A 57671-nucleotide genomic window follows, 5' to 3' on the forward strand; every position below is an offset into this window, starting at 1 on the left:
CATAGATTACGGAAAATACGACAGCAATTATTCAGGCAAGTACCATTGAACAATTTTTTTGATGAAATCGGGAGCGTTATTAATATTTGGCAAAAAAATTATCTTATCCTCGTCAATTGTATCAACATAATTAGCTACATCACTAATGATTTCGGGGGAAAATCCATATCTTAATAGAAGAATATGTTTTTTGTTATTTGTATTATACCTAAATAATTCGATTATATCGTTCGCACGTAAATCATTACTCTTATCGAGATAAATTTCAAATGCTGCAATTAAGGTATCAGACAAAGAAAAAGAAATAACTTGATCCATGTAGTCATATGTGTCATAAACAATTGAATCATAGCTGATAGCTTCGTTTAGCGTTTCTGGAGCAAACAGTCCATAGGCCTTTTCAAGGCTACTATCAGGTAATTTGTTTGCCGGTTGAGAAAAATTAGCATACACATTTGTCGGGTTGTCTCTATTAGTAATTGAACTGTATCTCAGACCAACAATCTCACTGAATGAACGTCCTTGTGCTGCATGGAAAAATATATCTATTGCTTGATTAAAAACGTTTTTTTCGCCATGATATAATTGTCTTCCAAGTGAAGACTCATAAATCTGACGAAGTAAAAGTTTGGCAGTATCTCTATTTTGTTTATTTAAATGACCACCAATACTTGCTCGTAAATCATTTGGAATTCTATAAAATACATTTAAAAATTGTTTAGCATAGTCCATTACTAAAGGGGTTGACAATCGTTCAACCTTTGAAATAGGAATATTTTTGTCATCATCAAATGTGTTATTTTGAATTGCATCAATTAGCTCTTTTTGGTCATTTTCTTTTATTCCCGTTGGAGGATTTTCTAGTATGGACTTTTCGGTAAGTTTAAATGGTGTCAGTATTCGCTCAGAAAAAAGTTTGGCATTATTCGTAAACACATATCCATAATCGAATTTTTTGGACTCTGTAAGACGACCAGCCCTTCCAATCAAATTTTTGAATGCTAGGGCACGTTCATGCATATTTCCTTCAAATCTATTGTTTTCAAGCCAAACTATGTCGAAGGGCATGTTGATACCTTGGGCAAGTGTACTTGTCGCAAAGCATAAGGATGAATATTTACCTCGAATAAAATCTTCGATCAAGAATCTTACCTCTAGTGGTATAGAACCATGATGTATCACAACTCCTTTTCTTAGAAGATCAACCATATATGACACATGTCCAGGTTTATCTGCGCCAACAATATGACGGATATTTTTAATTATTTCTAATGCATTTTTATTTGTGACTTCCGGCAAACTGGAGATGTAATTTTCAAAACCTTCTTTGAAATTGCCTTTATAAATAGAATTTTTTGAAACATACACGAGAATAGAGTGACCATTAGTCATTGCAAAATTTCGAAAATCACCATCAAACTCAATATAGTTACTTTTTTTGTACCCATCATCGATATAAGGTGAGAAATAATAATAGTTATTGTTCTTATTAACAATGCACAATTTTCCAACAGAGCCATGAGTGTATGAACGCCCAAAGCTTTCGTCTGTAGAAAGTTGATGTTTTGAAAATTGAGCTTCTGGATTTTCGATGAAAGGATGAGCAAAGATTATCTTAGAATTTGGGAAATGTTTTTTTACCCTTCTTACTGAAATGTCAAAAGTGATTCCTCTACTATCTTCTTCAGAAATCTGAGCTTCATCGAAAAAGAAAGTTTGAACATTTAACCTGTCTTTAAATTTATAAAGGTCTTTTGACCGCTCAGGGGTCAATACAAAAATCCTCTTCAATTTACGTTCGTTAAATACCAGATCAACAAATGAAGAAATCATAACACTTTTATCATTTTCGAACTTCCGAGTCATTGAATTCACATACTCCGCAATTAAAGCTCTTGAAGGAACCACTACTACAGCATCCCCTTGCCCTTCTGCTAAAAAATCACGAATTGAATAAGACTTTCCTGCACTGGTTGGAGCAGAAATCGATATATACTGTTTATCGTCAATTGCTCGACGGATACTTGCCTGAATAGGTGTTAGGTTAGCACCATGTTTTTTTTGGTGTTCATTTCCAAAACCCTGCATTAAAAATGAATATAAGTTGCTAGGAGTGTTAACTTTGTAGAAGAGACCGAGAGCTGAAATAATTTTTTCCTCATATGCTTGAAAAACGGAAGGATGAAATTCTTTAAAATAGCTCAAATTTTCTAATAAACTTGAGTCTTTAGGTCCTTCGCAATGTATTTTATCAAGTAGTTCAGATAAGTCTTTTGCGGGATTTTTAGTGTTTTTAATTTCCTTTAAATTCATGGCTCACTCCTACTATATAAATATTTTTTGCTTTCGTCAAGTTTTCGTATGTTTTAGAGTTATCTAAAGCATTTTTAAATATTAATAATGGATTTACAGCGTTGATGGAAAATGCTAGAATAATTCCAAAAAGGTCATTATCTAAATTCGTTGCAGCGTCATTTCCAGCCAAGTGTTCCAGATGCACACCATCCATTAAATGTTTATTATTACCAATAAATCCATCTGCTTGGCCTCCTGCACCTGTAGTGTCACCTGAATTTCCACCATATGGATTTGATGAACCTGAAAACTTAGCTTCACCAAAGTTTATAATATTTTCCGAGCATACAGTATGAAAGTCAAAACCTTCGTTCTGTAAAACTTTAGGTTTCCAGAGTTCTGCTATAGGAATGGAACGATGTCCAAAGATAACTTCTAGAGCTTTTGAAGCTCCCATTGAAACCATAAGTTCGCCAAATTCACTTGAAACTTTGTCAGAGTCTACAGGTTTTTTAAAAACTTCAACTAGTAACCTAGCTGTTTCTTGTGCTGTAGTTTGATATGCACGACTTGCTCTGTTATCCAAATTAATAATCCAAGATTGGTCTAATACTTTTGTTGAAAGCTCAAGTGCCATTTTTTCTAAATCTGAAATGTTTATATGGCAAACAAAAATATTTTCGCTTCCAGAAATACTTTGGATCTCATGAAATGTTGACCCCCATTTTTCTTCTGAAAAGGTTTTAATATATGTAAGATCGGTACTCATTTCTTAATGCTATAGGGTACAATTGATATCATTTTTCCGTCAAATAATCTTGATAATACTTTAAAACATATATTTTTTAGCTACTACAAAACTCAACTTTTCAATTAATCATAAATGTCTGATCGTCTTCAATTTTTTATATAGCATTTTAAAAATATTATAACCTAGGAGGTGGTTAAGACCTTCTTAACTTAAAGGAGATTAGGAGACGTATTCTTAATTTCTCTCCTAATCTTTATCCAGTAAGTGAACTGTGAGATATTACAATTGCGTTAAAGCTGTTATTACCGAGGCGACAACAATCAGTAACCGAGTTAGCGTTCTTATGAACCGCGAGGAAACTTTTACTTTTACCTTGATTTTCATCATCTATTAGGTTTTAGTTAAGAATCACCTCCCTTAGTTATTTATCAAAGATAGGAAACAAAACATAAATTTCCAGTATTGATTTTTTTAGGTGAGTAACATTCTTCGCTTGTGAGATTTTGGAAGGTTTTTGCAATTTAGGTCAATACTTTTTTTTGATTTTTTCACAAATAAAAAAGTTAAATGAAACGAATTTCATTAAACGAAATGAGAATATTGTTTCCTGCTGATGCTAAAAATGAAAATGAAGTATTGTCAATGAGTAACAATTTCATAGGCATTAGATATAAAACAGTATTGTCAACTAAGCCATTTTTGTCTTTAAATTTAATAAAAATACCTGACTTCGGAAGGTGTTTTAAGCCCCCGGCAGGGCAAGTTGTTTTGAGGCACTGATCGAATTTCGAGTGCCTCAAAACACAACTTGCCGTGTTCTGGCGAACACAAGAATCCGCCCTGCGGGACGGATTAAAGTTAGCAGGGAAAAACGGCTTTATGCCGTTCTTGTTGCTACCCTCGAATTGATTTAATCATTCCAAATTTTAAAACAGGATAAGGTGTTTGAAACCAAGAATTGAATAGATGTGTGCGTTATCGAAATCTATTTCGATAATTAAAAAACAAGAATTGAATTTGGCAGCCATGAAGGCTGCCCGCGGTAATTTTCATTAATCTATTAATCAGAGGATTTATATTGCTGATAGGGTGTAATATTGCTTAAAACCAAACATTTGTGTTTCGGGAGTAATGATAAATGTTAAGAATATAAATTATCGGAACGGCAACGTATATATTTATGTATTCATGTATTTAAGTTTGAATGTTTCAACGCTTGGATGCTTTCATGCATTCAAGCGTGCAGGTATTCATGCAGTTATGTGTTCAAGTACGCAGGTATGCAGGTTTATTTGCTTGCTTGCCAGCAGGACTTCAAGCAATCAAGCATGCAAGTATGCAGCCAGGTTTATTGGTGTTCAGGAAGTTTAGTATTCACCAGTAGTTAAGTCTTGCCAATGAGAAGAAAAACAATATTTTTCCAAAGAAAACAGAAAAACAGAAAAAAGAAAAAGAAAGCAATTTTACAGGACGGGATGCAGGCAGACCAAAAGGAAACGGAATAAGTCCCGCAGGGTGGTTTGTGAGGTACGAGCAAGCCATTATGCCGTAAGCTTTTGGGCAGGCCAGCAACCCTGTCCTACCTTCGTTTTCTTTTTATTATTTGCTTTGAGCAAAATATATAAAACAACACTTCCAGCTTAATTAAAAAAATAAGCACAGAGTCTCGTCTTTTCTACTATTTTCAGAATGAAACTAAATCCAGTGATAGGGTTTGTCCTTACGGTTCAAGTAACAATACATTTCTTCCTTTTTGAGTTCGGGAAAAAATTTTAATGCACGGTCAATAGCATAATTAGGAAGGAAATAAATTTCGTCACGAACAGCTGTAATTACTTTTTCACGACCATAAAAACGGACGATTTCGTCAATTTGATCATGACCTCCACGCTCAATAATACGGGCGATTACCATTTTATATCCCCCGTCCCAGTCAATACTGTCGAATCTAAAATCCCAGAAGAATTTAGGGTGAAGATTAGGCATATGTTTAGCTGATGCTTTCATTGTTTTCAATAAGGTTAGTATCAAATATAAGCAATTTCTGCTGAATTACCTGCGAAAACCTCTCTTTTTATTAGAGTTAATCGGTAAATCCTGGCTTTCTGATTTAAATTTATATAAAGGATTTTTTACTGCCAGTTCCAGTCGTCTTTGGATTTTTTTCCAGCTCTGCTCTTTTTGTTTTAGTACATCTACGCCTTCAAAGGTGGTAATCTTGTCATATGTATTCAGACCTATTGAAGCCCAATATGGGTCTTTATCGTATTTTCTTTGATAAGCTTGAAGATAGAATTTTAAGGGCTCTTGTTCAAGCATAAAGTACATGTCGACAAAATCCTTGTATCTGTTACCGCTCTGATGAATTGCGTGTAGTTTCATTGCCCCAATGTCTTCATTGGAAATCATGCGGATTCCTTCAACTGTTTCCACAGAATTTAGAAGAGGGTAATCATGGGTAACAATATCGACTTTTATATCATCGATGTAGGTAAGAACGGTGTTCGGGAAGAACTGGCTTTCCTCTACATTTACACCGTAAGTATTATGCAGATATTTGAGCATCATCTGCGAATCAAAATCTTTTGTTGTAAAAAGATCTATATCCACCGATAAGCGGTGTCCTAATCGTAAGGCTAGCGCTGTACCACCGACCAGTACATGTTTTTTCAATTTTTCATCCTTCATAAGCCTTTGGAGTAGTTCCCACATCTCCTTTGTAACCGTTTCTTTGTAGAGCATAATTTTATATTTTCAGAAAAATTAATCCTGAAAATGCTCTGCATCTGCTTAGTGTCTTTGCATGGCATTATTTGTCTGTGGTTGCCTTTTGAATGAGCCCGTAATTGGTATGACAAGACGAATACTTCCAAGGGCTTCCAAGTATTTCCATATTTAATGCATGCTATGGACAATAATGTATTATTGGTTTTTAAATTCGTTTAAGTAATACATTTAGTTATGCACAATAAAGAAGAAATCAATTTTCGCAAAGGAGGGCGTCCTTTAAAAAAAGACCCAGCAGTTCATCGCTATTCCATTAGGCTTACTGCTGAAGAAAATGCCCGATTACTGACCCTTTTTGAAACATCGGGGATGTACGTAATGGCACACTTTATTACGGCTTGTGTTTTTCAAAAAACAATCAAGACGGTAAGGATCGATAAAGCGACGATGGATTATTATATGCGCCTGACTACCTTTCATAGTCAGTTCCGTTCGATTGGGGTTAATTATAATCAGGTTGTAAAGCTTTTATACAGACATTTTTCCGATAAAAAGGCAGCAGCTTTTCTATATAAATTGGAAAAACAGACGGCTGAAATGGCAGTATTGTGTCAAAAAATCATCATTCTGACCGAAGAATTTGAAACAAAACATCTTAAAAAATAAATTTTTTCAGCGTTTGGATATTTTTCGTGCCAAAAGCAGTCACTCAATTCCAAAGAATGTAAGAAGAAACAAGGCTACTCGATTGCTTTCTAAATTCATTGTGATGCTATGAGAACCGTAGTGTTATAACTAAGTTAATGATATGTGATATGGAAAGATTAACTAATGAATCGATTGATAATGATAGAATTATATCTGAAAAACTTGAAGAGTTGGAACGGGAGAAAGAACAAAAATTCGTAAGTTTAATGATTGAAATTATAGTGTCAATAACATTAAAAGAATTATATGAAGAGGGCGATTAGATATTTAAGGTTCAGTCAGCTAGGACAAAGTAATGGCTCGATTGAAAGACAAGAACTGTACACCGATCAATACCTGTTGCATCATAATATACAGTTGGTAGATTCATTCATCGACAGGGGTAAAAGTGCCAAGACTTTTGACCGTCCTGATTTTATAAAACTTCAAGCATTTATTGCCAAGCATTATAAATCGGTGGATTACCTGCTTGTAGACCAGCTTGACCGTTTTAGCAGGGATGCAGGAGAGGCTATGAATATGGTCAAGCAGTTCCAAAGAAAATACAACATCCAAATTGTCAGTGTAACAGAGGGTATCATATTTGACTATGAGACACCAGGGAGTTTTTTCAGGGCGGGCTTACAATTACTGCTTGCCGAAGAAGACAATATCAATAGAAGTATCAAAGTGCGTGGTGGACTCTACACTGCACGTGCTAAAGAAGGCCGCTTTTTGACGCGGGAAAAACCATTTGGTTATATCAAAGTTGGGGAAGGAAAACAGCGTCACCTTGAAATAAACGAACAGGAAGCAAAAATTGTCAAAACAATTTACGAAATGTTCCTCCGAGATGTTCCGTTGTATAAGATTAAAGAAATTGCCTATCAGGCTGGCTTTGACAGAAAAGGAAGCATGGCTATTGACCGTGTACTTGCAAATCCGGTCTATGCTGGGCTTGTCAGGGTTGAACCATTTAAAGATTTGCCGGGAGGGCTTTTTCCCGCTATACATGAGCCTATTATTGATAAAGTTTCATGGCAGTTGGTGCAGGGTAAAATGAAAAAACCGGATAAAGTCAAAGTGGTTATAGATGAGGAAATACCGCTGAGGGGCGTCGTAAAATGTCATTGCGGAGTACCCTTGACTGGAGCGCCTTCTCGTGGGAAGTCTGGTAAATACTTTTATTATTATAAATGCAAGCATTCAAAACACAACAACATAAGTGCAATAAAGGCACATGAACAGTTTTTAAATGCCTGTGATCTTATGAGTGTGCCGGAAAGACAAATTAAAGAAATAAGAAATGGGTGTTATGCTTCGCTTGAACAGGAAGTGAAAGTGAATAATAAAAGGGCATCAGAGAAAAAGCATGAACTGGAGGAAATTCAACAGAGATTAAATGTTGTGGAAGAAAAATGGTTTAAGGATGAAATAAATAAAGATACCTATCAGAGATGGTATTCAATATACAGTGATCAGATGTTAACCCTAACAGCTGCAATAGAAAGACTCAGTGCAAATCAAGGGAAAACTTTTGAGATTTTGGAAAGCAACCTTAATTTATTAGGCGATATCAGACATATCTATATAAAATCAGATACATTGAAAAAGCGCGAGTTTGTAAACATGGTGTTCGAAGGTAATTTATACTATGAAAAGGGTATCTATCGAACACCTACAATGTTGGATATGTTTTCTCATAATGCCAGTAAAATGGAGGAAAAAGGATATCTTATATACAAAAAAAAGAGGGAAATCCTTTCGGAAATCCCTCAAAGTGGGCGATGAGGGGTTCGAACCCCCGACCCCCTCGGTGTAAACGAGGTGCTCTGAACCAGCTGAGCTAATCGCCCTATTTTATTAGGCTGCTATCATTTCGTGATTGCGAGTGCAAATATACACCTGTTTTTCGCTTATGCAAAACATTTTGGAAGTTTTTTTGTTTTTTATTTTATAAAAAATAACAGTGTGTTAATTATTAGTGTTTTAAAAAATAAAAAAAATAAAGAAAAGAGCTTGTTGAACCAAGGATTGTACAAATTAACCATAGGTTTTAGTTTTATACTTTTAAATTAAATTTAAAATTTCTGTTTCCTGACATCTGACAACTGATTTCAAACCCCTAATTTTTTCCTGTACCATTTTTGGCTTCAATCCACCTTGACATATATTTTGTGCTCGTTAAAGTATGGTGCTGTAGCAAAGCTCCCATAAAATTATCCAAACGATGTTGAAGAAGGTTCGACTGTAAAAATTGGATTCTTGAAGCAAAATCTTTTTCGAATAATTTTTTGGAATACCGCTGATTAATAATTGCGATTGCGTTTTGTTGTGCCATTACCCAAAGTCCTTTGTTTTGGAACAGTTCTACAGCTGATTTTACGAATTCATTTACATCATCAGAGATAGTGCCATTCCAAGGAAGTTCTCCATGCATAGATTCGGAACCAATGGTCGTGGTGATACTGGGTGTTCCGCACAGCATGGCTTCAATCAGTTTTCCTTTTATGCCAGCTCCAAAACGCAACGGTGCCAAAACAATTCTGGCATTTTGTACGACTTGATTTGCATCATCAGCTCTGCCCTTAATAAAAAATCCTTCTTTAGGTTGATGAAGTTGAATGACTTTTTGCGAAGGATAAGCGCCGTAAATATAAAGTTCAGTGTTTGGAATTTGCTTTCTCAATAGTGGCCAAATGGTTTCTTTCAGATATAAAACTGCATTCCAATTGGGTTCATGCAAAAAGTTTCCAATAAAAACAAAGCCGTTTCTTTGTTCGAAAGAAGGAAGATTTTTAAAAGTATTCTCAGAAATCGGATTTAATAAAAAAGGCAAATAATAGAGTAAACTTTCGTCTATTTTGAAAGTGTTTTTCAATAACTCCATTTCATATTCTGATATCATTAATGCCAGATCACATCTCAAAATACTAGCGATTTCTCGTTTGGCAACTTCTTCTTTTAAAATGGAGAAAATAGTGAAATCTTGATTCAGTTTGAATGCTTTTTGCCTAGCGATTCTTAAGCAATGTAAGTCTTCGGTGTCTAAAATACGCAAAGCATTTGGGCAATTTTCAGCAACTCTCCAGCCAAATTGCTCTTCAATCATAAAACGATCAAATAAAACGACCGAAGGATTTAACTCTTTGATAAAGTCGTCAAAACTGGAACAGTTTAGAGTGATCGTTTTTTTGATTACTTTTAATACAGATAAATCGACCATAAAATCGCTATCCATGGCTGCACTGGCAAATATTATACTGAAACCTTGTTCTTGAAACTCGGTAATCAATTGTAACATACGACCGCCAGCTGCCGATGAATTTGGTTCTGGCCATACGGAGCCTATAATCAAAAGGTTTTGAATTTCTTTCATGGAAAAAGAATAACAATGCAAAATAATACAATTTGATTGGTTAAAACATCATTTGAAATAAAATTCACTAGAAAAACACTAATTTTGTAGCTTTAAAAAACACATCTGTTATGCTCGGACTAAAGTTGGCCACAGACCCTCGTTGGGTAAATATCGTAGAAGCAAATATTGAAGAAATTTTAACGGATCACGCTTGGTGTGAACAAAAAGCGGCTTCAAATGCTATTAGTTTAATAACCTATAATTCCGAGTTAGAGGAATTAGTAACGGAATTATTAGTGATAGCTAGGGAAGAATTGGAGCATTTACAATTGGTTCACAATTTGATAAAGAGTAGGGGATTGACATTAGGACGAGAACGAAAAGATCATTACGTAAATGAACTTTTTAAATTCATGAAAAAAGATGGTAGCCGTAAAGATGCTTTGGTAGATAGATTATTGTTCTCGGCAATGATCGAAGCTAGAAGTTGTGAGCGTTTCAAAGTGTTATCAGAAAATATAAAAGACCCCGAATTAGCCAAATTTTATAGAGATCTTATGATTTCTGAAGCGGGACATTATACTACATTTTTAGGCTTTGCTAAAAAATATACCGATAATATTGACGTTGATAAGAGATGGAAAGAATGGATAGAGTTTGAAACCTCTATTATTACGAATTACGGCAAGAAAGAAACGGTACACGGATAATCTTAGATGTATTTCTCATTTTGGTTTAATCTACCCCAAAAAAACATATGAAAACAGCAAACTATAAAGTAATAGGTATTAAAATTTTAAAATATACTGGTATTACTCTTGCGACACTATTGGCATTGATGTTTATAACGCCAATGATTTTTGCCGATAAAATAAAAGAAGAAGTCAAAAAAACGGCGAATAAACATCTAAACGGCGAATTAAATTATACCGATGCTGATGTTTCTTTTTTTACGCATTTTCCTTCGCTAACATTGACTTTAACTAAATTCAATTTGAATGGGTCTGTTCCTTTTCAAAATGAAAAATTAGTAAGCGCCGATGAAGTTGCCTTAGGAATCAATTTAAGCAGTCTTATTTTTGGAGAAAACATAAAGATTGATCAAATTTTTCTTTCTAATTCTTTGATAAATATAAAAGTCAATAAAAACGGAGAAGCTAATTATAATGTTTACAAATCGGAAGAAACAGCTCCCACTGATAAAGAAGAATCGGATACAGGTTTGAAATTAGAAAAAATTCAAATCACCAATAGCAAACTGGTTTATGATGACCAATCGACCAAAGTGAATGTCGATGCCACTGGTTTCAATTATCTAGGAAGTGGTGACTTAAGCCAAGCTATATTCGAGTTGCATTCGAAAGCCAAAATTAGTAAGCTGAATATCATTTATGAAAATGAACCCTACTTAATGAATAAAAAAGTAGATGGAGATTTGATTACTAAAATTAATACCAATTCATTGTCTTTTGTTTTTGAGCAAAACGACTTGTCAATCAATAATCTTTTGGTCGATTTTAAAGGGAAATTTGATTTCTTGAAAGATGGATATAATATCGATTTTATCATAAAATCAAACAAAAGTAATCTTCATGATCTTTTTACTGCTTTTCCGCCCAAATACATTACTTGGTTGAAAGACACAGAGCTAAAAGGAAATGTTGATTTGTTGTTTACTCTAAAAGGGAAATATATCGCTTCCCAAAATATGGCACCCGATGCAAATCTAGATTTCAAAGTAAAAGATGGATTTGTAAATTATAAAAAAAGTGCTTTCCCAGTTTCTAATTTAAACATGGATATTTCGGCCAAAGTGCCTTCGTTGAATCCAGATCTGTTAGAACTCGATGCTAGAAATCTTTCTTTGAATGTTGAAAAGAATTATTTGAAAACCAAATTAAAAATGAACGGACTAACAACTCCTGATATTGATATGGTTTTAAATTCTAAAATCGATTTAGAAAAGTTGAATAACGCTTTAGGGATTCCAGATATAGAATTAAAAGGAATGCTTGTAAGCGACTTGAAAGCCAAAGGAAAATACGATCAAAAAAATAAACTTTTCCCAAACGCAAGCGGAACTTTGAATCTTGAAAACGGATTTGTAAAAACACAATATTATCCAAATCCAATTACAAACATCAATATCGATTCTAAAATTAACAATCAAAAAGGAACTTTTGATGGTCTTGAGGTAGTTTTGAAACCAGCTTCTTTTTCATTCGAAGGACAACCTTTTATGGTACAAGCTGATCTGAAAAACTTTGACGATTTAAATTATGATATAAAAGCCAAAGGGACTTTGGATATTAGTAAAATATACAAAGTGTTTTCGCAAAAAGGATTGGATGTAGATGGTTTTATCAAAGCGGATTTGGAATTGAAAGGGATACAAAGTTATGCCGAAAATGGCAATTACAGTAAACTGTATAACAAAGGAACTCTGGAAATCCGAAATATACTAGTCAAAACCGAATATTTGCCTAAATCTCTTTTGATAAAAGAAGGGATCTTCAGATTCAATCAAGATAAAATGTCTTTCAATACTTTTCTAGCTTCTTATGGACAGTCGGATTTTAAATTGAATGGTTATTTGAAAAATGTTTTCAATTTTATTTCTCCTAAAAATGGAACTTTGAGAGGTTCGTTTAAATTGAATTCTCGATTTATTAATATCGATGAGTTTATGTCTAGTACTACAACAACTCCTGTTGCAACTACAACTCCAGTAGATGGAAAAACAGCGCAACCTGTAGCCTCAGAAACAGGTGTGATTTTAATTCCGTCTAATTTGGATTTGCAATTTTATGCCACCGCACATAAAGTTAATTACCAAGGACTTACTTTGCAAGATGGAAAAGGTGCTGTAAAAATGAGAAAAGGTAAATTGCTTATGCAAAATACTGGATTCAATCTTATTGGTTGCAATGTGACCATGAATGCGGCTTATCAGGGACTTACTCCTATGAAAGCTGTTTTTGAATATGATATTAAAGCTACTGATTTTGATATCAAAAGAGCTTATAATGAAATAGCCATGTTCAAAGAAATGGCTAGCGCTGCCGAAAATGCCGAGGGAATAGTATCATTAGATTACAAAATAAAAGGACGGCTAAATCAAGAAATGATGCCTGTTTATCCTTCATTAATGGGTGGAGGAGTTTTGTCTATCAAAGATGTGAAACTAAAAGGGATGAAAATGTTTAATGCCGTTAGTAAAACAACCGATCATGAGTCAATCAAAAACCCTGAATTATCGAAGGTAGATATTAAAACAACTGTCAAAAGTAATATTATTACTATTGAACGTTTCAAATTCAAATTTGCCGGATTTAGACCAAGAATTGAGGGAACTTCTAGTCTTGATGGTCGAATGAATATCAAAATGAGATTAGGATTGCCACCATTAGGAATTATCGGAATTCCGCTTACCGTTACAGGAACCAAAGACAATCCGAAAGTAAAGGTAGGGAAAAAAGGAGAGGATATCGAAGAGACTCAAGACACAGAATAATTTATTAGATCTTAAAAGCTCCCAATTTGGGAGCTTTTTAATTTTGACATTCTATATAAACAGGAGAATCAAAAAAATCTAGAACAGACATATTTCCATTTTGCCCTGATAACTTGTTGTAAGAACGAATTCGGGTCATTAAATTGTCGCAGTCATTAAAGTAAAATTGAATTTTAGAGAAAATTTCTGCCCGAACGTTGATTGATTTTGAGTTTTTTAAGTTGTCAAATTCAAGACCATCCAAAATAGCTCCTTTTTCGTCCAATATATATAAAACATATTTTGTTTTAGAGCTGTCTTCGTCATCATTTGGTATAGTGGTGAAAATTAATGTTTTTGAAATGGATTCTGCAAGAACGAAATAGCCAATAGATTCGTTTAATTTATTTATTTTATAAGTCTTGAATTTGTTTGCCCCTATTAAAACATAGTCAAAATCTTTAAACTTAATTTTGCCATCAATGTCAGAATTAGGGGATTTGTAATAAACCATCTTTTGTCTATTATCAATTTTAAATGAGTTTGGTTTTATGTAAATTTTTGTACCGTCATTTGTAAGTATAAAACTTTCTAAAATAGGCATAGAAAAAGTATTCATGCTAAGAAATAGCATCAAAAAGTAAAATTTTTTCATGAGATGTAGGTTAAATTAATTGGAGTAAAAATAGAGTAAGTCTATTTCTTTCGCGTTAATAAACCATGAACCTTAAATCAATAAAACGGCTAGTAAATGTTAAAAACTGATATTATTTTATCATTTAATTTAGGGGTAATTCAGCTACTACAAAGGTGCTTCCGCCAGCATAAATGAAGTCTTCTTTAGTAGCATTATTTTTGGCAGTTTCATAAGCTTCTGTTACAGAATTATATGTTTTTCCAATTAATGAAAAGGCTAAAGCTTGTTCTTGTAATAGGGATGCATTTAATCCGCGAGGAATATTGGGTTTGCAAAAATAATAAGTTGCATTTTTAGGGAATAAAGGTAAAACTTGGGTTAGTTCTTTATCATTAACCACTCCGAGAACTATATGTAAGTTGCTGAAGGTTTCTTTTTGAATTTGACTTAAAACAATTTCTAGCCCATTTTTGTTATGAGCTGTATCGCAAATGATTTTTGGATTTTCGCCCAATTGTTGCCATCGTCCTAATAATCCTGTGTTTTTTACAACATGAAGTAACCCAACTCTAATGTTTTCGTCACTGATTTTAAAATTGGTTTGCTCGTTTAGGATTTTAAAAGTTTGAATAACGGTTTTTTTGTTATGAATTTGATAGTCTCCAATCAAATCAGATGGTTGTGTTTCCGAAATCAAATCGGAAGCAAAATAAATATCGGCATTGTTTTCTTTGGCTTTTGCCAAAAAAACCAATTGGGTTTCAGGAGTGTATTCGCCTATAACTACGGGAATTTTGGGTTTGATAATTCCAGCTTTTTCTGTTGCTATCGAGGTCAAGGTATTTCCTAGAAATTGTACATGATCGAAACCAATATTGGTAATAACCGAAACTAAGGGAGTGATGATGTTGGTTGCGTCTAATCTTCCACCAAGACCTACTTCAATAATGGCAATATCGACCTTTTCTTTTGCAAAATAATCAAAAGCGAGTCCAACTGTCATTTCAAAGAAACTCATGTCATTGGCTTCAAAAAACAATTTGTGTTGCGCAATGAAATTACAAACAAATTCTTCCGAAATTTCTTTTCCATTAATTTTGATTCGCTCTCTAAAATCTTTTAAATGTGGCGAAGTATATAGACCAACTTTATATCCAGCTTCTTGCAAAACAGCTGCGAGCATGTGCGATGTAGAACCCTTTCCGTTGGTTCCAGCAACATGAATACATTGTAGTTTTTGGTGGGGGTTATCAAGATGATTTGCTAATATAGTAATATTGGTTAAATCTGTTTTATAAGCCGAAGCTCCCTGTAATTGATACATTGGGAGTTGGTTAAACATCCAATTAGTGGTTTCTTGATAATTCATAAAGTCTATAAATAATAAAAACTCAAAGATACTTGAGTTTTTATTATTTTGAGGTATGATTATTCGCCTAATTTAAAATTGACGATGATAAAGCCTGTTTGCGTTTCAGGCGCATTTGAGTCGGGTTGCCATTTGTATTTTTTGGCAGTTGCGATTGCAGGCTCAACAAGACAAGGATTGGTATTGGTGGTTCCTTTTGTGTATTTTGCCGCAATTACATTTCCGTTTCGGTTTACTGTAATTTGTACGACAACGGTTCCGAACTCGTTACATTTTTGAACTTCTTTTCCAGTTGCGCTTAGTTTACGACCGTTTAATCCCCAGCCTCGTCCACCGCCACTACCACCGCCAGAGCCGTAATAGCTATTGGCATACGGATCGCCTTTTGGGTCACCTTTGTCTCCGGCAAGGTTGTCATTTCCTTCACCACCAGTAGCTTTCCCATTAGATTTTGGAGCGTTTATAAGACTCGAAAGTGCATCGGTGGTGCTTTTGGAAGGTTTAGGAGTTTCGACTGTTTTTGGTTTTACTTCTTCTTTGGAAGTTTGCTGAGTTGGTTTTGTTTTTTTGGTTTCTTTCATGACCACCGCTTCTTCTATATCTTGAGATATTACTTCTTCATCACTTGAAGTTGTTGGTTGTGACGGAGCTTGTTGAGGTGATGATTGGATAGTCTCAGTAGGTTGGATATCTCCAGAACCAACTTCGGTTGTGCCAAAATTAATGGCGATACCATTTTCTGGCGGAGGATCCATATAAGTTAAGCCTAAATAGAAAAACAATAAAAACATGATTACAAACAAAATACTTGTAATGGCAAATGATTTTTTTTCTTCTTCTGTTTCTAAATATTTCATAACGAATAGTTCTTATGTATAAAATTATTTAGGTCTAACAGCTAAAACCACTTTGATTTGATTACGGTTTGCGATATCCAAAACGCTTACAGCTTTTTCTATAGGAACACCTTCTTCTGCTCTCAAAATGATGGCTTTGGTTTTATCGGTTCCAAAAATCGAAAGTAATTTAGGTTCTAATTCGGTTTCCGAAATCTTTTCTTTATCGATGTAAAATTGTAAATTTTTATCTATACTAACTGCTATATTTTTGTTGCTATCGGTTTTGCCTTTTGCTTTTGGTAATACTAAATCTAAGGCATTGGTGGTTACCATTGTCGATGTAAGCATGAAAAATATCAATAACAAGAACACAATATCAGTCATAGAGGACATATTGAATTCTGGAGTAACTTTATTTCTTCCTCTTAGATTCATAATTAGGATGGGTCATTTAATAAATCTAGAAAATCAACAGCATTGGCTTCCATCATGTGAACTACTTTGTCTGTTTTGACCACCAGGTGATTGTAGCCCACATAAGCAATAATTCCTACTACAAGACCCACAACTGTTGTGGTCATTGCGGTATAAATTCCTTCAGACAAGGCACCAACTTCAATTTGACCTCCTGAATTTGCCATTTTATGAAAAGCCATAATCATTCCCACTACGGTTCCAAGAAATCCAGTCATTGGTCCAGCACCCGAAATTGTGGCAAGCATGCTTACATTTTTTTCTAGTTTGTAAATTTCTAATTTTCCTGCGTTTTCAATAGCAATATTAATGTCGTCTAATGGTTTCCCAATTCTAGAAATTCCTTTTTCGATTAATCGTGCTACTGGAGATTGAGTTTGAGCACAAAGCATTTTGGCGTTATCAATGCGTCCGTTACGAATATTATCGCGAATTTGGTTCATGAAGTTGCTGTCTATTTGGGCAGCTTTTTTGATTGCCATCAGACGTTCAAAATACAAATAAAGGGCAACGAAAAACATTAGAAATAAGGAAAGCATTATGAGCTGACCAGATAATCCTCCGCTTGTTAGAAGTTCAATAATAGATAATGTTTTTTCAACAGGCTCGGCATTGGCCATTGTTTCTTTGGCAACAGATAGACTATCTGTTTGAAGTTGTAAACTCATATAAATTTGTCTTTTTATTGAAACGCTAATATATTACAAAAATTGTTAGTTTTTCGGCAAATTCAGGAAAGTCGGAACTTGTTAAGAAAAAATTAGCGTTTCAATAAAAGACTGTTTTTTATACTAATTGCTTCAGGGCAATTTCAAAAGAAGTTGCACTGATATTGGTTTTAGAAGGATTTAAAGTGTATGCTTTTTCGATAGCCTTTTTGATGGTTTCTGAAGTGTCTTGAAAAATGGCTTCATCGGTCATTTGTACTTTCTTTTCCATAAAATAAGCAAAAACTCTTGCCATTCCGCAGTTTGAAATAAAATCAGGAATCAAACTTACTTTGTGATCTACTGCTTCCATAATAGAACCAAAGAAAATTTCTTTGTCTGCAAACGGAACATTAGCTCCGCACGAAATTACCTCAAGTCCATTAGTAATAAGGCTGTCAATTTGGGTTTGAGTTACCAATCTTGAAGCTGCACAAGGAGTGAAAATTTCGGCACCAATAGTCCATATTTTTTGGTTGATTTCGTCAAAAGGAATCATATTTTCGGCAACCAATTTGTTTCCGTCTTTTGCAAGGAATAATGTTTTTATTTCTTCAAATGTAAAACCATTTTCATTGATTAATCCTCCATCTCTATCGATGATACCAATGATTTTAGCACCCAATTCTGCTAAATAAAATGCAGCTGCCGATCCTACATTTCCAAAACCTTGTACAATGGCTTTTTTGCCGTTTATAGATCCTCCATAAGTATTGTAAAAATGATGAACTGCTTCGGCAACACCATAACCAGTAATCATGTCGGCAACGGTATATTTTCTAGTCACATCTGGAGAGAATTTCGGGTTTTCGATTACTTTGATAACTCCTTGACGTAATTGTCCGATTCTATTGATTTTATCCGCTTCGGTTGGTTTAAAATGTCCGTTAAAAACGCCTTCTTGCGGATGCCAAACACCGCACTCTTCGGTCATTGGAATTACCTCGTGAATTTCATCTACATTCAAATCCCCACCTGTTCCGTAATAGCTTTTTAATAGAGGAGAAACCGCTTTGTACCAACGTTGTAAAACTCCTTTTTTGCGAGGGTCATTAGGATCAAAATTAATTCCAGATTTGGCGCCACCAATTGCTGGTCCAGAAACCGAAAACTTTACCTCCATGGTTTTTGCTAAAGATAAAACTTCATTCATGTCTAGCCCTTTTCTCATTCGAGTCCCTCCACCAGCAGCACCTCCTCTAAGTGAGTTGATTACAGTCCAGCCTTCGGCTTCGGTTTCTGAATCTTTCCAATTAAAAATGATTTCAGGTGATTTATTTTCAAATTTCTTTAGCAAATCTTTCATATTCTTGTGATATATTTATTTTTCACAAATATAAAAGCTTTTGTGAAAAATAAATATTTGTAGGTTTTAATTTATTTATAAAAAAAGTGCTTTTGAATCTTTGGATAGATTGCAAAAGCACTAATAAACTTGGGGTTCTTTGAACTAATAATTAGATTTTCAATTACTCCGTTAGGATTTTTTTTAAGTGTTTTAAAAAATACCTAATAAATTATTTTTTAAATCTTCATCAACTGGTTTATCACCTAGCCAAATTCCGAAGAAAACTTTTTTGAAATCAAATCCAGGAATTTTTCCTTTAAGTTGTTTGTTTTTGATAATCCACAACGAACTGTCTTTGGGGGAGTAAGTCAATTCAAAAACGTCTCCTTTGGTGATATCATCTGCTAAGAAACCTTTTAACAACTCCATTCTAGGTTTGAACTTTTCAAAATCTGCACCTGCTGATTTTTCAAAACCTGCATGTATTGCTCTTGTTAATTTTCCTGATGAAACCAATGCAGATGTAATTTCAATTCGGATAGACATTTCTAAATTGTCATTAATGATTTCTTTGGCGTTTTGGGATAACGGATTTAAATATAGAGCTTGAATATAAACTTCAACCCACATTTTAGATCTAGAACCTGCACCATTAAGTTGTAGTGTTTTGTTCTCAAACGTCATGGTTCTAGGAAGAGTTACTCCTTCGACTACAATTTGTTTTTGTGCATTTATTTCTGAAACGAATAGAGAAGAAATTATAAAAGTTAATCCTAATAGTATTCTTTTGGCAATCATAGTAGTTTTTATTTTTCGCGCAAAAATAGTTCTAAATTATTACAAATGACTTGTTAATAAGGCTTTATTTTGTTAAAAATTCAAATTATAACGTTTTCGCGAGTATTTAATGAATTTTTCTTAAAAGCATTGGTAAATAATAACTTACTTCTGTAGAATGAAAATACACAGTTTTTTAAATGTTATAAATAACTCCAGAACTATGATCGTGAATGGCTCCAGTAACACTTTGTAGAGCATTAACTTCTCCACGCATTTTTAAAACACCTAATAAGCCAAAAATTAAAGCTTCTTTGTATTCTAAAATTTTTCGGGATGGAATTATAATTTTCATTTCGGGTAAATGATATTGCATTCTTTCAATAAGAAAATCATTATAAGCACCGCCGCCAGTAACAAACATGCTTTGCTTTTTGTCTTGTGATTTTTCAAAATTATTCAAAGCGATTGCAATTTGAAAGGCAATATGTTCGGTATAAGTGTGTAATTTATCTTCAATAGAAATTGGATAACTCTGGATTATTGGTAGCACAATTTCTTTTACAAATTCAAAGCCTAATGATTTTGGCGGAGCTTTTTTGTAAAAGTCTAAAGCATTCAATTCGTTCAAAAGATTGTGGTTTAGTATGCCAGTTTTAGAAATTTGTCCTTTGTTGTCATATTCTTTGCCTAGAAGATTGGCATAAAAATTTAAAACAGTATTAACAGCAGAGATATCAAATGCAATTCTGATGTTATTTCTTTCGAATGAAACGTTCGAAAAACCACCTAAATTCATACAATACTCGTATTCTGAAAATAATATTCGATCTCCAATAGGAACCAATGGAGCTCCTTGGCCGCCCAATGCAACATCTTGAACTCGGAAGTTGCAAATAACTTTTTGTTGTGTCAAGACTGCTATTTCTGGTAAATTTCCTATTTGAAGCGTAAAACCATTATGAGGTTGATGCAATATTGTGTGACCATGAGAACAAATTGCATCTACGTTTTCAAGAGTGTATTTGTTTATGAAATTAACTATAATCGAAGAAAGCAATTCAGTATAATTTTTATTTAATTCTGAAAGTTGATTCTCGGAATAATCGACTGCAGTTTTTAAGATGGAAATCCAATCGGAACTGTACGGAACAGTTTCGCATTCTAGGATTTCAAACGACCATTTTTGATTTTTTATGTGGAATTGAATATGAGCCAAATCGACTCCATCCAGCGAAGTTCCTGACATCACTCCGATAACGTTATAGTAATCTTTTTTCATAGGTCAAATTTACAATTCAAAATTGAAAATTGTATATTTAAAAAATTATCTTTGAGAATATTTTTATAACAAAAAACAATCTTTATTTTAAATTATTATGAATTTTAATCTTACCGAAGAGCATTTAATGATACAACAAGCAGCCAGAGATTTTGCTCAAACTGAATTGTTGGATGGGGTTATTGAAAGAGATGAACACTCTAAATTTCCTGCCGAGCAAGTCAAAAAAATGGCTGAACTTGGTTTTTTAGGAATGATGGTCGATCCCAAATATGGAGGTTCTGGGCTGGATAGTGTTTCGTATGTATTGGCTCTAACCGAGATTGCAAAAGTAGATGCATCGGCAGCCGTTATTATGTCTGTAAATAATTCTTTGGTTTGTGCAGGATTAGAAAAATATTGTAACGAAGAACAAAAAATGAAATATCTCGTTCCGCTTGCCAAAGGTGATGTGATTGGAGCATTTTGTTTGTCAGAACCAGAAGCTGGTTCTGATGCTACTTCTCAAAAAACAACGGCCATCGATAAAGGAGATTATTACTTATTAAATGGTACCAAAAATTGGATAACAAACGGAGGTACTGCATCGACTTATATAGTGATGGCTCAAACCGATATTGAAAAAGGTCATAAAGGAATTAATGCTTTTATTGTCGAAAAAAGTTGGGCTGGATTTGATATTGGTCCCAAAGAGAAAAAAATGGGGATTCGTGGTTCGGACACACATTCCTTGATGTTTAATGATGTGAAAGTGCCAAAAGAAAATAGAATTGGTGCAGATGGTTTCGGATTTAATTTTGCTATGGAAGTTTTAAATGGAGGCCGAATTGGTATTGCCTCTCAGGCTTTAGGAATTGCAACGGGTGCTTATGAATTGGCTTTGAAATATTCGCAAGAGCGTAAAGCTTTTGGGAAAGAAATTTTCAAGCATCAAGCAATTGCTTTTAAACTTGCTGATATGGCTACTCAAATTACGGCAGCTAGATTGTTGTGTTTGAGTGCTGCTTCGCAAAAAGATGAAGGTAAAGATATTTCGCAATCTGGTGCTATGGCCAAATTATTTGCATCTCAAACAGCAATGGATGTGACAATTGAAGCGGTTCAAATTCATGGGGGTAACGGTTATGTAGCGGAATATCATGTGGAGCGTATGATGCGAGATGCCAAAATCACACAGATTTATGAAGGTACATCCGAAATTCAGCGTATTGTGATTTCAAGAACTTTAATAGCATAATGGATTGCAACATCCAAGATTCATGTCGAATTTTGAAATTCAATTCTAAAGTAAATCCAAATTTGAATTTTCGAGTTTGGATTTTTTTAATTTCAGTTTTGCCTTAGTACCTTGGCTGTTTAATTTTCTTAAAATGAAATTGCTTAAAAATATAAGTATTGGTTTTATTATCAGTTTTTTAGGTTCATTACCACTGAGCTATCTGAATATTGTTGGCGTCGAAATTTTGTCTGAGTTGGGGTTTTATGAGTTGATTTCGTATTTGTTTGGGATAATTATCGTTCAAACCGTTGTGGTTTATGTTACAGTAGCTTTTGCCAATCAGTTGATTGATAATAAGAAATTAATGAAAGCCATCGATTTTTTGGCTATAGTTTTTCTATTGGTATTGGCTTATTTGTTTTATGCCTATTCAGGACAGACCTTCAAAGAACGAGATTATTTGAAACATTATGTTCAGTATTCTCCAATTGTTATCGGAATGGTTTTGTGTGCATTGAATTTTCTTCAAATTCCCTTTTGGATCGGATGGAATTTGTATTTAATGAATGCTAAATATATTTTTCTGAAGCCTAAGTTGAAGCACTTTTATGTATTGGGAACAGCATTGGGAACTTTTTTTGGGATACTTTTAGCAGTAGAGACTTTGGAGTCATTATCACATCAATCCTTTTCTTTTTCAAAATATATCATGCCAATAGGAATTCCGTTATTCTTTATTGTTTTGGCGATTTTCCAGACTTTTAAGGTTTATAAAAAACACATTAGATAATTTGTAATCAAAATGGGATTAAATGCCTGAACAAAATAGCAGTTGTTTTTTATATAAATTAAAAAGGCAAAACTAATTTGTATGCATTTACAGAATATCATTTTTTTTAAATTATAGTTTTTTAACCGATTTGATTATTTTTGCGATATGAAAAATATTATTGTAACCGGTACGAGTAGGGGAATAGGTTTTGAATTGGCAATGCAATTTGCAAACGCTGGACATCAAGTGTTAGCTTTGTCAAGAAATAGCCATCCCGAATTACTTGCTCATAAAAATATTACTTTCCTTCCTGTAGATTTGGCTAGTGAAACCGAACTACAATCTGTTTCAGATTTTTTGGCTAAGACTTGGCAGAAAATTGATGCTATTGTTCATAATGCAGGAAGTTTACTATTGAAACCTTTTGTAGAAACGACACAAGAAGATTTTGAAAGCATTTACCGCGTGAATGTTTTTGGAATGGCAAATTTGACCCGTATTGGATTACCTTATTTGCAAAAAGGAAGTCATGTAGTTACGATAAGTTCTATAGGAGGTGTACAAGGAAGTTTAAAATTTGCAGGTTTAGCAGCTTACAGTTCAAGTAAAGGAGCGGTAATTACATTGTCCGAATTGTTAGCCGAAGAGTATAAAGAAAGAGGGATATCCTTTAATGTTTTGGCTCTAGGTTCTGTGCAAACCGAAATGTTGCAAGAAGCTTTTCCTGGTTATCAAGCACCACTTTCGGCAGATGAAATGGCTAATTATATTTTTGATTTTACACTTACTGGAAATAAGTATTTTAACGGTAAAGTACTATCGGTTTCCTCTACCAATCCTTAATGTTTTTAGAGTAAAAAAAAAAATTGGAGTAACAAATATCTGAAATTAATTGTCCGAGACACTTCTTAAATATTTGCCCGAGCATGCTGTAAAGCCAGTTTTTGATTTGATTGTTTCTAATCAAGTACATCTTAAAATTGTCAATGAAAGACAAACAAGACACGGTGATTACAGAAAAGGGCTAAGCGGGAAACATGAAATTACAGTTAATGCCAGTCTTAATCAGTATAGGTTTTTGATTACTTTAATTCATGAGATTTCCCATTTGGTTGCCTTTGAAAAATTTGGGCGAAACATAAAACCCCACGGCAATGAATGGAAATTCACTTTTCAAAGAATGATGATTCCATTTATTCGCCCCGAAATTTTTCCAAATCACTTATTACCTTTGTTAGCGAGGCATTTCAAGAATCCTTCGGCTAGTAGTGATACAGATACAACATTGGCATTGGCTTTAAAACAGTATGACAAGCCTAATGATAAAAATTATGTTTTCGAGATTCCTTACGGAAGTGTTTTTCGAATTTCGAATGGTAAAATATTTAAGAAAATTGCCGTTAGAACTAAACGGTATGAATGTTTAGAGATAAGTTCTGGTCGATTGTATTTGTTTAATCCAAATGCAGAAGTAGAACTATTAACAAATTAAATAGCTCGCTGTAGCTAATTAAAAAAGAATATATTTTTTAAAATGAATACAAATTACTACGCAATATTAATGGCTGGTGGAATAGGTTCAAGATTTTGGCCTGTAAGCACCAAAGAATTCCCAAAACAATTTCATGATATGTTAGGGTCTGGTGAAACGTTGCTTCAAAAAACGTTTAGCCGATTATCTCAAATTATTCCAAAAGAGAATATCTTGATTTTAACTCATGAGAGTTATAATAGTTTGATTTTAGAGCAATTACCAATGATTAATCAAGGTCAAATTGTTTTAGAACCAGCTATGCGAAATACGGCTCCTTGTATTTTATATGCTTCTTTAAAAATAAAAAAACTCAATCCAAATGCAGTAGTAGTCGTTGCACCAAGTGATCACTGGATTGAAGATGAAATGCAGTTTGTGGCCAATTTGCAGAGATCTTTTGATTTATGCGAAAGAGAAGATTCGCTGATGACATTGGGAATTTTACCCACATCACCTAATACAGGTTATGGATATATTGAGTTTGATAAACTAGATAGTCGTTCTATCAAGAAAGTGGTTCAATTTCAAGAAAAACCAGATTCTAAAACCGCAAGACGTTTTATTCAAAGTAGAAATTATTTGTGGAATGCCGGGATTTTTATTTGGAGTGTACAATCGGTTTTGAAATCTTTTGAAGAATTTCAGCCAGAAATGTTTACTCTTTTTATGAATGGATTTGAAGTTTACAATTCGGATAAAGAACAAGCATTTATTTTAGAAAATTATCCTAAGTCAGAGAATATTTCTATAGATTATGCCATTATGGAAAAAGCCAAAAATGTGTATGTTCTTCCAGCAACTTTTGATTGGAATGATCTTGGAACTTGGGGATCATTACACGAGAAATTACCAAAAGATGATAACAATAATGCAGTTGTAAACGCCTCAGTTTTGTTGCAAAACTCTTCTAATAATATCATTAGAACTGGTGTAGGAAAACAAGTAATTGTTGATGGTTTGGATGATTATATTATTGTTGATAAGGATTCTGTGTTGTTGATTTACCCTAAAAGTAAGGAGCAAGAAATAAAGGGTATCGTTTCTCAGTTGAAATAATTAGAGGAAGGGATCTAACTCATCAAAGTAGTAAAAAGGCTGTCTATTGACAGCCTTTTTAAATATTAAATCAATCCAGCGCGTTTTAGCAATGCATCTGGACTTGGTTCTTGCCCTCTAAAACGTTTGTACAATTCCATTGGAGCTTCGGTTCCTCCTTTTGAAAGAATATTGTTTTTGAATTTATCAGCAACTTCTTTATTAAAAATTCCTTTTTCTTGGAAATAAGCAAAAGCATCTGCATCCAGTACTTCTGCCCATTTGTAGCTATAATAACCTGATGAATAACCTCCTTGAAAGATATGAGAAAATGCTGTACTCATTGCGTTTTCTTGTACATCTGGATACAATTGTGTTGAAGCGAATTGTTCTGTTTCGAAAGCTTTTAAATCAGTAATATTGGTAGGGTCTTGTCCGTGCCAAGCCATATCTAGTAGTCCAAAACTTAGCTGACGTACAGTTGCCATTCCTTCAAGGAAACTAGCACTTTCTTTAATTTTTTCAACATATTCTTGAGGGATAACTTCTCCCGTTTGATAATGATGAGCAAATAAAGCCAAAGCTTCTGGTTCGTAACACCAGTTTTCCATAATTTGACTTGGCAATTCTACGAAATCCCAATAAACAGAAGTTCCTGATAAATTGGGATACGTTGTGTTTGCTAAAATTCCGTGTAATCCGTGACCAAATTCATGGAAAAGTGTAGTTACTTCGTTAAATGTCAAAAGAGAAGGTTTAGTCTCTGTTGGTTTTGTAAAATTGCATACATTAGAAATGTGTGGTCTTTCGTTTTTACCATTCTTGATATATTGCGATTTGAATGAAGTCATCCAAGCTCCATTTCGTTTCCCCTTTCTAGGGAAAAAATCAGCATAAAACACAGCGACCAGTTCGTTGTTTTGATTGGTAACTTCGTATGTAGTTACTTCTTCGTGGTATTTGTCGATATCAAAAACCTCTGTAAATTGTAAACCGTACAATTTTCCAGCAATGGTAAAAGCTCCATTTAAAACTTTTTCCAATTGAAAATATGGCTTTAGTTTTTCGTCATCTAGATTGAATAATTTTTGCTTCAATTTTTCTGAATAGTAAGCACCATCCCACTTTTCTAGACGATCAATTCCATCCAAATCTTTTGCAAATTCGGTTAAAGTTGCAAATTCTTTTTCGGCTGCTGGCTTTGCTTTGGCCAATAAATCATTAGAAAAGGCTAGCACTTTATCTGGTGTTTGTGCCATACGTTCTTCAAGAACAAAATGAGCGTGTGTTTTGTATCCTAAAAGATTGGCTCTTTCAAAACGTAGCTTTGCAATTTTTAGGACTATTTTTTGGTTGTCTAATTCATTGTTTTGAAAACCTCTAGACCCAAAAGCTATCGCTAATTTTTTGCGCAGTTCACGATTGTCTGCATAGGTCATAAACGGAATGTAACTTGGGTGGTCTAATGTAAAAATCCAACCTTCTTTTCCTTCGGCTTTCGCCAATGAACTTGCTGCTTCAATCGTGCCTTCTGGTAAGCCTGCTAAGTGGTTGTAATCAGTTAAATGCAATTCAAAAGCATTGGTTTCGGCCAATACATTTTCGCCAAATTGTAAGCTCAATGTTGCTAATTCCTTGTCAATTTCTCTTAAAATATTTTTTTGATCTTCGGCCAAATTAGCTCCGTTTCTTGAGAAACTTTTGTATTGTTTATCGAGTAGCGTAGTTTGCTCTGGATTCAGATTTAATGAATTTTTTTGATCGTAAACAGTCTTAATTCTCGAAAATAAATCAGCATTTAGGGTAATGTCGTTTCCAAATTCGGACAATAGAGGCGAAACTTCTTGAGCGATTTTTTGCATTTCATCACTGGTTTCGGCCGAATTTAAATTAAAAAAGATATTAGAAATTCTGTCCAACGTATCTCCGCTAAAGGATAATGTTTCGATTGTGTTTTCAAATGTTGGATTTTCAGGATTGGTAACGATAGCATCAATTTCGGCTTTTGCCAAAATGATAGCTTCTTGAAAGGCTGGTAAATAATCTTCGTTTTTTATTTTAGAAAAAGGAGCTGTGTCCAGTTTAGTGTCAAATTTCTGAAGTAATATATTCATGATGGAGTGATGTTTTAATTCAAATAAATGATTTTGTTGTTGTTTTGTCGTGGTTCATTCTAAAAAAAATACAGGAAAAAATTGTTAAATTTTCCGCTATTTGTTGTTTTGTCGATTTTTTGTGTACTTTTGTCGGCGAATTAGTTTTTTAGAAAATTAATTTTGCCGAAAACAAAACTCTTTTTGTCCCCAAATCAAAATAGAAATTATATTGATAGTTTTAAATTTCCACAAGTTTAAATCTGCAATATCAAAAAAAAGCTCCACTTTAGGAGCTTTTTTTTATTTGTTTAAATTCTCAGAAGCTTTGTTTACGGCTTCTTTAAGTTCTTCTTTATAACTAATAATTTTTTCTAGAACAGTTTGGTCGGCACTTCCAATAATTTGTGCTGCAAGAATTCCGGCATTTTTAGCTCCGTTTAGAGCTACAGTTGCAACAGGAACTCCGCCTGGCATTTGTAAAATTGAAAGGACAGAATCCCAACCATCAATTGAGTTGCTTGATTTTACAGGAACCCCAATTACAGGAAGTGGGGACATCGAGGCCACCATTCCTGGTAAATGAGCCGCACCACCAGCACCAGCAACAATTACCGAAATACCACGGTTGTGGGCATTTTTACTAAAATCAAATAATTTCTCTGGCGTTCGGTGTGCCGAAACGATATCTACTTCCGTTTCGATTCCGAATTCTTTTAATATGTTGATGGCATCTTGCATAACTGGCATGTCAGAGATGCTTCCCATGATGATGGCTACTTTGCTCATTTTTATTTTTATTTAAAGATTAAATGATTGAAAAATTTAAAAATTAGTGTTCAATCTTTAAATTTTTTTAATTATTTCGAAATTACTTTAATAGTATTCTTCACTTCCTGTGCAATTCGTCTTGCCTCGGTCATATTTTCGTTTACAATGGTCATGTGTCCCATTTTTCTAAAAGGGCGGGTTTCTTTTTTTCCGTAAATATGTGGGGTAACACCATCCCATTCTAAGATAGTTTCGATGTTTTTGTAAATGACATTTCCAGAAAAACCTTCGGCGCCAACAAGATTCACCATGATTCCGGCCACTTTACTATCTGTGTTTCCAAGAGGTAAATCCAAAATGGCTCTCAAATGATTTTCAAATTGCGAAGTATAACTGGCTTCAATGCTATAATGACCAGAATTATGTGGGCGAGGAGCTACCTCGTTTACCAATATTTCGTCGTCTTCGGTTTGGAACATTTCGACAGCCAAAAGACCAACATGATTAAATTGCTGCGAAACATTTAGGGCAATAGCTCTAGCTTTATCGGCAACTTTATCATCGATTCGAGCAGGACAAATCACATATTCTACCTGATTGGCCTCTGGATGAAATTCCATTTCGACAACTGGATAGGTTTTGATTTCACCTTCGGGATTGCGACAAACAATAACTGCCAACTCGTTTTTGAAAGGTACCATCGTTTCGGCAATGCATTCTACATTTGGTAAATGCTCTAAATCTGATGTCTGTCTGATGATTTTTACTCCGTTTCCATCGTACCCAAATTCGGTACATTTCCAAACAAATGGAAGTTGAATGTTAGAATCGACTAAATCAACAACTAAGTCTTTCAAAGAAGCGTATCTTTTGAATGGTGCAGTTGGAATGTTTTTTTGGGTATAAAAATCCTTTTGAACACCTTTGTTTTGAATAAGTCTCAACGTTTTTGGCGAAGGATATACTTTTTTACCTTCGCTTTCTAGCTTTTCTAGAGCCTCAAGATTGACCAATTCTATTTCAAAAGTTAGAACGTCAACTTTTTTCCCAAATTCATATACCGTTTGGTAATCCATCAAATCCCCTTGAAAAAAGTGATTACAAGCTATTTTGCTTGGAGCTTCATTACTAGGATCTAAAACATAAGTTTGAATGTCAAATTTTCTGGTGTCAAACAAAAGCATTTTGCCAAGTTGTCCTCCGCCTAGAATTCCTAATTTAAAATCAGAAGAAAAATAATTCATTTGTTGTAGTTGTTTTTTTAAACGGTCAAATGCAATCGCTTCGCTCGTGTCATTGTGATTGTGTTTACTTTGTTTACTAAGCACATTGCTTAGAGTTTGCAAAGATACTTTTTCCTAATCGATTAGGAAAATGCTATTTTATTTTCTTCAAAACTTCTTTGGCAACAGCCTTATACGCAGCACTGTGATCAGCAAAATCTTTGGATACAATAGTTTTTAGTTCAGGATGAATCCAATCAAAATGATTTCCTAAAAGAAACAAAGTACGAATAGAATAGGCTTTTGGAGCTACTTTTACATCATTTATGAGCCAGTCAAAGTTGGTTTCGATTAGCAATTCTAAATGATTTTCCGAAAGCTGAATGTTTTTTTCTTTAAAATGAGATATTACCAAGAGCTGGCAAATTTTGGCAATTGGTCTAATCGCACTATCATTTGTTAGCACATTGATATTGTTACAAAAGAAATCCAAATGCGGTTGTAACCATTCTAATTTTTCATAACATACCAATTCTAAAAGCCAACACGCTTTCGAATGATTTTTATCCGAAACTTGAAAACAAAGCTGTAGTAGTCCAAGAAAAAGGCCTTGATTTTCGATTACTTCATTGGCTATTTCTTGCCTGCTGTCTCTATATCCCGTGACCGAACCGATTTTTTTTCGAAATTCTAAAGGTATCATATCCAATATTTGATTGAAAAGTACGAATCAATTGTCAATTGTCAAAAGTGAAATCCCTATCTTTGTCAAATATTTATAAAAACAAAAAAAGTGATACAACTTCGCGACAAACAATTTGTTCCGTTTATTTCGGCTCAAGAGATAAGCTTTGCTATTGAAAGAATGGTTGCACAGATAGAAGATGATTTTTTTGACGAAATACCAGTTTTTATAGGTGTTTTAAATGGCTCTTTTATGGTTGTGTCTGATTTTTTAAAATTATACAAGAAACCCTGCGAAATCTCTTTTATCAAATTGGCTTCTTACGAAGGGACAAGTTCGACCGAATCAGTAAAACAATTAATCGGTTTAAATCAAGATTTGACAGGAAGAACTGTCATCATTCTCGAAGACATTATAGATACAGGAAACACAATAGTAGAACTAAAAGAACTGTTCAAAAACCAAAATGTAAAGCATTTAAAAATTGCAACACTTTTTTTCAAACCAGACGTCTTTAAAAAAGACTTGAAAATAGATTACATCGGAATTCGGATTCCAAACAAGTTCATTGTTGGGTTTGGATTGGATTACGATGGGTTGGGTCGAAATTTACCCGAAGTGTATCAATTGAAGGAATGAAGATTGAAAAATTCAAAGATTGAAAATTTAAAGATGAATTGCTTTATAAGTTTCAGTTTTAGTTTAAATATAAATAAAGAAGACTAATAAAAATTTATTGACAAGGACTAGAAATCTTACGATCTTTAAATTTTTAAATTTTTAAATTAAATTTATGATCAATATTGTTTTATTTGGAAAGCCAGGAGCAGGAAAAGGAACTCAGGCAGAATTTTTAAAAGAAAAATACAAATTAGCACACATTTCAACTGGAGATGTTTTTCGTTACAACCTGAAAAACGACACTCCATTAGGTAAAGAAGCACGAGTGTACATGGATGCTGGAGATCTGGTTCCAGACGAATTAACTACCAAAATGCTTATTGCCGAAGTAAACAAAAATTTAGATGCCAACGGAATCTTATTCGACGGATACCCAAGAACAATCTCTCAGGCCGAAGCACTAGATGCGTTTTTGCCAACAATAGGTTCTAGCGTAGCTGCAACGATCGCACTAGAAGCTGATGATAATATTTTAGTAGCAAGATTACTTGAAAGAGGAAAAACAAGCGGTAGAGTTGACGATCAAGACGAAGACAAAATTAGAAACCGTTACCAAGAATATAACGAAAAAACAGCTCCACTTATCGGATATTACCAAAATCAAAACAAGTATCACGCTGTAAACGGAATAGGAACTATTCAAGAAATTACAGAAAGACTTACATCGGTTATCGATACTTTATAGGAGCAATTTCCAGCTGTACGTTACAAGGCACAGCCATATAATAACTATTTTTCTATGTCATAAAAGGAACTTCCGGTGGTCGTTCTTTTATGACAAGAAAAATTAGTTTTTTATAGCTATGCGCTTTCCACTTCCATCTGGGCTAATCAAAAGGGTTTGATAAAAACCAATATATGAACCAACAATTTAAACATTGGAAATCGTAATCATATTTTTTCTAATACTCTTAAATGGTGTTTTCTCCATGTCCGAGATCGCATTGATATCGGCCAGAAAAAACAGATTGGAATCCGCCGCCAAAAAAGGGAATAAAAATGCTCAAGTGGCTTTAGATTTAGCCAATTCGCCCAACAAATTTTTGTCAACTGTCCAAATCGGAATCACACTTATCGGAATACTTACCGGTATTTTTAGTGGAGACAAAATAACAGCCGATGTCGAAGCATTCGTCAAAAGTTTTGATGCATTGGCACCATTCGCACATTCTATCGCTGTTGGAATTGTGGTGGTGATTTTGACATTTTTTTCTCTAGTATTAGGCGAATTGTTACCAAAAAGAGTTGGTTTAAATTACCCCGAAAGTATTGCCAAAGCGGTGGCTGTACCCATGAGAATCATATCCGTAATCACCGCTCCTTTTATTTGGTTGCTAACAACTTCGACCGACTTTTTATTGGATATTTTTCAAATAAAACCAACAGCTGATGGCAAAGTTACCGAAGAAGAAATCAAGGCCATTATCAAAGAAGGTACCGAAGTAGGAGAAGTTCAGGAAATAGAACAAGACATTGTAGAACGCGTTTTTCATATCGGAGACAGAAAAATCAATTCTTTAATGACACATCGAAAATCAGTCATGATGTTACCTTTACATGCCGACAAAGCAAAGGTTAAAGAGTTTATGTTAAAGGAATTACATTCTGTTTATCCCGTTTATAACGAAAATCATGATGATATTGTTGGAGTTGTAAATCTGAAAAATATTTTTGCCAATATTGATAACGAAAATTTCAATTTGACCGAAATTATGACAGAAGCATCATTTATGATGGAACAAACCACAGCCTATAGAGCGTTGGAAGAATTCAAAAAATCAGGAATTCATTACTCATTGGTTTCAGATGAATACGGTGTTTTTCAAGGGATAATTACGTTAAATGATATCTTAGAAGCACTTGTAGGGGATGCATCGGATTTTTATAAAGACGATTTCAAATTAATAGAAAAAGAAGACGGTACTTGGATGGTAGATGGACATTATTCACTTCACGACTTCCTAACCTATTTCGAACTAGATGATTTGATAAATGATTACGAAGTAACCACAGTAAGTGGTTTAATAATGACCGAATTGGCTCATATTCCAAAAGAAGGAGAAAAATTGATTTGGCAAAAATTTGTATTGGAGGTTATCGATATGGATGGAGCTAAGATTGATAAAGTTTTGGTGAAAGCCTTACAGGTTTAAAGTTTAATGTTTAAAGTTTCATGTTATTATGAAAACTTTGAACCTTAAACAAAAGAAACCTTAAACAAAAAAAAGAAAAAATGACAGAGGGAAATTTTGTAGATTACGTAAAAATATATGTTTCATCCGGAAAAGGAGGAAAGGGATCTACGCATTTGCATAGAGAAAAATTTATTGAAAAAGGTGGGCCAGACGGAGGTGATGGCGGACGAGGCGGACATGTTTATCTAGTAGGAAACAAAGGACTTTGGACACTTTTTCACTTAAAATTTGCTCGTCATATCAAGGCAGGCCATGGTGGTGATGGAGGTTCTGACCGAAGTACAGGTGCCGATGGCGAAGATAAATATATCGAAGTTCCGTTGGGAACTGTCGTAAAAGATAAAGAAACAGGAGAGATTTTGTTTGAAGTTACTGAGGATAGCGAAAAGAAAATCCTAGCCAAAGGTGGTAAAGGAGGTCTTGGAAACTGGCATTTTAGAAGTTCGACTAATCAAACACCACGATATGCACAGCCTGGATTACAAGGAGTTGAGATGGATGTAATTTTGGAGTTGAAAGTCTTAGCCGATGTAGGTTTGGTAGGTTTTCCAAATGCTGGAAAATCAACTTTGTTGTCAGTTCTAACTTCAGCAAAACCCAAAATTGCTGATTATCCGTTTACAACCTTAAAACCCAACTTAGGAATTGTTGCCTACAGGGATTTTCAATCGTTTGTAATTGCCGATATTCCAGGGATTATTGAAGGAGCTGCCGAAGGAAAAGGGCTAGGGCATTATTTTCTTCGTCATATAGAGCGTAATTCAACTTTGTTGTTTATGGTTCCCGTAGATACCCCAGATATTAAAGCAGAATACGATATTTTGGTAAATGAGCTAACAAAATACAATCCGGAAATGTTAGACAAAGAAAGACTTTTGATTATTACCAAATGCGATATGCTAGACGAGGAATTGAAAGCCGAATTGAAAGTGCAATTAGATCAAGAATTCAAAGATGTTCCTTATCTGTTTGTTTCTTCTGTTGCCCAACAAGGACTAACCGAATTGAAAGATAAGCTCTGGAAAATGTTGAATGATTAAAAAATAAATGCACATGCAGTGAGGTTGCACAGCTTCTCTACAATAACAACAATAAATATGATAAAAGGTGTCCTAACAATAGGGCACCTTTTTTGGTTTAGAATATACAATCTATGGAAAAGGGTGGGTGGGAATCGGAATAGGGGTGATATGTGATAAATTCTTAATAAACTATTAAAAATCATTAGTTATGTTTAATTTAAGATCGGTTTTTTGGGTTGTAATTATGAAAATGAATTATCTTCGTGTCACTAATTCAAAATATTTATGAGAAAGATAATTTTAATTTTATCCGCATGCTTTTTAGCATTTCCGGTAAGAGCCGACGAAGGAATGTGGTTCTTGATGTTCATTGAGCGACTCAACCATAGAGATATGGAAAAAATGGGCTTGCAACTGACAGCCGAAGAAATTTACAGTATCAATCACCACAGCTTGAAAGATGCTATTGTACAATTCAATGGAGGTTGTACCGCCGAAATTGTTTCTAAAACAGGTTTGGTTTTAACCAACCACCATTGTGGATATAGCGCCATAGCCGAACTTTCGACTGCCGAACAAAACCATTTGAGAGATGGTTTTTGGGCCAAAAGCCCTTCGGAAGAATTGAAACCCAAATCGCTTTTTGTTCGTTTCTTTGTTCGTATGGATGATGTTTCCAAAAGAATTTTATCAAAAGTAAATGATAAAATGACCGAGGAAGAACGAAACAAGGCTATTCAGAAAGAAATGGCTTTAATCGAGCAGGAAAATAGCGAAGGTGGGAAATATGTGGTTTCGGTGCGTCCTTTTTTTCAAGGAAATGAATATTACTATTTTGTGTACCAAGATTATACCGATGTTCGTTTGGTAGGGACTCCTCCTGAAAGTATCGGAAAGTTTGGAGGTGATACCGACAATTGGGAATGGCCACGTCAAACCGGAGATTTCTCGATGTTTCGTGTTTATGCCGACAAAGAAGGAAATCCAGCAGCCTATTCTAAGGACAATGTGCCTTTGCAACCTAAACATTATTTACCAGTAAGTATCAAAGGGGTTAAAGAAAATGATTTTGCCATGATTTTGGGGTATCCAGGGCGTACCAACCGTTGGATGCCGGCAGGAGGAATCGAACAAAATGTGAAATATGCTTATCCTGCTTGGGTTGAAGGTGCTAAGATAGGGATGGATCAAATGAAAAAGTATATGGACAAAGACGTAACTGTTCGTTTGAATTATGCGTCAAAATATGCTTCGACAGCAAACTATTGGAAAAATCGTCAAGGGATGATTGATGCGCTTTCTAAAGCGGGTACTGCAAAAACAAAGGCCGAGCAAGAAGCAAAATTTGATGTTTGGGCTAATAAAAATGAAAACAAAGAGAAATACGGAACAATCGTTTCTACTATCAATACCTACTATTCTGAAACGAATTTGAAGTCTCGTCATGATAATTATTTGATGCAAATGTTGCGTACCTCTACTTATGCTTTGGCGCCAGGAAGCATTGGTGATGCTTTGATTGGATACAGCAAAGAAAATGATGCCAAAAAAGCAGAGATGTTACCAAAAATAAGTGCTACTATTGAAGGACAATATGGTAAGTTGTATGAGCCTTTGGAAAAAGATGTTTTAATTGCTCAGTTGAATTTATATGCTTCAAAAGCGGCTGAATATGGCCTTGCTTCTGAAGTTGCTAAGATGAAAGCGGTTAACAACGGTGATTTTACTGCTGATGTAGAAAAAGCGGTGGCTTCAAGTATTTTTGCATCCAAAGCTACTTTAGAAGCATTTATTAAAAACCCAAATGCAGACGCTATAGCAAAGGATCCTTTGTATATTTTGTCTAAAGATTTGTTGGCAAAATACCGTGCTAAATCGGATGAACAAACTAAACAAGCAGATAATTTTGAAAGAGCTTACCGCGAATTGGTTGAAGGATTAAGAACTTCAGGTTTGAATTCTATCAAATATCCAGATGCTAATTCTACTTTACGATTGACTTACGGAAAAGTTCGTGCTTTACCAAAAGACAAACGTAATGAGGTTAAGATTAACAACTATACCGATATGACGAGTATGGTAAAAAAATACAAAGCCGGTGATGCTGAGTTTGATTTGCCTTCCCGTTTGTTGGAATTAAACAAAGCCAAAGATTTTGGTCAATATGCTGATAAAGCAGGGTATATGCCAGTCAATTTCTTGACCGATAATGATATTACAGGAGGAAATTCGGGATCGCCAGTTCTTAATGGTAAAGGAGAATTGATTGGTTTGGCTTTTGATGGAAATATCGAGGCAATGGCTGGTGATGTAATTTTTGATTCTAAATTGCAAAGAACCATAAATGTTGATATTCGTTACGTACTTTGGGTTATAGACAAATATTCTGGAGCTCAAAATATCATTAACGAAATGACGATTACGAAATAATCCGATTGTTTTTTAATAAGTAAACCTAACAGATATTTTAAACCTGTTAGGTTTTTTTGTTTTATAACCTGAACTCGATAATTAATTCCAACAGGTTGATTTATAGGGTTGTGTTTGTTAATTGCATCTGGCTTTAGCCAGATGTTAGAAAGAGCTAATAACATAGGCTTTAGCCGAAATAATCATACTAATATTTGACTAAAGCCTAATTATATTGCTTTTATTAAATAGGACTAAAACCCTATTCTATTGAGATTGGGCATATAAATAATAATCGAGCTTAGGTTTATACCAAATCTTCGTGATAAGTATCAAAGAGGTAATCTAAAGTTTCCGGAATATTGTTGGCTTTCATGGTTGGGTATTTTGTTTTAGACTCCAGCCAGTTTTCGATTATTAAATGAAAATCATTACCTACATCATACAATACTGGAACCCCTAGTTTTTTTAATGCTGCCGAGTTGCATTCTTGCTCATAATGTTCCCGAATGGGGATACTCAATATCTTTTTTTCTAGAAATAAAGCTTCTGATGGAGTTTCGAATCCACCACCGGTAATTATTCCTTCACAGTTAATCAAACTTTTATTAAATAATAATTGATTGATAGGATAGTAAGTGATGTTTTTGTCGGTGTGTTTGGTTGTAATGCTATCTAAAAACCAATGAAATTTTAAATTTGGTAGCTTGTTAAAAGCATTTTCTAAACAATCTTGTTGAAACGAAGGGAGGTAAACTGTGATGTGTCCTTTGTTTTTGGGATTGGCATTTACTATTTCATCTTTGATCACAGGAGGAAAAATAAAGTCATCGTATTTGTCAAAATGCAGACCGATATTTTTGGGTGAAGGAGCATAATGTTTGAGAATCATTTCGCCCATTAAACTTCTTCTTTCGGGTCTTGGTGTGTTGGCCGAAATAAAACTGGCTTGATGACCAAATTGTACCGAATGTACCTTTTGCATTTTGCAGGCCAATGCCGTGATTGAATCAAAGTCATTAATAATTACATCGTAATTTTTCAGAGGCAACGATTTGGCATCTTTGTAAATTTGATTGGGCTTGATATTTTTTACAATATCCCAATAGTTCAAACCACCACATTTGCTGTAATGCAAACTGCAGCCAGCACTTCTAAACTTGATGGGTAAATTGATATCGAGGGTTGCATTGTTACCGCTAAGGAAAAAATCTACTTCACCATATTTTTGTAGATAAGGATATAGCTGAGTGGCTCTGCTGATATGACCGTTACCTGTTGCCTGAATTGCGTAAAATATTTTCATCACTTGTGGTTTTAAGAGAGTATTTTATTGACAATGTCATTGACTACTTTTTCGTCATGAATTTCGGAGTCTTGATAATGATTAGTTTTGTATTGGTAGAGTCTCCATTTTTGTTTTTTGTATTCTAAAGCGGTTAGGTTTTCAATCCAATCGCCACTATTAAGATACATCACGCTTCCGTGTTCGTTTGCTATTTGCTTCATTTGGGGTTTGTGAATGTGACCACAAACAACATAACTGTATTTCTTTTCTATAGCGACTTCGGCAGCAGTAGTTTCAAAATTGGATACAAAAGCAACGGCTTTCTTTACGCTATCTTTTATCATTTTAGAATAGCTTCTTTTTTCTTTGCCCAAAAGTTCCAAAAACCAATTGATTAAACTGTTGATTAGGATTAGTAAGTCATACCCTTTTCCTCCTAGTTTAGCAATTATTTTGGCGTATCCTTGGGTGGTAGAATCGAACACATCGCCGTGAAAAATCCAAGTTTTTTTGCCATCCAAATCTAATATGAGTTTATCGACCAACTCGAAATTTCCCAAAATAAAATCAGAATATTTTCGGAGAGCTTCGTCGTGATTTCCTGTTATATAGATGACACGGGTGCCTTGATTAGACATTTTTATTATTTGTCGTAAAACATTCATGTGAGTCGCTGGGAAATAGCGTTTGGTAAAACTCCACATATCGATAATATCGCCATTCAAAACCAATGTTTGAGGATTTATTGATTTTAAGTATTGTAACAATTCTTTGGCCTGACAACCATAAGTGCCAAGGTGGATATCACTTATAACAACTAGAGGAATTTTTCTTCTTCTTTTCATAAAAAGTTTTTACGAAAGTAAAAGCATAATGTTATCTCAATGTGTTTTTAGTATTATTTGTATATAAAAAAAACTGTCAGCTTTTAAGGCTGACAATTTTTCTGAGTTTTTTTATGGAATTGTTTTTACCCTAATCCCTTTGGTATGACTGTTGTATTCTGGCGCATACATACTTTGGATTGTGGTAATTCCGTTGGAGAAATTTCCAGTATTGTTTACTCGAATATCGTATTCTAATACATAAGTTCCTTTGTTGATGTAGTCAAAAAAGAAATGAGTAGCCACATCTTTGGTACTTTTATAAAAACCTAAACCTCCTTTGTATTCGTATCCCGAAAGTACATCAACGGGTTCAAAACAAGAAGCACGCATGTCTTTCAGGTGAACAAATTCTATGTCTTCTTTGGCAAAAATTACTAAGCGCACCGTAACTAAATCGCCAATTTTTAAACGGTTTTTTGAGGTTATTTTTTGCAGTTCGTTGCCTTTTAAAGTGCTGTTCTTGATATACAATTCTTTGGAAACCGATAAATTGGCATTTGAGTTGCTTTTTATTTTATCTAAATCTTCAAAATATTGCCAATAAGCTCCTCCAAAACCAGGAACTTTCGATTTGTTTTCGATAGAAATAGTTGCCATTTCTTTCTTGATTTCATCGGTTTTCCAGTTGAGTTTGAGGTAACCCGTTTCGGCTTCTTTTTCGTTTTCCGAAAGTTTTTTGGTCAGGATTTTTTGGTCTCCGATTTTGATAACCGTGTTGTCTTTTACGCTCAGCCAATCATTGCCTTGCATTAATAAAGCATAAACCGCTTCGGTGGTCGATTTTGTAGTTGGCCAGTTTTTGGTTTGTTTGTTTTTGAGTAGCCAAACTTTCATTGCATCAACTGATTTTGTGTCGTTGCTGATTTCGGCGAAAGCTTCAATTAACAGCGCCTGAGTTTCAATAGGGGCTTGATGCCAGAACCAACCCGATTTATTGGCAATCCAATACATTCCCCAATCCTCGTTATTGGACGCAGTTTCTTTCAGACTTTCGATAATTTTTTTGGCAACTTCTTTTTCGCCAAAGCGGTATAAAGTCAATGCTGCCAATCCTTTTTCATAGACGGAATAATTCAACCAGTCTTTTTTGGCTGTTTCGATATATCTTTTTGTCGCTTTTTTCAAAGTGTCCGAAAGCGGATAATCTTTCAAATAAAAACTTCTGGTGTACAAATAATGCAAATCAGAATACGGATTAGGCCAAATTAATTTATCTGCTGTTTTTAGATTTTGGGTTCTTTCTCTATAATATTCCAAAAATTTGCCATCAATAAAAGGAATTCCTTTTTCTGAAATTGCATCTATTTTTTCAAAAGTTTCATCATTAGAATTCAATCTTGATAAATGCCCCAAACCAGCCAAAATATGTCGGGTAATGTATTCGCTTTCGTCACTTCCGTCAAACCAAGCGAAACCTCCAGACGATTTTTGTTTTTGTTTTAATTTTTGGAATGTAGCTTCTTGTGAAGTTTTCATTTTTTCTAAATCGAATAAAAGCGCCAAGTTTTTCTTTTTTTCGTCCTCGCTTTGTGCATCTCTTAGCCAAGGTGTTTCAGCAAGGATAATCGATTTCAGTTCTTCGTTTTCTTCTAATTTAGAATTCAATTTTCCGTTTTTTCTCCATTCTTCAAATACAGAAGCAATTTTTGAATTACTCGAAATAATTTCCGAAGCTAGAGCATTGGCATAAAAACGAGCAAAAGTCTGTTCGGCACATTCGTGTTCGTACTCCATCAAATACGGCAAAGACTGAATGGCAAGCCAAGTTGGATTTGAGGTGTATTCCAACGTAAACAGATGGTTTCTTAAAGTAGTCGAATTGTTATTTTTCAGATTTTGAAAACTGTATTCTTTCTTTGAATTTTCGCGAACCCAAATTGGAATACTTTCGGTAACCAGCATATTGTTGGTCAAAACTGGTACTATATTTTCTTCTCCATCAGAGTAGTTTCCAGCTTTTGCCAAAATTTTATATTGAACACCTTGCAAACCTTCAGGAATTGTGATTGACCAAGTTGTAGTGGTGTTTCCGTGAGCTGGAATGGTGAAGTTTTTGATGTTTTTTACATTCAGCATTTTAGCATCAATGGGTTGCATGGTTACAGCGTCAAAAAACTGTAACGAAGCGATTCCTGTTTTGACTTCATTTGTCATGTTCGAAATTTTGGCACTAATCACAACAGTATCTTTTTCTCTGAAAAATCGAGGGAAATTTGGCAGAATCATAAGTTCTTTTTGGGTCAGGACCGTTTTTTCGAGATAACCGCTAACGGCCTCTTTGTTGTGTGACAATAAACGCAATTTCCAAGCGGTCAAAGCTTCTGGAGAAGTGAAACTAAAACTCACTTTTCCTTTGGAATCGGTTTTTAGATTAGGATAAAAGAAAGCGGTTTCCGAAAGGTTTTTTCTTGCTTTTACTTGGGTTAAGGCTTCTAAACCTTTTTTGCTGGTAATGATGATAACGCCGTTTGCCGCCTGACTTCCGTAAATAGCAGTCGCATTAGCTTCTTTTAAAACATCAACAGAAACAATATCGGCTGGATTTAGCATTTTGAAAGTTGCTTCCGTAGCAATTTCTCCATCGATAACATATAAAGGAGCGCCTTGAATAGAGGAGTTGCCTCTGATTTTTGCATCTTTCATTTTATCTGCACTTGCAGGTGGCGGAGGCGGAGGAAGTGTTATAGCCGCTGCAGTAAGACTTTCTTTCTTCATAGAACCATAACCAACTACTACGACTTCGTTTAAAGCATCATTTTCAGAGCCTACTTTTTTGTCTTTAATATAAACTGTTGTAACAGCAAGAGAATCTCCATATCTACTATTGTTAAAATCAAACCCAAACCATTTTAACTGAGTTTCTTCATTTTGGAGTTGAATAGGTTGAGTGTCGGGGTTTAGATTTCTTAGGTAGGCAAAAGCATTATCAAAACCTAAATTTGTTCTGTAATTCACCCCACCATGGTAATCATAAAAATCTAAAGCTTGCCAATTTCTTGTAGAAAATTGATCCAATGAGCTGTCGTACATTGATGCCAAAATTTCGGCTTCTTTTTGGGTATTGGTTGCATTCAATTTAAATGACCAATTTTCACTGCTTCCTGGTTGGATTTTATTTCTAAAACTTTCAACATTCCAATCTAAACTTGACGTTATTGTTTTTAGGGTTATCTCAATTTGATCACTAAAAGTTTGATTTTCAAAAATGCTTTGGAATCCAATGGTTAGGCTGTTTTTAAATTCTTTTTTTAAAGGGATTTTAACCGTAGCTTGATTGTTTTGCAAGTGTATCGATTCTTCAAAAAAAGTTTTACTTTGATAATAGGCATCCGTCAGAATATAAAGTTCAGGAATTGCCGAAGTTAGTTTGAGTAAAACAAATCCATCTTTTTGAGGATTCTCATTAATTTGAGTTACAGTAAATAATTTACTCGGATTGTATAGGTCTTTGCTTTGTTTGATTTGAAAAGTTGTAACATTTTCAATTGGATTTTCAAAACTGTCTTTGGCTGTAAAAACAAGTTTATAATTTCCGGATTGGTAATTTGTGATAAAATCTAGTACTAAAGATTTGTCTTTTTCGGTGTTTATTTTTTTAGAGAAAACAAGTGTTTCTGTTGACTTTTCTATGGTTTGATAATAGTTGTTTTCGTAAGGGAAAAGTTTCTCAAAATCAGTCTCCGAAATAGTTTTAATTTCGGGAATTGTGTAAAAAGGATTGTTTTTGAATTTATTTGAAAAAGGACTTACAAAATAGATTTTTACTTCACCTTGAATAGCTTTAAATTCTCCGTTGAGATTAGTGCTATTTAGTGTGATTTCGTTTTTATTTTTCGTCTCAATGCTATTTGGAACAGAAGCAGAAAGCACCAAATCATGGTAACCCACTTTGATTGTGGTTTGTGCTGTATGCGTTTCTCCATTAATGTCGGTAACACTAGCATCTACTCGGTAATTGAAGACGGGTAGTTGTTTTTCATCTGTGTTTACAGGTGGTTTAGCAACGAAATCTATAGCAAATTTTCCTGAAGCATCTGTTTTTGTTTCACTTGTAGCTATAATTTCGTCTTGTACATTACCGTAAAAATTTCGGTAATAATTGGTAAATCGGGTGATGGTATATTTTACTTTGGCATCCGAAATACTGCTTCCCGCAAAAGCCCTGGCAGTACCTTTTACAGTTACAGATTGATTGATTTGATAACTTTCTTTTTTCGGTTCAAAAACTACTTCAAACTTAGGACGTTTGTATTCTTCTACTTGAAATCCAATTTCAGAATATTCAAAATTAACATTGTCCCAAAACGGATGATCGTCTTTTTCTTTGTTATAAGTGCCATCGTTCTTGTAATCATCGGGTTCTTCGGCTTCAATTGTAAATTGGCTTGTCAAACCTGTTTTAGGTAAAATAAATTCTCCCGAAAAAGAACCGAATTCATTTGTGGTAACATCAAATTCTTTGAAGTTGTTTGAATCTGAATCTAGTATGCTTATTTTGAAAGAAGTATTAGGTACAACACTCGTTTTGTTATTCTTTTTCTGAATCGCAATTCCTTTGTAATAAACGGTTTGTCCAGGACGGTAAATCGCTCGGTCTAAGTAGAATTCTACTTTACCTTTGATGTTTTCATCTTCCTCTTTTTCAGAATAATCAATAGCATAAGCAATATAATTTTTGTTGATTACTATGGTATCGTTACTCGTTGTTATAGTAATGGGGTTGTAATAAGAATTTGTATCCTCTTTTTTTCTAGTGTAGGTAGCCAAGCCTTGAGCATTGGTCTTTATGTGAAAATTTTTAGATTTTAATGTTGCACTGCTTATTGGTTTTCCTGTTTTTCTATCGAGAACGGTATAATATTCGGTTTCATTTTTTGTATTGGCCAAAACCGAAATATTTGATATTGTAATGATTTGATAACCAAAAGCTTTTTTGTTTTTAGTATCGGTTTCACTTTCAAAATATACCAAATAACTACCTATTTCTAGTTGTGGTAAAATCACTTCGGTACTGTATTCAAAATAGTCTTTTTTGTCAATTAATGCATATTTTTTTGTTTGCAAAGGGGTTTTGTTGGCTATAATTTGAGTCGATAGGCTGTCTTGTAATTTATTTCCTTTTTCAAAATCGGTTGCGGTTTTGTGACTTATTTTATAGAAAGAAACGGTTAGATTATCTGCACTCTTGTATTGTATCAAAGCTCTCGTGTTTTCGTTATTGTAAACAAATTTTTGGAGCTGTACATTGATATGTTTATTTAAAATAGTTTCTTTTTTTTGAAGTGCCAGTTTGTAGGTATTCGAATCGTTTTTGACCGATAAGATTTTGTCTAATTCGACTACTGATTTGATGTTGTAATCAGGATGGGCTTCTTTTGAGGCTAATTCGGTGTAAACTATAGCTTTTTGCAATTGGATTTTTTGCAGTTGCGTTTTGTCTTTGGTTTGATTTTCTAAAATAATCAAAGTGTTTAACAAGTCGTCATTCGATTTTATAAGGTATTTTGAACAAAATAAAATGCGTTCCAACTGGTTTTCGAGAGTTGGCGAATCCAATTCTAATTTTTGATAAAGTGAAAGTGTTTTTTTTAGATTTTCATCTTTAATAGAATCAAGATTGAGTTTTACAAAAGCATTGCTGTTACCCAAATAGATTAATTTATTTTGTTGAAAGTCCCTGGGATCAAAATTCCACTCGTTAATTTTATTTTTATAAAAAGCAATGTTTTCTTTTAATAAACAATCGTATAAATTTTCTTTTTTGAATTTTTCCAATGTAAAAAAATCAAAAATAGCTTCGTAATTGGTTAGGGGAGTTGCTTTTAGAACGGCTTCGTTTTCTAGTGTTTGTGCAAATATTTTGACAACTTCCTCTTCTTTGTTAAAATTAACTACTTCTACAGAATCAACTGCTACTTCAACGCCATTTTCGTCAACAGCTACACTATCAACAGCAACGACAGCAGTGTCAACAATTGCAAAAACTTCTGAATAATCCTCATAGTAATCATTCAAGCATTTAGCATAAATTAAGTTCAAAATGGATTTAGACGGAATTGATACCTGATTAATTTGAGATTTCAAGTCGGTTAAAATCAATTTTTTTGCGTTTTCATCTAAAACTTGTTTGTACTTTGACTCATAGAAAAAACACTTTATGAGCTGGACTTCGTTTTTGTTTTTTACAGCTTTTTTATGGATTTTAGTTACCAATTCATTAGCCGATTTGATTTTGCCTAGATTTTCATTTTCGATTACTTTCTTCCAGTTTTTCTCATAGTTTTGAGCGTAAAAAGAAGTTGAAATCAGGAGTAATAAGTACAATGCATTTTTCATAGATAGAAATTTATATGCTCGGGTTATTTTTTTAGGTAGAAAAATACAAATAAATTTCCGACAAGAGACTATTTTTTAATCATAATGACTATTACTTATAGCATTTTGTTATTTTTGAAGAATGAAAAAATCACTGATTATATTTCTTTTATTTCCGCTATTGATGTTGGGTCAGACCAATTTTGAAAAGGGAGAAAAATTTTACCATGAGAAGAAATATGCTCAGGCTCAACCTTATTTTGAAAGTTATTTAAAGAGCAATCCAAATCACTTCCAAACGATTGAGTATTTAGCAAACATTTATGCTTACAATAAAGCTTGGGACAAGGCGATTGTTTATTATAAAAAGCAAAAAGCATTGAAACCTTGGGAGGCCAACGATTATTTTAAATACGGAGCAGTTTTAGGAATGAAAGCTAAAGAATCCAATAAGTTGAAAGCTTTAGGGATGATTGGAGAAATTAGAAGATCTTTTGAAAAAGCAATAGAGTTAAATCCAAAACATATTGAAGCCCGTTGGGGATTGATGTATTATTATATGTACCTGCCAGGGATTTTTGGTGGTAGCGAAACTAAAGCCATTCGGTTTTCGAATGAATTACTAAAATTATCCCCAGTCGATGGGTATTTATCAAGAGGACAATTAGAAGAATATTTTGAAAGATATGGTTTGGCAGAAGAGCAGTTTAAAAAAGCTATAGCCGTAGGAAGTACCAAAAAAGGAACTCAGTTCTTATCAAATTTGTATAAAAATAAAATGAATCAGCCTGAAAAAGCGGCAAAAATAAAAATATAAAGTAGAGTAAATGAAAACACATTTCATCGCCATAGGCGGAAGCGCCATGCACAATTTAGCATTAGCATTACATAACAAAGGATATCAGGTTACAGGAAGCGATGATGCTATTTTTGAACCTTCAAAATCGAGATTAGAGAAGAAAGGTTTAATGCCAGCCGAGTTGGGTTGGTTTCCCGAAAAAATAACAGCTGATCTTGATGCTATAATTCTAGGAATGCATGCCAAAGCCGATAATCCTGAACTTTTGAAAGCCCAGGAATTAGGACTCAAAATTTATTCGTATCCCGAATTTTTATACGAACAGTCCAAAAATAAAACCCGAGTGGTTATTGGAGGTTCTCACGGAAAAACAACGATTACTTCGATGGTTTTACATGTAATGCATTACCATAATATTGAAGTTGATTATATGGTAGGAGCTCAATTGGCAGGATTCGATACAATGGTTCATCTTACCGAAGAAAACGATTTTATGGTTCTCGAAGGTGATGAATACTTATCTTCACCAATTGACAGAAGACCGAAATTTCATTTGTATCAACCCAATATTGCCTTGATTTCTGGGATTGCCTGGGATCATATCAATGTTTTCCCAACTTATGATTTTTATGTAGAACAGTTTGAAATTTTTATTGCCAAAATAACTAACGGCGGAATTTTGGTGTACAATGAAGACGATTCCGAGGTAAAACGTGTTGCAGAAGCAGCTACCAACCCAATTCGAAAAATTCCTTATACCACTCCAAAATACGAAGTAAAAGATGGTGTTACGCTTCTAGAAACTCCAGAAGGTGCTATGCCAATTGAGGTTTTTGGAGCACATAACTTGAATAATTTGGCTGGAGCCAAATGGATTTGCCAAAACATGGGAGTAGATGAAGCTGATTTTTATGAGGCAATCGCTAGTTTCAAAGGAGCTTCTAAACGTTTGGAAAAAATTGCTGAAGGAAAAGGAAAAGTAGCTTACAAGGATTTTGCTCATTCACCAAGTAAAGTGGCGGCAACTACCAAAGCGGTCAAAGAACAATATCCAGAGCGTACCGTTGTTGCTTGTTTGGAATTACATACCTACAGTAGTTTGAATGCCGAGTTTTTGAAAGAATACGAAGGAGCACTTGAAAATGCTGATGTTGCAGTAGTTTTCTATTCGCCAGATGCGGTAAAAATCAAACAATTGGAAGAAGTGACTTATGAGCAAATAGCCAAAGCATTCAATAGAGAAGATTTGATTATTTATACCAATCCGTCTGAGTTCAAAGACTATCTTTTCAATTTAAATCTTGATAATTCTGCACTTTTATTAATGAGTTCTGGGAATTACGGAGGGTTGAATTTTGATGAGGTGAAAGGATTGATTGAGTAGTTTTAAGCAATTAAATAATAAGGAATAGCCAATTAGCATTTGTTAATTGGCTATTTTTTTGAATAACGAAAGTATTTTTGAATGATTTTTCTTGTTTTTATTGTAGATTAGCATTGATTAACAATAGATTGAATTCAAATGGATATAACCAATTTTCCCATCACACATTGGTCTGAGGACGATAAACCTCGTGAAAAGTTAATGCTCAAAGGTAAAAGTGTTTTGAGCGATGCCGAATTAATCGCCATATTGATTGGTTCAGGAAGTCGAAACGAGTCGGCAGTAGATTTGAGTAAGCGTATTTTGGCTAGTGTCGATAATAATTTGAATGCGCTAGGGAAATTATCATTAACACAATTGACTAATTTTAAAGGTATAGGCGAAGCCAAAGCCATTTCGATTATTGCAGCGACTGAGCTTGGTCGAAGAAGAAAAAATGAAGAAGTAATCGAACTTGACAAAATAACTTCTAGCAAAGCCGTTTTTGAAATCATGCAACCCATTATTGGCGAATTGCCTCATGAGGAATTTTGGGTTTTGTATTTGAATAACTCCAATAAAGTACTTTTCAAGACACAATTGAGTAAAGGAGGATTGACTGGAACTATGGTTGATGTTCGAATTGTTTTTAAAATCGCTCTAGAGCAAAACGCAACAGCAATAATTCTCGCTCATAATCATCCTTCAGGAAAATTGCTGCCAAGTGACGCTGATATTCAGTTAACTCAAAAATTAAAAAATGCTGGAAAAGAACTCGATATTCCAGTTTTGGATCATATAATTGTTGCTGAAAGAGGTTATTATAGTTTTGTTGATGAAGGTAAAATTTAATTTTTTTATTAAAGACATTTGTCTTAAATTTACAGTCAAATGTCTTTAGTTATGGAAGCTACAAAAATTAAATCAGGAGATGCTATTGATAAAGCGGTTAGAGCTTTAGTGAATAGAGTAGAGCAGGAGCGTGGATACAAACTTTTAAATAAGAATATTACATATGAAGCTTTTTTGAAAAACAGGATGCTGATTATTCATGCCATTCGTGAGGGAATTTCGTATGATTTGTTTCGTTTAATAAAAGAGATAACTCCTTTTAACGAAGATGATTGGGCTTCTTTTTTAGGGATTTCGACTAAGTCACTTCAACGAAATAAAATCAAAGAGGATTTTATTTTCAAACCATTGCAATCTGAAAAAATATTAGAGTTGGCCGAAGTAACTTCATTAGGGATAAATGTTTTTGATTCTGAAGAACAATTTTATCTCTGGTTAAAAACACCATTGTTTGCGCTCGGAAATTTGCAACCCATCGAATTACTTAAAGATTCGTACGGTAAAGAAATGGTAGTTAATGAATTAAATAAAATAGACCAAGGCGTTTTTGTGTAATGGAAGTTTTTCGATTAGCAAGAAAAAAATATCCGATAGAATTGTCCGGAAAAGGTGCGTCTATTTCAGGAGCACGCTGGAATTCTAAAGGAACCGAAGTTATTTATACGGCACAGAGCCGTGCTTTGGCTATGGCCGAAGTTTTAGTTCATTTATCATTAGCAACATTGCCTAGCGATTTTGTGATGCTGACTATTGATATACCAGAGGATATCATGGTCGAAATGTTAAATCTAAACCAACTTAGGATGGATTGGAATGTTTTTCCTTGTACCTTTGAGACACCTCTTTTGGGAGATGATTTTATAAGAAGAAATGAAGCTTGTGTATTAAAAGTACCATCAGCTGTTGTCAAAGGAGATTTTAATTTTTTGATTAATCCCTATCATGTCGATTTTTCTAAAATCAAAATTATAGAACAAATTGATTTCCCTTTTGATAAAAGAATTTTTAAATAATACTACTTATGTTGTCTAATACGATAACCGATGTCTTTTTTGATTTAGATCACACTCTTTGGGATTTTGATGCTAATTCTGAGTTAGCTTTTACTGCTATTTTAAAGAAAGATCATCCTGCTTTAAATGTTTCTGATTTTATAGAAAAATACATTCCTATCAATCAAGCCTGTTGGAAACTGTATCAGAATGATGAAATTACTCATATTCAGCTCAGATACAATCGGCTTAAGTTTACATTTGATGCTTTAGAATATTTTGTTACCGATACACAAATCGAAAATATAGCCCAAGAATACATACAACTTTTGCCCGAAAATAATTATTTGTTTGACGGAGCTGTCGAACTGCTGGAATATCTAGAAAAAAAGTATAAATTGCACATCATTACCAATGGTTTTGCTGATGTACAGTATAAGAAAATAAAGAATTCGAATATAGGAGGATTTTTTAAAACAGTGACCAATTCTGAAATGGCGGGTGTTAAGAAACCCAATCCAACTATTTTTGAGCATGCCTTACATTTGGCCAATGCCAAAAGAGAAAATAGTGTTATGATTGGTGATTGTTTAGATGCCGATGTACAGGGAGCATTAAACGCCGGGTTGGATGCTATTTTTTTTAACGACAAAAAGGTAAAAGTTAGAGAAGATATTAAGCAGGTAACACATTTATTAGAACTTAAAAAATATTTATAAATCATGAAGTCAAAAATTTTATTTCTATTCTTGTTTGTAACAAGTTTAGGTTTTTCTCAATCAATCAATAATTATTCAGGTGTCATAATTCCTCTTAGATACGAATTTATGAAGAGTGATAATCAATATCGAATGTGTACTCTTACGAAATCTAATTTAAAGAAAGCTGGTTTTGTAGCTTTTTATGCTAACGAAGAACTTCCTCAACAATATTATAATAACCGATGTGGTCTTTTGAATGTCGAAGTTATTAAGGATAATGCTTTCTTGATGACTAAATTGTTTATCGTTTTTAAAGATTGTAATAATAAAGAGATCTTTAAGTCTGAGGTTGGGAAAAGTAAAGAGAAAGATTATGAAGCAGCTTATTCAGAAGCTTTAAATAGAGCTTTTGAATCGGTTTATGCTTTAGAGTATAAATATGATGGTACGGTGGTTAATAATGGTACAGCTTTAGTTGCTCCAGCAGTTGCAGCAACAGTTCCAGTAGTTCCAACTGCAAGTGTTCCTACTAACACAACAGAACCAGATGCTACAGTTTTATTTGCTCAACCAATAAAAAATGGATATCAACTGGTTGACAGTACTCCAAAAGTTGTAATGAAAGCATATAAAACATCTAATCCTTCTATGTATCAGGCTATAAAAGGGAATATTCAAGGAGCAATGGTCTTAAAAGACAATCAATGGTTTTTTGAATATTATGAAAACGACAATTTAATGTCGGAAAAAATAAATGTGAAGTTTTAATGCTAGCAAATAAAAACGTAAAAAACTCTTGGTGGTAATTTCATCAAGAGTTTTTTTTATGTCTTAATATCCATATTTGTCTTTCCAACGATTTTTTAGGAATTCTCGAGTTGTATTTTCTCTAGAATTAGAACCTGGAACATAAATTGGAGTATTGCTTAATTCGTCTGGTAAAAATTCCTGTTCGGCAAAATTATTGGCATAATCATGCGAGTATTTATACTCATCGCCATAGCCCAATTCCTTCATTAATTTTGTCGGTGCATTGCGTAGGTGAATTGGTACCGATAAATCGCCAGTTTGTTTAACAATTTGTTGAGCCATTCCAATTGCCAAATAAGCTGAATTGCTTTTCGGAGAAGTGGCTAAATAAATCGCACATTGGCTTAATATGATTCGGCTTTCTGGGTATCCAATAGTGGTAACTGCCTGAAAAGTATTATTTGCCATTATTAAAGCAGTTGGATTCGCATTGCCAATATCTTCGCTTGCAGCAATTAGCATTCTTCGGGCAATAAATTTTACATCTTCTCCTCCTTCAATCATTCTTGCCAGCCAATAAACCGCTCCATTGGGATCACTCCCTCGAATCGATTTTATGAATGCAGAGATAATATCGTAATGTTGTTCGCCACTTTTGTCGTACAAAACAGTATTTTGTTGAACTAATTTAAAAACCAATTCATTAGTGATTAAAATTTGGCTTTCAGAGGATGCGTTTACGACCAGTTCAAAAATATTTAATAGTTTACGTCCATCACCACCCGAAAGACGCAACAGCGCCTCTGTTTCTTTAAGTTTTATATTTTTAGTCGCCAAATAATTGTCAATTTTCATTGCGCGATGCAATAAATGTTCTAAATCGTCTTTGGTAAAAGCATTTAACACATAAACCTGACAACGCGACAATAAAGCGGGAATAACCTCAAAACTCGGATTTTCGGTAGTAGCACCAATAAGGGTAATCCAACCTTTTTCAACAGCAGCCAACAGAGAATCTTGTTGAGATTTGCTAAAACGATGAATCTCATCAATAAACAAAATCGGATTCTTGGCAGTAAATAAACCGCCACTTTGCTTCGCTTTATCAATAACATCCCGAATATCCTTAACTCCCGAATTAATAGCACTCAAAACATAAAAAGGTCTATTCGATTCTTGTGCTATAATTTGAGCCAAAGTCGTTTTTCCTGTCCCGGGTGGTCCCCAAAAAATCAACGAAGGAATAATTCCCTTAGCAATTTGTTGTGTCAACGAGCCATTAGGGCCTACCAAATGCGACTGACTGATATATTCTTCTAGTTTTTGCGGGCGTATGCGTTCTGCTAGTGGTGCTTCCATTTGTTTAAAATCTGAAATCTAAAACCGTTAATCTTCAATCTGAAATCGAAAGAGCTTTTGCAAAAATACTGTTTTTTATTCGAAGCTATTTCCAGCTATCCACTTTATCTTTACTTGCCTAAAGAAGGCAAGTAAAGGATGTCGTTTCTATCTGGGCTAGTCTATTGGTTTAGTAAGTAATTTTTATGACAAAATAGCATTAAATTACCTTTGGATACATTTTTGATTAGTATTAAAAAGAAGTATTTATGCCATAAATTTACCATCCATACTATGGAAGAAAATAATTTTAAATTTACTAATTCGGTAATAGGAGTTCCACTATTTTTTGTGTTATTCCTCTGGTTTGTTTATTGGTTGCAAATTCGTTTTGGTTTCGATTTTTATGATAACGGAATTTTACCAGGTACTTTTTCTGGGTTGCAAGGTATTCTTTTCAGTCCCTTCATCCATTCAGATATTGAACATCTTTATAATAATTCTATTCCATTGCTAGTGCTTTTGGCTGCATTATTCTATTTTTATCGAAATGAGGCTGTCGGAATAGTGGTATTTGGTATTTTATTTTCAGGAGGCTTAACTTGGTTAATCGGAAGAGAAAATTACCATATAGGAGCAAGCGGATTAATTTATGTTTTGTTTTCTTTTATTTTTTTCAAGGGTATTCAAACACGATATTATAGGCTAGTAGCTTTGTCATTAACCGTTGTAATTGTCTATGGCGGAATGATTTGGTATGTGTTTCCAAAAGTAGATGAAGCTATTTCTTGGGAAGGCCATTTGTCAGGTTTTATAACTGGCTTCGTGCTTACTTTTTTCTATAAAAAAATTGAATATAAAAAAGTAATAAAGTACGAATGGGAACGTCCAGATTATGACCCATCTCAGGATAAATTCATGCAACGATTTGATGAAAATGGAAACTTTGTAAATCTACCCAAGCCCGAAATTATTGAAGAATTTCCTAAAGAATCTAATTTTTATTTTCTTCCTAATATCAATGTAGTTTATGATTTTAAAGAAAATCAAGAATCTCTAAACGAAAAAAATGAATCAAAACTAGAGTCGTGATTCATTTTATATTAGTTTATTATTCTTAAATTTTCAGTCTTTAACCTCTTTGTCTAACGGCTTCGTATAAAAAGGCCCCACAGGCTACAGAAACATTTAACGATCCGATTGATCCAAACATAGGTAATTTAGCTTTCTCATCAACAATTTTAAGAACCGACGGATTTACTCCTCGATCCTCAGATCCCATGATAATAGCGATGGGTTCGTTCAAAGAAATGTCGTAAATATTTTGTTCTGTTTTTTCAGTTGCAGCAACAGTTTTTATGCCGCTAGCTTGCAACAAGAAAATAGCATCTTTAATATGCTCCACTTTACAAATCGGAATGTTGAATACAGCACCAGCTGAAGTTTTTACAGTATCTCCATTTACAGGAGCCGAACCCGCTTTTTGAATAATAATACCATTCACTCCTGTACATTCTGCAGTTCTGATAATAGCACCAAAATTTCTCGCATCCGAAACTTGATCCAAAATCAAAAACAAAGGTTTTTTACCATTTTCAATTACGGTTTCTATTAAAGATTCCAAATCAAAAAAAGAAATAGGGGATATGCTTGCTACTGCACCTTGATGATTATTTGGAGTTAAGCGGTTTAGTTTTTCTACAGGAACATAAGAAAAATTGATGTTACCGCGCTTCATTACTTTCATTAAGTCTTTCATAAGTTCGCCACTCGCTTCCTTCTGAATGTAAACTTTATCTATTGTTGCACCTGCTTGAATGGCCTCGATTATTGCCCTGATTCCAAAAATTTGATGTTCTTTTTCCATGCGGCAAAGATAGCTAAAAGGTTCGTATAAAAAAAACCACCAGCTTTCGCTGATGGTTTTGTTATTAGACTTCTTGATGTCTTTAGATTATTCAAGTCTGCGTATAGCTTCGTAGAATTCTCTAGGAGCAGCAGCATTATAACCTACAGTTAATTTAATGATATCATGTCTGTCATTTGTTCTTGTAACAATATTTGAAGAACCACATTTTGAATTTGTTAAACTTCCAGGATTAGTCTCGCAACTTATTGCAGCTACTCCATTTAATAATGTTGGCTCACCAGTAAAAGGATCTTTTGTTAAAACTGTAACATTATCGTTAGCATCTACTGTGAAGTACCATGTTTGTCCAGAAAAATTACCTACATACTCGGTGTGTTTGTATAAAGTTTCACTAAGCGCTTCTATAACTCTTGTGGCTCCAATTGGTGCAGCACTACTTGGAGTAGAAACTCCAATTCTGTAGTAAGAACTCTCAATTACTTCATATCTACCAGCTAAACTATTTTTCCCTAAAGGTTTTATGGTAATTGTAATTGTGTTTTTCTCAGAAATTGATACTGATGAATCAACGATTTCAAGAACAATATCTTTAAAACCAAATGGTACTAAATCACCTGTAAGTATTGTAAGAGATCCAGTTGCTGTCATTTGCCCAGCAGGTATTGTGAAAGTTTTAACTGGTAATTCAAATTCTACCCCTTCTTTAGCTTCAGATGTAGGACTAGTTGCAATTGTAAGAGTTACATCTTTGTCTAAGGCAACGTTTCTTCCACCAGCATATGAAATTTCAAATTCATAATCTACTGGCGTATTAGCATCGTTTTTAATAATATTTACTTCAGTTTCATTGTCGGTAAATGTTGCAAGTACTGGACCTGTACCAAAATCAGTAACTTCGTCATCTAATAAGCATGAGCTAAGTGATAAAGAAAGTACTGCTAAGATTGCATAAGCAATCTTTCTGTTGTTTTTTAAATATTTCATATTTCTTGTATTTTATTTCCAAAAAGGATTGTCAGTAAAAGCTGATTGTGGAGTTTGCGGAGGAACATTATTTGAGTTTCTTGCAATCTCAGATGCTGGATAAAGTAATCTAACAGGACGAGTTCCTCCTCCTTCAGCAGGTATTGGCATTGCAGTAGGGAAACCAGTTCTAGTTTTTTCAATCCACAATTCTATAGAATTTGTTCCATTTAAAGCAATCCATTTTTGATTGATAATTGCTTCAATTTTATTTGGCGAAGAATTCCAAGATATATTAGTAAAGTCTTGGTTATAGTAAACAGTTGCTGCTGCTTCTGCATTTGGTACTCCTAAAAATGTGAATGAAGCTTTGATTGCATCTTCGTATTTAATTTTTGCAGCTGCATTTCCACCAGCTATGTAACCTCTTGAGATTGCTTCGGCTTGTAAAAATAAAGCCTCAGCTACTGTCATAATAGCTTGATCTTGAGTAGCGCTTTTAAGTAAACCAGGACCAACTTTTGATAACTCATTTGATGTAAATCCAGTTCCAGGTAATGTAGTTACTTGTGGAGCACCTTTATAAGCCGCACCTGATGCAGAAGCCGCATATAATCTGTTTCTACGTGGGTCATTTGTTGTAGTCAAATAGTTGATAGTAAAATCAGATGCAACTGTATAATCACCTCTATCTGTTTGATTACCAGTTCCAAAAGCTCTGAAATAATCCCAGAAAGGATTTTGTTTGAACTCATTATTGCTATAGCCAGGGTTAGTAGCTACATCAGCAGTAATATATCCAGCACCATTCGCATCAATTAATGCAATTTGTTCTTTGATATAAGCATCTTGATTAGTGTTGCTTAAACGAACAAGCATTCTTAATTTGATAGTGTTAGCAAATTGAGCCCACGCTTCCATATCTCCATGATTAATAATATCTTGAGTTTCTGGGTTCTCAGCGTTTAATGGCAAGTTTAATGCAGTAGTAGCAGCTGAAGTCAATTCAGCAATTACTGATTTATAAATTGTTTCTGCATCATCATATTTAGGTGTAATGTTAGCACTTCTTTGGTTTGCCTCTGTATAAGGAACATCTCCATAAAGATCTACCAAGTATTGGTATTGGTAACCTCTTAATGTCGTTGCAATTGCTTTGTAAGCACTGTAATCTACAGCACCACCTTCTGTTCCGTAATTTAAAACATAAGTAAGGTTTTTAAGGATAGAACCATACGAAGTTTCAAAAATTGTAGAATAAAAAGTAGAAGTTACTGTGTATCTTGAAAATTCTTGATTCGCAGACCAGTTAGATGGAGTAGCCCAGTTGTAAGCAAAGTATTGACCTAAATAAGTCATTGATCTAGCGTTCAAATCAGCAAGATCTCTTTGAGCAAAAGGTAAAGTTAAACTCGGGGTTGATATACTAGGATCATTAGGATTATCATTTACATCTAAATAATCACTACAACTTGTTGTAATCAAGGCAGTTATAAATAGTACTGCGCAAGATTTTATGATTTTTATTGTGTTCATATTTATTTATTTATTAGAAAGTTATGCTTAAATTTAGACCGTATTGTCTAGTAGGAGGTGTTTGCGCTTGAGTACTTATACCAACTGCGTTTCCTGTAGTAAAGTTGAATTCTGGATCTGTATAAACATTATCTTTTGGTCTAAATGTTAATAAATTTCTTCCAAAAGCACCAATATTCATCGATTGAATACCTATTTGTTTTGTAAAATCAGATGAAAAATCATAAGACAAAGAAAGTTCTCTTAATTTAAGAATTGTTGCATCAGTTACATAATTTTCTTTAACCAAATTGTATTCATCCCAAAAAGCATTTCCACCACCATCAGTTAAACGATTTGTGTTTGCAATATATCCGCCGTTTCCATCAGAATAAGAAGAGTTAGGGAATACGAATGCTTGTCTTCCTGCAGTAACACTGTGTTGTGTTAAACCTGTAAATTCTAATGCATCGCCTAGGTTGTTATAAAATACAGCACCAGTTCTATAGTCTGCTACAGCATATAATGTCCATCCTTTGTATGAAAATTGAGTATTTAAACCTACAATGTAATCGGGAGTTGTTTTTCCTTGAATTTGCATCGCAGAATCTTGAATTGGGTTTCCATTATCTCCAACAATAACTCTACCTTCAGAATCCCTTAAATAAGAAGTTGTTTTAATTAACGGATAAGATTCTCCTACTTTAGCTACAACTGATGCAGAAGCAAATCCACCTATTGTTACCTCGTCAACTCCGTCAAATAAAGAAACTACTTTTGAATCGAATCCTGAGTAATTAATTCCTAATTTCCATGAGAAATCTTGAGTTTGAATGATTGTTCCTTTTAAATCTAACTCTATACCTTTGTTTTCAATTTCTCCAATATTAGTTAAGATACTAGAGGCTCCAGAGGCAAAAGAAGTATTAATTGGTGTAATTTGATCAGTTGAATTAGTTTGGTAGATAGCACCATTGAACATTAATCTGCTTCTAAATAAACCTAATTCAATTCCAAATTCTTTTGATAGAGTAAATTCAGGTTTTAGAGCAATATCAGGGTCTCTATTGCCTTGTGATAGTCCAGTTGTAGTACCATAAGGGAAACCTTGTTCACGATCCTCACCAGTTTCCCTACTATTAGTAAATGTACTTTGTATAGCATAGGCACTTGGGTCATTTCCTGTTTTTGTAACGTTGACAGTAGCTTTCAATATGTCAATTCCTTTATCACTTTTAATTCCTGGAAAAGCATTTGAAGCTACAAAAGAGATACCTCCTCCTGGGTAAAAATAGGAATTTTTACCTTTTGGTAAAGCCGATGACCAGTCGTTTCTAGCGGTAGCACTTAAAAACAGATAATCTTTAAAACCTAAAGTAAATTCTCCATATACTCCTTGTCTTCTAAGTTGTGTTTTTTCTTCTCCTCCTGTTAATTCTTCAGTTCTTGTAGATACATTATAAAAATCAGGAATAATTAGATTACTTCCGTTAACTGATACTTCATTTTGTGAAGTTAATCTAGTATTGGCACCCAAAGTTAATTTAGTATTGAAATCATCATTGATGTTTTTGTCAAACTTAAGAAGGAAATCGCCATTAAAACGTTGGCCATTCATAACTCTTGAAGCTGTTTTTGCACCATAAGGATCCATTTCAGAATATACATGATCTAAATGGAAAGCATAAGTATATGCTCCAAATTCTCTTTTG

The 57671-nt window shown here is 34.1% G+C and carries 48 protein-coding genes and 1 tRNA gene (1 of these 49 only partly in view); 23 read left to right on the forward strand and 26 right to left on the reverse strand.

Features of this window, described 5'->3' with window-relative positions; genetic code table 11:
• Positions 1-27: 27 nt before the first annotated feature.
• The 4 genes from ABEB18_RS10980 to ABEB18_RS10995 form a co-directional block, all read right to left on the reverse strand.
• Positions 28-2313 carry a DEAD/DEAH box helicase gene (locus tag ABEB18_RS10980; RefSeq protein WP_348799357.1) on the reverse strand — a complete coding sequence of 762 codons (2286 nt, stop codon included), beginning with the start codon at positions 2311-2313 and terminating at the stop codon, positions 28-30.
• Positions 2294-3064, reverse strand: coding sequence for a hypothetical protein (locus ABEB18_RS10985; RefSeq protein WP_348799358.1), 771 nt, complete (start codon positions 3062-3064; stop codon positions 2294-2296). Before ABEB18_RS10985 ends, ABEB18_RS10980 begins: the two co-directional genes overlap by 20 nt.
• Before the next feature lie 1677 nt (positions 3065-4741).
• Positions 4742-5053 (reverse strand): DUF6922 domain-containing protein, encoded by a 312-nt coding sequence (locus ABEB18_RS10990; protein WP_348799359.1) that lies wholly within the window; start codon positions 5051-5053, stop codon positions 4742-4744.
• 45 nt (positions 5054-5098) lie between these two features.
• Positions 5099-5788, reverse strand: a complete 690-nt coding sequence (locus ABEB18_RS10995) for a nucleotidyl transferase AbiEii/AbiGii toxin family protein (RefSeq protein WP_348799360.1) — start codon at positions 5786-5788, stop codon at positions 5099-5101.
• 219 nt (positions 5789-6007) lie between these two features.
• On the opposite strand from ABEB18_RS10995, the gene mobA reads away from it, so the two are divergent.
• The 3 genes from mobA (at position 6008) to ABEB18_RS11010 (ending at position 8251) form a co-directional block, all read left to right on the forward strand.
• Positions 6008-6439 (forward strand): conjugal transfer protein MobA, encoded by a 432-nt coding sequence (gene mobA, locus ABEB18_RS11000; RefSeq protein WP_348799361.1) that lies wholly within the window; start codon positions 6008-6010, stop codon positions 6437-6439.
• A gap of 149 nt (positions 6440-6588) precedes the next feature.
• Positions 6589-6744 (forward strand): hypothetical protein, encoded by a 156-nt coding sequence (locus ABEB18_RS11005; RefSeq protein WP_348799362.1) that lies wholly within the window; start codon positions 6589-6591, stop codon positions 6742-6744.
• Entirely contained in the window at positions 6728-8251 is a 1524-nt protein-coding gene (locus ABEB18_RS11010; RefSeq protein WP_348799363.1) for a recombinase family protein, read from the forward strand. The genes ABEB18_RS11005 and ABEB18_RS11010 overlap by 17 nt, the downstream gene beginning before the upstream one ends.
• Here the strand turns inward: ABEB18_RS11010 and ABEB18_RS11015 are convergent.
• Positions 8242-8316, reverse strand: a tRNA-Val gene (locus ABEB18_RS11015). The genes ABEB18_RS11010 and ABEB18_RS11015 overlap by 10 nt on opposite strands.
• Positions 8317-8585: 269 nt before the next feature.
• Positions 8586-9839: a glycosyltransferase gene (locus ABEB18_RS11020; protein WP_348799364.1), complete on the reverse strand. Its 1254-nt coding sequence runs from the start codon at positions 9837-9839 to the stop codon at positions 8586-8588.
• A gap of 110 nt (positions 9840-9949) precedes the next feature.
• Between ABEB18_RS11020 and ABEB18_RS11025 the strand changes: the two genes are divergently transcribed.
• Together ABEB18_RS11025 and ABEB18_RS11030 are read left to right on the forward strand one after the other, a co-directional pair.
• Positions 9950-10531: a MiaE family protein gene (locus ABEB18_RS11025; RefSeq protein ID WP_348799365.1), complete on the forward strand. Its 582-nt coding sequence runs from the start codon at positions 9950-9952 to the stop codon at positions 10529-10531.
• A gap of 47 nt (positions 10532-10578) precedes the next feature.
• Positions 10579-13335, forward strand: a complete 2757-nt coding sequence (locus ABEB18_RS11030) for an AsmA family protein (RefSeq protein ID WP_348799366.1) — start codon at positions 10579-10581, stop codon at positions 13333-13335.
• Between the two features lie 37 nt (positions 13336-13372).
• Here ABEB18_RS11030 and ABEB18_RS11035 read toward each other — a convergent pair whose 3' ends face one another.
• The 8 genes from ABEB18_RS11035 to ABEB18_RS11070 all read right to left on the reverse strand — a co-directional run bounded on the left by ABEB18_RS11035 (position 13373) and on the right by ABEB18_RS11070 (position 20687).
• Complete coding sequence (locus ABEB18_RS11035; protein ID WP_348799367.1) at positions 13373-13969, reverse strand: hypothetical protein; 597 nt, start codon at positions 13967-13969, stop codon at positions 13373-13375.
• A gap of 124 nt (positions 13970-14093) precedes the next feature.
• On the reverse strand, positions 14094-15320 hold the full coding sequence (locus ABEB18_RS11040; protein WP_348799368.1) for a bifunctional folylpolyglutamate synthase/dihydrofolate synthase: 1227 nt from the start codon (positions 15318-15320) through the stop codon (positions 14094-14096).
• Between the two features lie 59 nt (positions 15321-15379).
• The gene (locus ABEB18_RS11045) at positions 15380-16177 is read right to left on the reverse strand and encodes an energy transducer TonB (protein ID WP_348799369.1); all 798 of its coding nucleotides are present in this window, start codon (positions 16175-16177) and stop codon (positions 15380-15382) included.
• A 24-nt stretch (positions 16178-16201) separates the two neighbouring features.
• Positions 16202-16594, reverse strand: coding sequence for an ExbD/TolR family protein (locus ABEB18_RS11050; protein WP_348799370.1), 393 nt, complete (start codon positions 16592-16594; stop codon positions 16202-16204).
• Between the two features lie 2 nt (positions 16595-16596).
• Positions 16597-17301 carry a MotA/TolQ/ExbB proton channel family protein gene (locus ABEB18_RS11055; RefSeq protein ID WP_348799371.1) on the reverse strand — a complete coding sequence of 235 codons (705 nt, stop codon included), beginning with the start codon at positions 17299-17301 and terminating at the stop codon, positions 16597-16599.
• A gap of 118 nt (positions 17302-17419) precedes the next feature.
• Complete coding sequence (locus ABEB18_RS11060) at positions 17420-18646, reverse strand: Glu/Leu/Phe/Val dehydrogenase dimerization domain-containing protein (protein ID WP_348799372.1); 1227 nt, start codon at positions 18644-18646, stop codon at positions 17420-17422.
• A 192-nt stretch (positions 18647-18838) separates the two neighbouring features.
• Complete coding sequence (locus tag ABEB18_RS11065; protein WP_348799373.1) at positions 18839-19426, reverse strand: chalcone isomerase family protein; 588 nt, start codon at positions 19424-19426, stop codon at positions 18839-18841.
• Between the two features lie 175 nt (positions 19427-19601).
• Positions 19602-20687, reverse strand: coding sequence for an anhydro-N-acetylmuramic acid kinase (locus ABEB18_RS11070; protein ID WP_348799374.1), 1086 nt, complete (start codon positions 20685-20687; stop codon positions 19602-19604).
• A gap of 97 nt (positions 20688-20784) precedes the next feature.
• On the opposite strand from ABEB18_RS11070, the gene ABEB18_RS11075 reads away from it, so the two are divergent.
• The 5 genes from ABEB18_RS11075 (at position 20785) to ABEB18_RS11095 (ending at position 25268) form a co-directional block, all read left to right on the forward strand.
• The gene (locus ABEB18_RS11075) at positions 20785-21924 is read left to right on the forward strand and encodes an acyl-CoA dehydrogenase (protein WP_348799375.1); all 1140 of its coding nucleotides are present in this window, start codon (positions 20785-20787) and stop codon (positions 21922-21924) included.
• A 133-nt stretch (positions 21925-22057) separates the two neighbouring features.
• Positions 22058-22696, forward strand: coding sequence for a hypothetical protein (locus ABEB18_RS11080; RefSeq protein WP_348799376.1), 639 nt, complete (start codon positions 22058-22060; stop codon positions 22694-22696).
• 147 nt (positions 22697-22843) lie between these two features.
• Complete coding sequence (locus tag ABEB18_RS11085; protein WP_348799377.1) at positions 22844-23521, forward strand: SDR family NAD(P)-dependent oxidoreductase; 678 nt, start codon at positions 22844-22846, stop codon at positions 23519-23521.
• A gap of 49 nt (positions 23522-23570) precedes the next feature.
• Positions 23571-24170: a SprT-like domain-containing protein gene (locus ABEB18_RS11090; protein WP_348799378.1), complete on the forward strand. Its 600-nt coding sequence runs from the start codon at positions 23571-23573 to the stop codon at positions 24168-24170.
• A gap of 42 nt (positions 24171-24212) precedes the next feature.
• Positions 24213-25268, forward strand: coding sequence for a mannose-1-phosphate guanylyltransferase (locus ABEB18_RS11095; protein ID WP_348799379.1), 1056 nt, complete (start codon positions 24213-24215; stop codon positions 25266-25268).
• A 65-nt stretch (positions 25269-25333) separates the two neighbouring features.
• Here ABEB18_RS11095 and ABEB18_RS11100 read toward each other — a convergent pair whose 3' ends face one another.
• From ABEB18_RS11100 to ABEB18_RS11115, 4 genes are all read right to left on the reverse strand, one after another.
• Positions 25334-27361, reverse strand: coding sequence for a M3 family metallopeptidase (locus tag ABEB18_RS11100; protein WP_348799380.1), 2028 nt, complete (start codon positions 27359-27361; stop codon positions 25334-25336).
• A gap of 282 nt (positions 27362-27643) precedes the next feature.
• Positions 27644-28129 carry a 5-(carboxyamino)imidazole ribonucleotide mutase gene (gene purE, locus ABEB18_RS11105; protein ID WP_348799381.1) on the reverse strand — a complete coding sequence of 162 codons (486 nt, stop codon included), beginning with the start codon at positions 28127-28129 and terminating at the stop codon, positions 27644-27646.
• 71 nt (positions 28130-28200) lie between these two features.
• Positions 28201-29355, reverse strand: coding sequence for a 5-(carboxyamino)imidazole ribonucleotide synthase (locus tag ABEB18_RS11110; RefSeq protein WP_348799382.1), 1155 nt, complete (start codon positions 29353-29355; stop codon positions 28201-28203).
• A gap of 133 nt (positions 29356-29488) precedes the next feature.
• A complete protein-coding gene (locus ABEB18_RS11115; RefSeq protein WP_348799383.1) occupies positions 29489-30037 on the reverse strand; it encodes a hypothetical protein in 549 nt (182 codons plus the stop codon).
• Between the two features lie 90 nt (positions 30038-30127).
• Here ABEB18_RS11115 and hpt point away from each other — a divergent pair, with 90 nt between their 5' ends.
• The 5 genes from hpt to ABEB18_RS11140 all read left to right on the forward strand — a co-directional run bounded on the left by hpt (position 30128) and on the right by ABEB18_RS11140 (position 36347).
• Positions 30128-30658: a hypoxanthine phosphoribosyltransferase gene (gene hpt, locus ABEB18_RS11120; RefSeq protein WP_348799384.1), complete on the forward strand. Its 531-nt coding sequence runs from the start codon at positions 30128-30130 to the stop codon at positions 30656-30658.
• A gap of 154 nt (positions 30659-30812) precedes the next feature.
• Positions 30813-31385, forward strand: coding sequence for an adenylate kinase (locus tag ABEB18_RS11125; RefSeq protein WP_348799385.1), 573 nt, complete (start codon positions 30813-30815; stop codon positions 31383-31385).
• A gap of 244 nt (positions 31386-31629) precedes the next feature.
• Positions 31630-32853: a hemolysin family protein gene (locus ABEB18_RS11130; RefSeq protein WP_438861444.1), complete on the forward strand. Its 1224-nt coding sequence runs from the start codon at positions 31630-31632 to the stop codon at positions 32851-32853.
• Positions 32854-32933: 80 nt separating this feature from the next.
• Positions 32934-33935, forward strand: a complete 1002-nt coding sequence (obgE, locus tag ABEB18_RS11135; RefSeq protein ID WP_348799387.1) for a GTPase ObgE — start codon at positions 32934-32936, stop codon at positions 33933-33935.
• A gap of 267 nt (positions 33936-34202) precedes the next feature.
• On the forward strand, positions 34203-36347 hold the full coding sequence (locus ABEB18_RS11140; RefSeq protein WP_348799388.1) for a S46 family peptidase: 2145 nt from the start codon (positions 34203-34205) through the stop codon (positions 36345-36347).
• Between the two features lie 286 nt (positions 36348-36633).
• Here ABEB18_RS11140 and ABEB18_RS11145 read toward each other — a convergent pair whose 3' ends face one another.
• From ABEB18_RS11145 to ABEB18_RS11155, 3 genes are all read right to left on the reverse strand, one after another.
• Complete coding sequence (locus ABEB18_RS11145) at positions 36634-37632, reverse strand: glycosyltransferase family protein (protein WP_348799389.1); 999 nt, start codon at positions 37630-37632, stop codon at positions 36634-36636.
• Between the two features lie 11 nt (positions 37633-37643).
• Positions 37644-38459 (reverse strand): UDP-2,3-diacylglucosamine diphosphatase, encoded by an 816-nt coding sequence (locus ABEB18_RS11150; RefSeq protein WP_348799390.1) that lies wholly within the window; start codon positions 38457-38459, stop codon positions 37644-37646.
• Between the two features lie 111 nt (positions 38460-38570).
• Positions 38571-44837 carry an alpha-2-macroglobulin family protein gene (locus tag ABEB18_RS11155; protein WP_348799391.1) on the reverse strand — a complete coding sequence of 2089 codons (6267 nt, stop codon included), beginning with the start codon at positions 44835-44837 and terminating at the stop codon, positions 38571-38573.
• Positions 44838-44958: 121 nt separating this feature from the next.
• Here ABEB18_RS11155 and ABEB18_RS11160 point away from each other — a divergent pair, with 121 nt between their 5' ends.
• The 7 genes from ABEB18_RS11160 to ABEB18_RS11190 all read left to right on the forward strand — a co-directional run bounded on the left by ABEB18_RS11160 (position 44959) and on the right by ABEB18_RS11190 (position 50291).
• The gene (locus ABEB18_RS11160) at positions 44959-45633 is read left to right on the forward strand and encodes a tetratricopeptide repeat protein (RefSeq protein WP_348799392.1); all 675 of its coding nucleotides are present in this window, start codon (positions 44959-44961) and stop codon (positions 45631-45633) included.
• 10 nt (positions 45634-45643) lie between these two features.
• Positions 45644-46999, forward strand: a complete 1356-nt coding sequence (locus tag ABEB18_RS11165; RefSeq protein ID WP_348799393.1) for a UDP-N-acetylmuramate--L-alanine ligase — start codon at positions 45644-45646, stop codon at positions 46997-46999.
• A gap of 138 nt (positions 47000-47137) precedes the next feature.
• Positions 47138-47830, forward strand: a complete 693-nt coding sequence (gene radC / locus ABEB18_RS11170) for a RadC family protein (protein WP_348799394.1) — start codon at positions 47138-47140, stop codon at positions 47828-47830.
• 39 nt (positions 47831-47869) lie between these two features.
• Positions 47870-48385 carry an Xre family toxin-antitoxin system antitoxin gene (locus ABEB18_RS11175; protein WP_348799395.1) on the forward strand — a complete coding sequence of 172 codons (516 nt, stop codon included), beginning with the start codon at positions 47870-47872 and terminating at the stop codon, positions 48383-48385.
• Positions 48385-48843: an RES family NAD+ phosphorylase gene (locus ABEB18_RS11180; protein WP_348799396.1), complete on the forward strand. Its 459-nt coding sequence runs from the start codon at positions 48385-48387 to the stop codon at positions 48841-48843. Before ABEB18_RS11175 ends, ABEB18_RS11180 begins: the two co-directional genes overlap by 1 nt.
• 8 nt (positions 48844-48851) lie before the next feature.
• Positions 48852-49541 (forward strand): YjjG family noncanonical pyrimidine nucleotidase, encoded by a 690-nt coding sequence (locus ABEB18_RS11185; protein WP_348799397.1) that lies wholly within the window; start codon positions 48852-48854, stop codon positions 49539-49541.
• Between the two features lie 3 nt (positions 49542-49544).
• Positions 49545-50291, forward strand: a complete 747-nt coding sequence (locus ABEB18_RS11190; protein WP_348799398.1) for a hypothetical protein — start codon at positions 49545-49547, stop codon at positions 50289-50291.
• 63 nt (positions 50292-50354) lie between these two features.
• On the opposite strand, the gene ABEB18_RS11195 is transcribed toward ABEB18_RS11190, so the two are convergent.
• Positions 50355-51632: a replication-associated recombination protein A gene (locus ABEB18_RS11195; protein ID WP_348799399.1), complete on the reverse strand. Its 1278-nt coding sequence runs from the start codon at positions 51630-51632 to the stop codon at positions 50355-50357.
• A gap of 273 nt (positions 51633-51905) precedes the next feature.
• Between ABEB18_RS11195 and ABEB18_RS11200 the strand changes: the two genes are divergently transcribed.
• Positions 51906-52703 carry a rhomboid family intramembrane serine protease gene (locus tag ABEB18_RS11200; protein ID WP_348799400.1) on the forward strand — a complete coding sequence of 266 codons (798 nt, stop codon included), beginning with the start codon at positions 51906-51908 and terminating at the stop codon, positions 52701-52703.
• A gap of 40 nt (positions 52704-52743) precedes the next feature.
• Here the strand turns inward: ABEB18_RS11200 and rlmB are convergent, their stop codons facing one another.
• The 4 genes from rlmB to ABEB18_RS11220 form a co-directional block, all read right to left on the reverse strand.
• A complete protein-coding gene (gene rlmB, locus ABEB18_RS11205) occupies positions 52744-53478 on the reverse strand; it encodes a 23S rRNA (guanosine(2251)-2'-O)-methyltransferase RlmB (RefSeq protein ID WP_348799401.1) in 735 nt (244 codons plus the stop codon).
• 87 nt (positions 53479-53565) lie between these two features.
• Positions 53566-54465 (reverse strand): hypothetical protein, encoded by a 900-nt coding sequence (locus ABEB18_RS11210; protein WP_348799402.1) that lies wholly within the window; start codon positions 54463-54465, stop codon positions 53566-53568.
• Between the two features lie 12 nt (positions 54466-54477).
• Positions 54478-55980, reverse strand: coding sequence for a SusD/RagB family nutrient-binding outer membrane lipoprotein (locus tag ABEB18_RS11215; protein WP_348799403.1), 1503 nt, complete (start codon positions 55978-55980; stop codon positions 54478-54480).
• A gap of 13 nt (positions 55981-55993) precedes the next feature.
• Positions 55994-57671: the 3' portion of a SusC/RagA family TonB-linked outer membrane protein gene (locus ABEB18_RS11220; protein WP_348799404.1), read on the reverse strand. It continues 1430 nt past the right edge of the window; the window shows 1678 of its 3108 coding nt (coding positions 1431-3108); its start codon lies off the right edge, out of view — the gene reads right to left on this strand; it ends in the stop codon at positions 55994-55996.

It is taken from the genome of Flavobacterium adhaerens (genome assembly GCF_040045115.1).
Taxonomy (GTDB): Bacteria; Bacteroidota; Bacteroidia; order Flavobacteriales; family Flavobacteriaceae; genus Flavobacterium; species Flavobacterium adhaerens.

Bases quoted from the DNA above. Each gene is read 5' to 3' on its own strand.
- ABEB18_RS10980 (WP_348799357.1), bottom strand. From the start codon at position 2,313: ATGAATTTAAAGGAAATTAAAAACACTAAAAATCCCGCAAAAGACTTA.
- ABEB18_RS10985 (WP_348799358.1), bottom strand. From the start codon at position 3,064: ATGAGTACCGATCTTACATATATTAAAACCTTTTCAGAAGAAAAATGG.
- ABEB18_RS10990 (WP_348799359.1), bottom strand. From the start codon at position 5,053: ATGAAAGCATCAGCTAAACATATGCCTAATCTTCACCCTAAATTCTTC.
- ABEB18_RS10995 (WP_348799360.1), bottom strand. From the start codon at position 5,788: ATGCTCTACAAAGAAACGGTTACAAAGGAGATGTGGGAACTACTCCAA.
- mobA (WP_348799361.1), top strand. From the start codon at position 6,008: ATGCACAATAAAGAAGAAATCAATTTTCGCAAAGGAGGGCGTCCTTTA.
- ABEB18_RS11005 (WP_348799362.1), top strand. From the start codon at position 6,589: ATGGAAAGATTAACTAATGAATCGATTGATAATGATAGAATTATATCT.
- ABEB18_RS11010 (WP_348799363.1), top strand. From the start codon at position 6,728: ATGAAGAGGGCGATTAGATATTTAAGGTTCAGTCAGCTAGGACAAAGT.
- ABEB18_RS11020 (WP_348799364.1), bottom strand. From the start codon at position 9,839: ATGAAAGAAATTCAAAACCTTTTGATTATAGGCTCCGTATGGCCAGAA.
- ABEB18_RS11025 (WP_348799365.1), top strand. From the start codon at position 9,950: ATGCTCGGACTAAAGTTGGCCACAGACCCTCGTTGGGTAAATATCGTA.
- ABEB18_RS11030 (WP_348799366.1), top strand. From the start codon at position 10,579: ATGAAAACAGCAAACTATAAAGTAATAGGTATTAAAATTTTAAAATAT.
- ABEB18_RS11035 (WP_348799367.1), bottom strand. From the start codon at position 13,969: ATGAAAAAATTTTACTTTTTGATGCTATTTCTTAGCATGAATACTTTT.
- ABEB18_RS11040 (WP_348799368.1), bottom strand. From the start codon at position 15,320: ATGAATTATCAAGAAACCACTAATTGGATGTTTAACCAACTCCCAATG.
- ABEB18_RS11045 (WP_348799369.1), bottom strand. From the start codon at position 16,177: ATGAAATATTTAGAAACAGAAGAAGAAAAAAAATCATTTGCCATTACA.
- ABEB18_RS11050 (WP_348799370.1), bottom strand. From the start codon at position 16,594: ATGAATCTAAGAGGAAGAAATAAAGTTACTCCAGAATTCAATATGTCC.
- ABEB18_RS11055 (WP_348799371.1), bottom strand. From the start codon at position 17,301: ATGAGTTTACAACTTCAAACAGATAGTCTATCTGTTGCCAAAGAAACA.
- ABEB18_RS11060 (WP_348799372.1), bottom strand. From the start codon at position 18,646: ATGAAAGATTTGCTAAAGAAATTTGAAAATAAATCACCTGAAATCATT.
- ABEB18_RS11065 (WP_348799373.1), bottom strand. From the start codon at position 19,426: ATGATTGCCAAAAGAATACTATTAGGATTAACTTTTATAATTTCTTCT.
- ABEB18_RS11070 (WP_348799374.1), bottom strand. From the start codon at position 20,687: ATGAAAAAAGATTACTATAACGTTATCGGAGTGATGTCAGGAACTTCG.
- ABEB18_RS11075 (WP_348799375.1), top strand. From the start codon at position 20,785: ATGAATTTTAATCTTACCGAAGAGCATTTAATGATACAACAAGCAGCC.
- ABEB18_RS11080 (WP_348799376.1), top strand. From the start codon at position 22,058: ATGAAATTGCTTAAAAATATAAGTATTGGTTTTATTATCAGTTTTTTA.
- ABEB18_RS11085 (WP_348799377.1), top strand. From the start codon at position 22,844: ATGAAAAATATTATTGTAACCGGTACGAGTAGGGGAATAGGTTTTGAA.
- ABEB18_RS11095 (WP_348799379.1), top strand. From the start codon at position 24,213: ATGAATACAAATTACTACGCAATATTAATGGCTGGTGGAATAGGTTCA.
- ABEB18_RS11100 (WP_348799380.1), bottom strand. From the start codon at position 27,361: ATGAATATATTACTTCAGAAATTTGACACTAAACTGGACACAGCTCCT.
- purE (WP_348799381.1), bottom strand. From the start codon at position 28,129: ATGAGCAAAGTAGCCATCATCATGGGAAGCATCTCTGACATGCCAGTT.
- ABEB18_RS11110 (WP_348799382.1), bottom strand. From the start codon at position 29,355: ATGAATTATTTTTCTTCTGATTTTAAATTAGGAATTCTAGGCGGAGGA.
- ABEB18_RS11115 (WP_348799383.1), bottom strand. From the start codon at position 30,037: ATGATACCTTTAGAATTTCGAAAAAAAATCGGTTCGGTCACGGGATAT.
- ABEB18_RS11125 (WP_348799385.1), top strand. From the start codon at position 30,813: ATGATCAATATTGTTTTATTTGGAAAGCCAGGAGCAGGAAAAGGAACT.
- ABEB18_RS11130 (WP_438861444.1), top strand. From the start codon at position 31,630: ATGTCCGAGATCGCATTGATATCGGCCAGAAAAAACAGATTGGAATCC.
- obgE (WP_348799387.1), top strand. From the start codon at position 32,934: ATGACAGAGGGAAATTTTGTAGATTACGTAAAAATATATGTTTCATCC.
- ABEB18_RS11140 (WP_348799388.1), top strand. From the start codon at position 34,203: ATGAGAAAGATAATTTTAATTTTATCCGCATGCTTTTTAGCATTTCCG.
- ABEB18_RS11145 (WP_348799389.1), bottom strand. From the start codon at position 37,632: ATGAAAATATTTTACGCAATTCAGGCAACAGGTAACGGTCATATCAGC.
- ABEB18_RS11150 (WP_348799390.1), bottom strand. From the start codon at position 38,459: ATGAAAAGAAGAAGAAAAATTCCTCTAGTTGTTATAAGTGATATCCAC.
- ABEB18_RS11155 (WP_348799391.1), bottom strand. From the start codon at position 44,837: ATGAAAAATGCATTGTACTTATTACTCCTGATTTCAACTTCTTTTTAC.
- ABEB18_RS11160 (WP_348799392.1), top strand. From the start codon at position 44,959: ATGAAAAAATCACTGATTATATTTCTTTTATTTCCGCTATTGATGTTG.
- ABEB18_RS11165 (WP_348799393.1), top strand. From the start codon at position 45,644: ATGAAAACACATTTCATCGCCATAGGCGGAAGCGCCATGCACAATTTA.
- radC (WP_348799394.1), top strand. From the start codon at position 47,138: ATGGATATAACCAATTTTCCCATCACACATTGGTCTGAGGACGATAAA.
- ABEB18_RS11175 (WP_348799395.1), top strand. From the start codon at position 47,870: ATGTCTTTAGTTATGGAAGCTACAAAAATTAAATCAGGAGATGCTATT.
- ABEB18_RS11180 (WP_348799396.1), top strand. From the start codon at position 48,385: ATGGAAGTTTTTCGATTAGCAAGAAAAAAATATCCGATAGAATTGTCC.
- ABEB18_RS11185 (WP_348799397.1), top strand. From the start codon at position 48,852: ATGTTGTCTAATACGATAACCGATGTCTTTTTTGATTTAGATCACACT.
- ABEB18_RS11190 (WP_348799398.1), top strand. From the start codon at position 49,545: ATGAAGTCAAAAATTTTATTTCTATTCTTGTTTGTAACAAGTTTAGGT.
- ABEB18_RS11195 (WP_348799399.1), bottom strand. From the start codon at position 51,632: ATGGAAGCACCACTAGCAGAACGCATACGCCCGCAAAAACTAGAAGAA.
- ABEB18_RS11200 (WP_348799400.1), top strand. From the start codon at position 51,906: ATGGAAGAAAATAATTTTAAATTTACTAATTCGGTAATAGGAGTTCCA.
- rlmB (WP_348799401.1), bottom strand. From the start codon at position 53,478: ATGGAAAAAGAACATCAAATTTTTGGAATCAGGGCAATAATCGAGGCC.
- ABEB18_RS11210 (WP_348799402.1), bottom strand. From the start codon at position 54,465: ATGAAATATTTAAAAAACAACAGAAAGATTGCTTATGCAATCTTAGCA.
- ABEB18_RS11215 (WP_348799403.1), bottom strand. From the start codon at position 55,980: ATGAACACAATAAAAATCATAAAATCTTGCGCAGTACTATTTATAACT.